This window comes from Streptomyces sp. W1SF4, from assembly GCF_003950035.1.
Classification (GTDB): Bacteria; Actinomycetota; Actinomycetes; order Streptomycetales; family Streptomycetaceae; genus Streptomyces; species Streptomyces racemochromogenes.
On sequence record NZ_CP034350.1, the window covers coordinates 7,209,396 to 7,264,818 of the forward strand.

At 72.2% G+C, this 55,423-nt stretch carries 54 protein-coding genes and 5 pseudogenes (2 of these 59 only partly in view); 30 read left to right on the plus strand and 29 right to left on the minus strand.

Annotated features, from left to right (window positions below; genetic code table 11):
* On the minus strand, positions 1 to 15 hold the 5' end (the start) of the coding sequence (locus D1J60_RS33475) for an amino acid ABC transporter permease (RefSeq protein ID WP_125823716.1). 963 nt of this gene lie to the left of the window's left edge; the window shows 15 of its 978 coding nt (coding positions 1-15); it begins with the start codon at positions 13 to 15; its stop codon lies beyond the left edge, outside the window.
* Positions 16 to 651: 636 nt separating this feature from the next.
* Here D1J60_RS33475 and D1J60_RS33480 point away from each other — a divergent pair.
* From D1J60_RS33480 to D1J60_RS33500, 5 genes are all read left to right on the plus strand, one after another.
* Positions 652 to 1,809: an LLM class flavin-dependent oxidoreductase gene (locus D1J60_RS33480; protein ID WP_125823717.1), complete on the plus strand. Its 1,158-nt coding sequence runs from the start codon at positions 652 to 654 to the stop codon at positions 1,807 to 1,809.
* 110 nt (positions 1,810 to 1,919) lie between these two features.
* A complete protein-coding gene (locus D1J60_RS33485; RefSeq protein ID WP_241253636.1) occupies positions 1,920 to 2,813 on the plus strand; it encodes an ABC transporter substrate-binding protein in 894 nt (297 codons plus the stop codon).
* An 11-nt stretch (positions 2,814 to 2,824) separates the two neighbouring features.
* Complete coding sequence (locus D1J60_RS33490; protein WP_125823719.1) at positions 2,825 to 3,589, plus strand: amino acid ABC transporter ATP-binding protein; 765 nt, start codon at positions 2,825 to 2,827, stop codon at positions 3,587 to 3,589.
* 49 nt (positions 3,590 to 3,638) lie between these two features.
* Positions 3,639 to 4,412: a hypothetical protein gene (locus D1J60_RS33495; protein WP_206436611.1), complete on the plus strand. Its 774-nt coding sequence runs from the start codon at positions 3,639 to 3,641 to the stop codon at positions 4,410 to 4,412.
* 4 nt (positions 4,413 to 4,416) lie between these two features.
* Positions 4,417 to 6,372: a hypothetical protein gene (locus tag D1J60_RS33500; protein WP_125823720.1), complete on the plus strand. Its 1,956-nt coding sequence runs from the start codon at positions 4,417 to 4,419 to the stop codon at positions 6,370 to 6,372.
* Positions 6,373 to 6,477: 105 nt separating this feature from the next.
* On the opposite strand, the gene D1J60_RS33505 is transcribed toward D1J60_RS33500, so the two are convergent.
* Entirely contained in the window at positions 6,478 to 6,651 is a 174-nt protein-coding gene (locus D1J60_RS33505) for a CsbD family protein (RefSeq protein WP_125823721.1), read from the minus strand.
* Between the two features lie 217 nt (positions 6,652 to 6,868).
* Here D1J60_RS33505 and D1J60_RS33510 point away from each other — a divergent pair, with 217 nt between their 5' ends.
* On the plus strand, positions 6,869 to 7,030 hold the full coding sequence (locus D1J60_RS33510) for a hydrophobic protein (RefSeq protein WP_125604293.1): 162 nt from the start codon (positions 6,869 to 6,871) through the stop codon (positions 7,028 to 7,030).
* Positions 7,031 to 7,099: 69 nt separating this feature from the next.
* On the opposite strand, the gene D1J60_RS33515 is transcribed toward D1J60_RS33510, so the two are convergent.
* On the minus strand, positions 7,100 to 7,330 hold the full coding sequence (locus tag D1J60_RS33515) for a hypothetical protein (RefSeq protein WP_125823722.1): 231 nt from the start codon (positions 7,328 to 7,330) through the stop codon (positions 7,100 to 7,102).
* 417 nt (positions 7,331 to 7,747) lie between these two features.
* Between D1J60_RS33515 and D1J60_RS33520 the strand changes: the two genes are divergently transcribed.
* On the plus strand, positions 7,748 to 8,197 hold the full coding sequence (locus D1J60_RS33520) for a spore-associated protein (RefSeq protein ID WP_125823723.1): 450 nt from the start codon (positions 7,748 to 7,750) through the stop codon (positions 8,195 to 8,197).
* Positions 8,198 to 8,294: 97 nt separating this feature from the next.
* Here the strand turns inward: D1J60_RS33520 and D1J60_RS33525 are convergent, their stop codons facing one another.
* Complete coding sequence (locus D1J60_RS33525) at positions 8,295 to 8,948, minus strand: fasciclin domain-containing protein (protein ID WP_241253506.1); 654 nt, start codon at positions 8,946 to 8,948, stop codon at positions 8,295 to 8,297.
* A gap of 409 nt (positions 8,949 to 9,357) precedes the next feature.
* A pseudogene (locus D1J60_RS38365) lies at positions 9,358 to 9,600 on the minus strand (molybdopterin-binding oxidoreductase); the annotation flags it as partial.
* Between the two features lie 85 nt (positions 9,601 to 9,685).
* Here D1J60_RS38365 and D1J60_RS33535 point away from each other — a divergent pair.
* From D1J60_RS33535 to D1J60_RS33545, 3 genes are all read left to right on the plus strand, one after another.
* A complete protein-coding gene (locus D1J60_RS33535) occupies positions 9,686 to 10,327 on the plus strand; it encodes a carbonic anhydrase (RefSeq protein ID WP_125823724.1) in 642 nt (213 codons plus the stop codon).
* 305 nt (positions 10,328 to 10,632) lie between these two features.
* Positions 10,633 to 11,298 (plus strand): ECF RNA polymerase sigma factor SigK, encoded by a 666-nt coding sequence (gene sigK, locus D1J60_RS33540; RefSeq protein ID WP_125823725.1) that lies wholly within the window; start codon positions 10,633 to 10,635, stop codon positions 11,296 to 11,298.
* Positions 11,295 to 12,044, plus strand: a complete 750-nt coding sequence (locus D1J60_RS33545) for an anti-sigma factor (protein ID WP_125823726.1) — start codon at positions 11,295 to 11,297, stop codon at positions 12,042 to 12,044. Before sigK ends, D1J60_RS33545 begins: the two co-directional genes overlap by 4 nt.
* A 6-nt stretch (positions 12,045 to 12,050) precedes the next feature.
* Here the strand turns inward: D1J60_RS33545 and D1J60_RS33550 are convergent, their stop codons facing one another.
* The 11 genes from D1J60_RS33550 to D1J60_RS33595 form a co-directional block, all read right to left on the minus strand.
* Complete coding sequence (locus tag D1J60_RS33550; protein WP_125823727.1) at positions 12,051 to 13,595, minus strand: FAD-dependent oxidoreductase; 1,545 nt, start codon at positions 13,593 to 13,595, stop codon at positions 12,051 to 12,053.
* A 46-nt stretch (positions 13,596 to 13,641) separates the two neighbouring features.
* On the minus strand, positions 13,642 to 13,890 hold the full coding sequence (locus D1J60_RS33555; RefSeq protein ID WP_125823728.1) for a type II toxin-antitoxin system RelE/ParE family toxin: 249 nt from the start codon (positions 13,888 to 13,890) through the stop codon (positions 13,642 to 13,644).
* A 98-nt stretch (positions 13,891 to 13,988) separates the two neighbouring features.
* Positions 13,989 to 16,337: an arylsulfatase gene (locus tag D1J60_RS33560; protein WP_125823729.1), complete on the minus strand. Its 2,349-nt coding sequence runs from the start codon at positions 16,335 to 16,337 to the stop codon at positions 13,989 to 13,991.
* Positions 16,334 to 18,175 carry an ABC transporter ATP-binding protein gene (locus D1J60_RS33565; protein ID WP_125824347.1) on the minus strand — a complete coding sequence of 614 codons (1,842 nt, stop codon included), beginning with the start codon at positions 18,173 to 18,175 and terminating at the stop codon, positions 16,334 to 16,336. Before D1J60_RS33565 ends, D1J60_RS33560 begins: the two co-directional genes overlap by 4 nt.
* A gap of 116 nt (positions 18,176 to 18,291) precedes the next feature.
* A complete protein-coding gene (locus D1J60_RS33570; protein WP_125823730.1) occupies positions 18,292 to 19,131 on the minus strand; it encodes an ABC transporter permease in 840 nt (279 codons plus the stop codon).
* Between the two features lie 3 nt (positions 19,132 to 19,134).
* Positions 19,135 to 20,079: an ABC transporter permease gene (locus D1J60_RS33575; protein ID WP_125823731.1), complete on the minus strand. Its 945-nt coding sequence runs from the start codon at positions 20,077 to 20,079 to the stop codon at positions 19,135 to 19,137.
* Between the two features lie 4 nt (positions 20,080 to 20,083).
* Positions 20,084 to 21,646, minus strand: a complete 1,563-nt coding sequence (locus D1J60_RS33580; RefSeq protein WP_125823732.1) for an ABC transporter substrate-binding protein — start codon at positions 21,644 to 21,646, stop codon at positions 20,084 to 20,086.
* A 247-nt stretch (positions 21,647 to 21,893) separates the two neighbouring features.
* Positions 21,894 to 21,992 (minus strand): putative leader peptide, encoded by a 99-nt coding sequence (locus tag D1J60_RS38905; RefSeq protein WP_328740532.1) that lies wholly within the window; start codon positions 21,990 to 21,992, stop codon positions 21,894 to 21,896.
* Between the two features lie 12 nt (positions 21,993 to 22,004).
* Entirely contained in the window at positions 22,005 to 23,225 is a 1,221-nt protein-coding gene (locus D1J60_RS33585; RefSeq protein WP_125823733.1) for an ROK family transcriptional regulator, read from the minus strand.
* Between the two features lie 175 nt (positions 23,226 to 23,400).
* Positions 23,401 to 23,574, minus strand: a complete 174-nt coding sequence (locus tag D1J60_RS33590) for a CsbD family protein (RefSeq protein ID WP_125823734.1) — start codon at positions 23,572 to 23,574, stop codon at positions 23,401 to 23,403.
* Between the two features lie 107 nt (positions 23,575 to 23,681).
* Positions 23,682 to 24,950 (minus strand): hypothetical protein, encoded by a 1,269-nt coding sequence (locus D1J60_RS33595; protein ID WP_125823735.1) that lies wholly within the window; start codon positions 24,948 to 24,950, stop codon positions 23,682 to 23,684.
* A gap of 663 nt (positions 24,951 to 25,613) precedes the next feature.
* On the opposite strand from D1J60_RS33595, the gene D1J60_RS33600 reads away from it, so the two are divergent.
* Positions 25,614 to 26,159: a GrpB family protein gene (locus D1J60_RS33600; protein WP_125823736.1), complete on the plus strand. Its 546-nt coding sequence runs from the start codon at positions 25,614 to 25,616 to the stop codon at positions 26,157 to 26,159.
* Between the two features lie 71 nt (positions 26,160 to 26,230).
* On the opposite strand, the pseudogene D1J60_RS38370 reads toward D1J60_RS33600, so the two are convergent.
* Positions 26,231 to 26,329 (minus strand): annotated as a pseudogene (locus D1J60_RS38370) (IS5/IS1182 family transposase); the annotation flags it as partial.
* A 251-nt stretch (positions 26,330 to 26,580) separates the two neighbouring features.
* Here D1J60_RS38370 and D1J60_RS33610 point away from each other — a divergent pair.
* Positions 26,581 to 27,324, plus strand: a complete 744-nt coding sequence (locus D1J60_RS33610) for a 2OG-Fe(II) oxygenase (RefSeq protein ID WP_241253638.1) — start codon at positions 26,581 to 26,583, stop codon at positions 27,322 to 27,324.
* Positions 27,325 to 27,481: 157 nt separating this feature from the next.
* Here the strand turns inward: D1J60_RS33610 and D1J60_RS33615 are convergent, their stop codons facing one another.
* Positions 27,482 to 28,135 (minus strand): DUF11 domain-containing protein, encoded by a 654-nt coding sequence (locus D1J60_RS33615; RefSeq protein ID WP_125823738.1) that lies wholly within the window; start codon positions 28,133 to 28,135, stop codon positions 27,482 to 27,484.
* Positions 28,136 to 28,489: 354 nt separating this feature from the next.
* On the opposite strand from D1J60_RS33615, the gene D1J60_RS33620 reads away from it, so the two are divergent.
* Positions 28,490 to 29,425: an aminoglycoside phosphotransferase family protein gene (locus D1J60_RS33620; protein ID WP_125823739.1), complete on the plus strand. Its 936-nt coding sequence runs from the start codon at positions 28,490 to 28,492 to the stop codon at positions 29,423 to 29,425.
* A 44-nt stretch (positions 29,426 to 29,469) separates the two neighbouring features.
* Here the strand turns inward: D1J60_RS33620 and mscL are convergent, their stop codons facing one another.
* From mscL to D1J60_RS33640, 4 genes are all read right to left on the minus strand, one after another.
* On the minus strand, positions 29,470 to 29,913 hold the full coding sequence (gene mscL / locus D1J60_RS33625) for a large conductance mechanosensitive channel protein MscL (RefSeq protein ID WP_125824349.1): 444 nt from the start codon (positions 29,911 to 29,913) through the stop codon (positions 29,470 to 29,472).
* Between the two features lie 142 nt (positions 29,914 to 30,055).
* Complete coding sequence (locus D1J60_RS33630) at positions 30,056 to 30,871, minus strand: TIGR03943 family protein (RefSeq protein ID WP_241253507.1); 816 nt, start codon at positions 30,869 to 30,871, stop codon at positions 30,056 to 30,058.
* The gene (locus D1J60_RS33635) at positions 30,868 to 31,821 is read right to left on the minus strand and encodes a permease (protein WP_241253508.1); all 954 of its coding nucleotides are present in this window, start codon (positions 31,819 to 31,821) and stop codon (positions 30,868 to 30,870) included. Before D1J60_RS33635 ends, D1J60_RS33630 begins: the two co-directional genes overlap by 4 nt.
* A 436-nt stretch (positions 31,822 to 32,257) precedes the next feature.
* Entirely contained in the window at positions 32,258 to 32,647 is a 390-nt protein-coding gene (locus D1J60_RS33640) for a HEAT repeat domain-containing protein (RefSeq protein ID WP_125823740.1), read from the minus strand.
* A gap of 299 nt (positions 32,648 to 32,946) precedes the next feature.
* Between D1J60_RS33640 and D1J60_RS33645 the strand changes: the two genes are divergently transcribed.
* Complete coding sequence (locus D1J60_RS33645; RefSeq protein ID WP_125823741.1) at positions 32,947 to 33,486, plus strand: hypothetical protein; 540 nt, start codon at positions 32,947 to 32,949, stop codon at positions 33,484 to 33,486.
* A gap of 105 nt (positions 33,487 to 33,591) precedes the next feature.
* Here the strand turns inward: D1J60_RS33645 and D1J60_RS37765 are convergent.
* Positions 33,592 to 33,721: pseudogene (locus D1J60_RS37765) on the minus strand (IS5/IS1182 family transposase); the annotation flags it as partial.
* A 37-nt stretch (positions 33,722 to 33,758) separates the two neighbouring features.
* Positions 33,759 to 34,733 (minus strand): NADP-dependent oxidoreductase, encoded by a 975-nt coding sequence (locus D1J60_RS33655; protein ID WP_241253509.1) that lies wholly within the window; start codon positions 34,731 to 34,733, stop codon positions 33,759 to 33,761.
* Positions 34,734 to 34,810: 77 nt separating this feature from the next.
* Between D1J60_RS33655 and D1J60_RS33660 the strand changes: the two genes are divergently transcribed.
* Both D1J60_RS33660 and D1J60_RS33665 read left to right on the plus strand, forming a co-directional pair.
* Positions 34,811 to 35,209, plus strand: a complete 399-nt coding sequence (locus D1J60_RS33660; RefSeq protein ID WP_125823742.1) for a helix-turn-helix domain-containing protein — start codon at positions 34,811 to 34,813, stop codon at positions 35,207 to 35,209.
* Positions 35,210 to 35,690: 481 nt separating this feature from the next.
* Positions 35,691 to 36,050 (plus strand): hypothetical protein, encoded by a 360-nt coding sequence (locus D1J60_RS33665; RefSeq protein ID WP_206436612.1) that lies wholly within the window; start codon positions 35,691 to 35,693, stop codon positions 36,048 to 36,050.
* 304 nt (positions 36,051 to 36,354) lie between these two features.
* Here D1J60_RS33665 and D1J60_RS37555 read toward each other — a convergent pair whose 3' ends face one another.
* Positions 36,355 to 37,407, minus strand: a complete 1,053-nt coding sequence (locus D1J60_RS37555) for a hypothetical protein (protein WP_164721031.1) — start codon at positions 37,405 to 37,407, stop codon at positions 36,355 to 36,357.
* Positions 37,408 to 38,334: 927 nt separating this feature from the next.
* Here D1J60_RS37555 and D1J60_RS33675 point away from each other — a divergent pair.
* The 6 genes from D1J60_RS33675 (at position 38,335) to D1J60_RS33705 (ending at position 46,178) form a co-directional block, all read left to right on the plus strand.
* Complete coding sequence (locus D1J60_RS33675; protein WP_125823743.1) at positions 38,335 to 39,600, plus strand: HEAT repeat domain-containing protein; 1,266 nt, start codon at positions 38,335 to 38,337, stop codon at positions 39,598 to 39,600.
* A gap of 80 nt (positions 39,601 to 39,680) precedes the next feature.
* Positions 39,681 to 41,597, plus strand: coding sequence for an SMI1/KNR4 family protein (locus D1J60_RS33680; RefSeq protein WP_125823744.1), 1,917 nt, complete (start codon positions 39,681 to 39,683; stop codon positions 41,595 to 41,597).
* A 1,020-nt stretch (positions 41,598 to 42,617) separates the two neighbouring features.
* Positions 42,618 to 43,052, plus strand: a complete 435-nt coding sequence (locus D1J60_RS33690; RefSeq protein ID WP_164721032.1) for a hypothetical protein — start codon at positions 42,618 to 42,620, stop codon at positions 43,050 to 43,052.
* Between the two features lie 613 nt (positions 43,053 to 43,665).
* Positions 43,666 to 43,938 (plus strand): hypothetical protein, encoded by a 273-nt coding sequence (locus tag D1J60_RS33695; RefSeq protein ID WP_125823746.1) that lies wholly within the window; start codon positions 43,666 to 43,668, stop codon positions 43,936 to 43,938.
* 9 nt (positions 43,939 to 43,947) lie between these two features.
* A complete protein-coding gene (locus D1J60_RS33700) occupies positions 43,948 to 45,414 on the plus strand; it encodes an IclR family transcriptional regulator C-terminal domain-containing protein (RefSeq protein WP_125823747.1) in 1,467 nt (488 codons plus the stop codon).
* 113 nt (positions 45,415 to 45,527) lie between these two features.
* Positions 45,528 to 46,178, plus strand: coding sequence for a hypothetical protein (locus D1J60_RS33705; RefSeq protein WP_125823748.1), 651 nt, complete (start codon positions 45,528 to 45,530; stop codon positions 46,176 to 46,178).
* Between the two features lie 42 nt (positions 46,179 to 46,220).
* On the opposite strand, the pseudogene D1J60_RS33710 reads toward D1J60_RS33705, so the two are convergent.
* Positions 46,221 to 46,370 (minus strand): annotated as a pseudogene (locus D1J60_RS33710) (ATP-dependent helicase C-terminal domain-containing protein); the annotation flags it as partial.
* Between the two features lie 88 nt (positions 46,371 to 46,458).
* Between D1J60_RS33710 and D1J60_RS33715 the strand changes: the two are divergent.
* On the plus strand, positions 46,459 to 46,716 hold the full coding sequence (locus tag D1J60_RS33715; RefSeq protein ID WP_125823749.1) for a hypothetical protein: 258 nt from the start codon (positions 46,459 to 46,461) through the stop codon (positions 46,714 to 46,716).
* A 63-nt stretch (positions 46,717 to 46,779) separates the two neighbouring features.
* Entirely contained in the window at positions 46,780 to 46,959 is a 180-nt protein-coding gene (locus D1J60_RS33720; protein ID WP_125823750.1) for a hypothetical protein, read from the plus strand.
* A 169-nt stretch (positions 46,960 to 47,128) separates the two neighbouring features.
* Here the strand turns inward: D1J60_RS33720 and D1J60_RS33725 are convergent, their stop codons facing one another.
* A complete protein-coding gene (locus D1J60_RS33725; protein ID WP_125823751.1) occupies positions 47,129 to 48,691 on the minus strand; it encodes a reprolysin-like metallopeptidase in 1,563 nt (520 codons plus the stop codon).
* Positions 48,692 to 49,070: 379 nt separating this feature from the next.
* Here D1J60_RS33725 and D1J60_RS33730 point away from each other — a divergent pair, with 379 nt between their 5' ends.
* The gene (locus tag D1J60_RS33730; RefSeq protein ID WP_241253510.1) at positions 49,071 to 49,388 is read left to right on the plus strand and encodes a hypothetical protein; all 318 of its coding nucleotides are present in this window, start codon (positions 49,071 to 49,073) and stop codon (positions 49,386 to 49,388) included.
* Positions 49,389 to 49,642: 254 nt separating this feature from the next.
* Here D1J60_RS33730 and D1J60_RS33735 read toward each other — a convergent pair whose 3' ends face one another.
* The gene (locus D1J60_RS33735; protein ID WP_125823752.1) at positions 49,643 to 50,143 is read right to left on the minus strand and encodes a MarR family transcriptional regulator; all 501 of its coding nucleotides are present in this window, start codon (positions 50,141 to 50,143) and stop codon (positions 49,643 to 49,645) included.
* Between the two features lie 69 nt (positions 50,144 to 50,212).
* Here D1J60_RS33735 and D1J60_RS33740 point away from each other — a divergent pair, with 69 nt between their 5' ends.
* Both D1J60_RS33740 and D1J60_RS33745 read left to right on the plus strand, forming a co-directional pair.
* Positions 50,213 to 50,926, plus strand: coding sequence for a hypothetical protein (locus D1J60_RS33740; RefSeq protein ID WP_241253511.1), 714 nt, complete (start codon positions 50,213 to 50,215; stop codon positions 50,924 to 50,926).
* 5 nt (positions 50,927 to 50,931) lie between these two features.
* Positions 50,932 to 51,750 (plus strand): SGNH/GDSL hydrolase family protein, encoded by an 819-nt coding sequence (locus D1J60_RS33745; RefSeq protein ID WP_125823753.1) that lies wholly within the window; start codon positions 50,932 to 50,934, stop codon positions 51,748 to 51,750.
* Positions 51,751 to 52,221: 471 nt separating this feature from the next.
* Here D1J60_RS33745 and D1J60_RS37560 read toward each other — a convergent pair whose 3' ends face one another.
* Positions 52,222 to 52,377, minus strand: a complete 156-nt coding sequence (locus D1J60_RS37560) for a hypothetical protein (protein WP_164721033.1) — start codon at positions 52,375 to 52,377, stop codon at positions 52,222 to 52,224.
* 30 nt (positions 52,378 to 52,407) lie between these two features.
* Between D1J60_RS37560 and D1J60_RS33750 the strand changes: the two genes are divergently transcribed.
* The 3 genes and pseudogenes from D1J60_RS33750 to D1J60_RS33760 form a co-directional block, all read left to right on the plus strand.
* Positions 52,408 to 53,058 (plus strand): hypothetical protein, encoded by a 651-nt coding sequence (locus D1J60_RS33750; protein ID WP_164721034.1) that lies wholly within the window; start codon positions 52,408 to 52,410, stop codon positions 53,056 to 53,058.
* A 410-nt stretch (positions 53,059 to 53,468) separates the two neighbouring features.
* Positions 53,469 to 54,642, plus strand: a pseudogene (locus tag D1J60_RS33755) (glutathione-independent formaldehyde dehydrogenase).
* Between the two features lie 450 nt (positions 54,643 to 55,092).
* Positions 55,093 to 55,423: the 5' portion of a hypothetical protein gene (locus D1J60_RS33760; protein WP_125823755.1), read on the plus strand. 2,876 nt of this gene lie beyond the right edge of the window; 331 of the gene's 3,207 nt are visible here — the first part of the coding sequence; it begins with the start codon at positions 55,093 to 55,095; its stop codon lies off the right edge, out of view.

Below are 55,423 nucleotides of genomic sequence, written 5' to 3' on the forward strand. Positions count from 1 at the left end.
AGGGGCGGTGGCCATGGGAGGCCCTCCAGTCGAGGGTGCGCGGCGTGGACGGGTGGGGTGGTCCGGGACGTGTGTCGTCACGCTCGCCGCGTCCCTCAACGCGGCCGGAAGGGCCGCCGCGCGGGGCGGGGCCGATCCGCGTCGATCGTATGCGCCCGCGGCCAGGCCCTGTCAACCGAGCGTCCGGGGCGGCCCGTCGGGACCGTCCGGTCCAGGGCGTCGGGACCGTCCGGGATCCGGGCGGTTGCTTGACGAAGACCATCGTGTACTGCTCAAGTAGTCATATGAACGCCCATCAGCGCCTCGTCACGCGCGGCCACATCGACTTCGGTCGGGTGTGGTCCGCCGCGTGTTGTGCCTGATGCGGCAGCGGGCTGCCTGATCGGCCCTTCCCTCCCTCGGTGACCCCGTCGCGGGCCGAGATCTCCTGAGCACCACCCGCCGTGCCGCGGCACGGCGACGTGCGCCCGGACGTGCGCTGCCCGCCGCCCGAAGACCCCTGATTCCCGAGTCCCGACGCCCGGCGCCGTCACGCCCGCCGCGGCACCCCGCGGCTCCCCGCGTCCGCATTCCCGCCGGCAAGCCCGTCCGGTCCGACGCCCGCCCCTGCCCGTGTGCGCACGCACCACCGTCCTTCCGAAAGGCCACCCCATGCCCGTGGAGTTCCTCGGCATCGCCGCCACCAACGACGGATCCGAAACCACCGCGCGATCCGGCGCCGCGTTCGACAAGGAGTACACGCTCCGGCTCGCCCGGGCGCACGAGGACCACGGCTGGGACCGCGTGCTGTTCGCCTACGGATCCGGATCCCCGGACCCCGCGCCGGCGGCCGCGTACGTCGCCGCCCGCCTGGACCGCCTCCAGCTCCTGCTCGCCCACCGGCCCAACGTCTCGTACCCCACCTACGCCGCCAAGACCTTCGCCACCCTCGACCAGATCAGCGGGGGCCGGCTGGCGGTCCACTTCATCACCGGGGGCAACGACCACGAACAGGCCCGCGAGGGCGACACCCTCACCAAGGACGAGCGCTACGCCCGCACACGCGAGTACATCCGGATCGTCAAGAAGATCTGGACCACCCACGAGCCCTTCGACCACGAGGGCGAGCACTACCGCTTCCACGACTTCGTCAGCGACGTCTTCCCCGTCCAGCAGCCGCGCCCCGACGTGTCGTTCGGCGGCTCCTCACCCGCCGCCTACGCCGCCGGCGGCGCCGAGGCGGACGTCTACTGCCTCTGGGGGGAGCCGCTGGAGCGGACCGCCCAGCAGATCCAGGCGGTGAAGGCGGCCGCCGAGGCCGCCGGCCGCACCGACGTCCCACGCATCCAGGTCGCCTTCCGCCCCATCATCGCCCCCACGGAGGAACTGGCCTGGGAGAAGGCCCACCGCACCCTGGGTGCCATCCGGCAGCGGCGCCTCGCGGCCCCCGCACGACACCACCGGGGCGGTGTCACCGAAGCCGCGGCCCCGCAGAACACCGGCTCGCAGCGGCTGATCGCCATCGCCGAGGCGGGGGAGCGCTACGACCGGGCCCTGTGGACGCCGACCGCCGCGGCCACCGGCGGCGCGGGCAACTCCAACGCCCTGGTCGGCACCCCCGAGACGGTCGCCCAGGCCCTGCTCGACTACCACGACCTCGGCGTCGACATCCTCTCGGCCCGCGGCTACGACCTCCTGGACGACGCCGTCGACTTCGGCCGCTACGTCATCCCGCTCGTCCGCGAGGAAGTAGCCAAGCGCGACGCCGCGCGCGAGGCCGCGCGGTCCGCGGCCTCCCCCGTCCGGCCCGTCGCGGCGGTGCGCGCATGAGCCCCGCCGGCCGCACCCCGCGCAGACGCGGGGGCCGCCCGGGCATCCCGTCCCGGAAGGCGAAGCGCACCGCCCTGCGCACGGCCGCCACGCTGGCCGCCCTGCCCCTCATGGCGCTGACCGCCTGCGGATCCGGCGCCGGGACTCCCGCACCGGCGGGCGCCGAGGCCTCCGCCCAGGCGCCGGCCGACGATTCGGTGGCCGCCGTACGCACCGTCGACGCGGTCGCCGCCCTGCTCCCGGCCGAAGTCCGGCGCACGGGAACCCTGCGGATCGGCAGCTCCATCGGATCCCCGCCCTCGGCGTACTACCCCAACGGGCAGGACAAACCGCCCGCGGGCCAGGACATCGACATCGCCGACGCCGTGGCCAAGGTCCTCGGCGTGCGGCTGGAGCGGCAGGGCGCCTCGTTCGAGACGATCCTGCCCGCGCTCGGCAGCGGCAAGTACGACCTCGGCACGGGCAACTTCGGCGTCACCGCCGAACGCCTGAAGACCGTCGACTTCGTCACCTATGTCAACGACGGGCAGGGCTTCGCGGTCAAGACGGGCAGCACCCGGCTGACCACCCGCATCACCGACCTCGTCCAGCTGTGCGGCCTGACCGTCGGCACCGGAGCGGGCACCACCTTCGAGAAGACCCTCACCGACCGCAAGGGCGTGTGCACCGCCGCCGGCAAGAAGCCCTACGAGGTCAAGGTCTTCTCCGAACCCGGAGCCGTCACCACCGCACTCCAGCAGGGCCGTATCGACGTCGTCATGTCGACGATCAACGGGCTGCGCCACCAGGCGGCGCAGCCCGCCGCGCAGACCACCTTCCTGGGCGAATACCACCGCCTCGACGTGGGCTTCGCCTTCAAGAAGGACTCCCCGCTGACCCCGGCCGTCCAGGCAGCCGTCAACGAGCTGGTCAGGAACGGCACCTACGCGCGGATCCTGAAGAAGTGGGGCACCGGAGCCTCCGCGATCGAGACCTCCCAGATCAACCCGGCCGAGCACACATGAGGAGCGAGCCCGTGAACGACGTCATGGTCGACGTACGCGGCGTCCACAAGAGCTTCGGACCGCTGGAGGTGCTGCGCGGCGTCGACCTGACCGTCCGGACCGGCGAGGTCGCCGTCGTCCTCGGCCCGTCCGGCTCGGGGAAGTCCACCCTGCTGCGCACCATCAACCACCTGGAGAAGGTCGACCGCGGCTGGGTGAGCGTCGACGGCGACCTCATCGGCTACCGCCGCGCCCGCGGCAAGCTGTACGAGCTGAAGGAGAAGGAGGTCCGGCGGCAGCGCACCCGCATCGGGTTCGTCTTCCAGAACTTCAACCTCTTCCCGCACCTCACGGTGCTGGAGAACCTGGTCGAGGCCCCGGTCTCCGCGCTGCGCCGGCCGCGACAGGAGGCGGAGGCGACGGCCCGCCGGCTGCTCGAACGGGTCGGCCTCTCCGACAAGGCCGACGCCCGCCCCCGGCAGCTCTCCGGGGGCCAGCAGCAGCGCGTGGCCATCGCCCGGGCCCTCGCCCTCGAACCGAGGGTCCTGCTCTTCGACGAGCCGACCTCGGCGCTGGACCCGGAGCTGGTCGGCGAGGTCCTCGACGTGATCAAGGACCTCGCCCGGGCCGGTACCACCATGATCGTCGTGACGCACGAGATCGGCTTCGCCCGTGAGGTCGCCGACACCGTCGTGTTCATGGACGCCGGGGCCGTCGTCGAACAGGGCCCGCCCACCACCGTCCTGGACGCCCCGAGCCACCCCCGCACCCGCGCCTTCCTCGCCAAGGCCGTCTGACCCCACGGGGGGAACGGGTGCGCCCGCGCCGCGTCGGGATACTGGGAGGATGAGCGACGCGATGGCTGCGCACGCGGCCGCCGAAGAGTTGAAACGACGGGTGTACGCCGGCCTGCGCGAGGACGACCTCGACCCCCGGCAGGTCGTCGCCCTGGCGTGTGAACTGCTCGACTGGTCGCACTGCACCGACGCCGTCCTGGAGGTCGTCGAACGCGACCCGGCCGAGGTGTCGCCGGCGGAGATGACCGGCCTTGCCCGGCGCATCCTGGACGACACGGGCTTCGATCCCGGCTTCGACCTCGCCCCCGAGCGCCTGGAGACGCTCCGTGCCGCGCTGAAGACCGTTGCCCGCGATCTGGCCACCCGGGGGATCGAGGCCGAACCGGAGATCGAGGTCCTGGGGGACCGGTGCACGGTGGGAGCCGGTGTCCGCCTCGCCGGCGGCGAAAGACTCAACTGGGGCGGTCACGTCCTGCCCGCCATGTGCGACGACCCGACCACGGCCCTGACCAGTCTGACGGTCATGATCCAGGAGAGCCTGCTCGAACGTACCTGGCAGGTCTGGCCGGTGTGCGCCCGGCATGACCTCGGCGTGCACGGATCGGAGCGGGACGCGGAGGCCGTGTGGTGGTGCGCGGGCGACGGCGGACACGTGCTCGCGCCGATCGGCGAGCTCTCCCGCGCACCGGGCCACGGCCGCCGCGAGCAGGGCGCTCGGGACGGGGCGCGGGGCCGGCGCACTCGCGGCACGGAGACCCCGGGCACCGTGGAAGGGAGGCCGCAGGCGTCGGTTGCCGCTCCACGAACCGGCGGGGGATCATGACGGCGTGTCCCACCGAGAGCAACTCCACGCGTTCCTGTCCCGCACCGGCCTCACCGTCGTCGAGGACGTGCGCCCCGGCAGCCTCTTCCCACCGGAGGCCGCCTGGCGCGTCGCGCGCGGCACGGCGGCGCCCGCCGACGCCGTCCGGGAGGCGCTCGACGCCGCGTGGTGGCGCCGTCTCGCGGACGAGGACGACGAGTTCCTGGTGGCCGTACTCGGACACCGGATCGGCGGCAACGACTCCTGGTGGACCCGGGTCCGCCGCGCCGGCGGCGGTGCGCCGCGGCTGACCGGCGGCCCCGGCTTCGTGGCGCTCTCCCCCGACGGGCAGGTGCTCCTCGCGGAAGTGCCCGGCGCGGACGGGCCCCGCCTGACGGCCCTCGACCGGCTGCCGGAACGGCTGGAGGAGGCTGCGGCGGCCGCCGGACGCGAGACGGAGGCCGAGCGCGCCGGGACATGGGCGGCGGTACCCGGCCGGCGCGGGTGGCCCCTCCACTGGGCGGACAGGATCGGGTTCAACCCGGCCGCCCCGGACGAACTGCTGATCCGCCTGCTGGACGTGGAGGACGGCTTCCTGTACGGGTGCGACCGCCCCGCCGTCCTCGACGCCGCCGTCGCGCACCCCGACCCCCGGGTCCGCTCCAGGCCCGCCGACGCCTTCCGCCCCAAGCTCACGTCCGGCCAGTGGGTCCGCCTGGTCCGCGCCGAGCTGTCGTCGGCGCGACGCGTTCTGCTCGCCGAACGTGCCCTCGTATGGGGTGCCGAACTCCCCGACGACCTGTACGACGAGCTCCTCGCCGGCCCCGCGCGTGCCTCGGCCGTCGAACTCCCCGGGCTCCCCGCCCACCACCTCCCGGCCCTCGCGGCCGACCCCGACCCCCGGGTGCGGGCCGCCGCCTGCGCCCGCTGGGAGGACCTCGGCGCGCCGCAGCGGGACCGGCTGCTGGCCGACGCCGACGACCTCGTGCGTACGGCGGCGCTCCTCGCCCACCACACCCGCGTGCCCATGCCCCGCGAGGTCTACGAGGCCCTGCCCGAGCCCCGGCGCGCGCTCGAAGCGTGCCGGCTGGCACCCGGACTGGAGGCGGAGCTGGCCCGGGAGGGGACCCTGGAGGAACGCCTGGCGCTCGCCGCCAACCCGGGGCTCGGCCCGCTCGGCGTCGCCGTCCTGGCGCAGGACCCGGACGAGGACGTCCGCTCCGAGGTGGCACTGCGGCCCGACCTCGACGAGGAGCGGCGCGCCGCGGTCCGCCACGCCTTCGACCCGTCCCTGGTGTCGAACACCCTGCGCTGGGTCGAGCGCCTGCACGGCGACGCCGAGGCGATGCGCCGCCTCGCCGCGTCCTCCCACCCGCTGGTCCGCCGCAGCGTGGCCCGTGCCCGGCACCTGCCGCCGGACGTCGTGCAGCGCCTGGCGCGGGACGAGGACCGGCCGGTCCGCCTCTTCCTCGCCGAATCCTGCGACGACGCTCCGGCCGAGCTGCTGCTGGAGGTCTGGCGCTGGTGGGACGGCAGCTTCAGCCACCCCGACCGCCCCCGCGGCCACCCCAACTTCCCCCGCACCGGCCTGCTGCGCCATGCCGACGACCCCGTCGGCCGGATGCGCCGCCTGGCCCTGGACGATCCGGAGTCCACCCCCGCCGACGTCGCACGTCTCGCCCGCGACCCCGAGGCCGAGGTGCGCCGCCGCGCGGCCGAGGACCCCCGGCTGTCACCGGCCGACTCGGTACGGCTGCTGAACGACCCGGAGGCCGCCGTCCGCGGCAGCGTGATGCGCAATCCGCGGCTGCCGGCCCGCGTCCTCGCCGGCCTGCTGCACGACCGCGACACGGCGGGCGCGGCGGTCACCAACCCGGCGATCCCGGTCCCCGTCCTTGAGCGCCTCCTGGACGCGGCCGCGCACGCCGTGGCCGCCCGCCACCGGACTCCCTCACCCGCCGGCACGGCCCCGGCGGTCTGAGCCGCCCGCACGGTGGTCCGGCACGTGATCGGCACGCGGGCGGGCCCCGACCCGGGGGAAGGGTCGGGGCCCGAGAGGGGGCAAGCGCGCTGAGGGCGCCACGCGTCAGCGGCGGAAGCTGTCCTTGACGTCTTCCTTGGCCTGCCGGGCATCGCCCTTGGCCTGCTCGCGGCGGCCTTCGGCGGCCAGCCGCTCGTTGCCGACCGCCCGGCCGAGCATCTCCTTGGCCTTGCCCGTGGCCTGCTCGGCGTGCGCCTTGGCCTTCTCCGTGCCCGACATGAGGACCTCCTCGTATGAGTACCGCGTTGGTCGTGATCCCTCGCATGCTCCCGCTCGGCGACCGCAAACCCCCTTCTTTCCGCCGACAGGGCGAACCGGCTGCGCCACGCCGCGACGGGCCGTCGCTCCTACCCGGCCCTGCGCATAAGAAGCGGGTAAAAATCGAGCGCATGACCGTCGCAGAGGCGGGCACCCGCCGCTTCGGAGGTTGATAACCATGGTTCCCCTGCTTCTCGTTCTCCTGCTGATCCTGATCCTGTTCGGCGCCGGATTCGCGGTGAAGATCCTGTGGTGGATCGCCATCGCTGTCCTGGTCCTGTGGCTGATCGGGTTCGTCGCCCGTCCGAAGGGCGGCAGCGGCCGCTGGTACCGCTGGTAGCCGGACCATCCCGGCGCTACGCCCTCGTGGGCCGCTCCCCGACCGGGGGAGCGGCCCACAGCCGTGGCTTCACCATTCGGGGTGGACGTCGTGACTGTCGTACCGGATTCCGGCGTCGGTGGTCCAGGGACGGAAACGGCCGGGGCCCGTGGGCTCGGGACGGTAGGTGACGGGCTGGCTGGTGTCATCGGTGACGATGACGGCCCCGGTCCGCTGGGCGGCGCGCAACGCATGGGTCCAGTGGCGGCCGCGGTGGCCCGTTCGGTAGTCGGGCGTCTTGCACATGGACATGGAATTCACCGCTTGATCGTCGTGCGGGGTCGAAAATAACCGGATTTTTCCGAGTACCCGAAATTTTCCGTTTTGAACCTCTCGCGTACCCCGTGGCGCAGGCGGAGGCGATCAAGGGGCGACTGGAAGGCCGGCACGCGCCGACCGCCTCCCGGTCGGAAAGGATGAAGGTCCCGGGAGGCGTGGCTGGTAGTGCGGTGCCGCGGCGGGCCGCCCCTCACGGGCTCGATGCTCGGTTGCCTCCGCTCGTCGCGGAACCGCAGCACACTGCACGGCTGCCCCCGCCCGCGGCTCTCAAACCACTACCCGACGGGGTGGTGAAGCGGCGCGTCCACATCATTTTGCGGACCATGCGCAACCGTTCCGCCATCGCGCATGTCCTTCCCTCCAGGAGCGTCCGACTCCAATGACCACCAGGGGGAAACAATGAGGTTCACCCGTCCCGTCGTCACCACCACCGCAGTCGCCGCCCTGGCCCTGGGGGCCACGACCGCGCTGGCGGGGCCCGCCTCCGCCGCACCCAACACCACGCCGCAGAAGGTCTGCGGAAGCGCCTACAAGACCGTGAACTCGGCCGCCATCGGCTCGCTGGGCACCGTCTACCTCACGTACAACGCCTCGAACGGCAAGAACTGCGTCGCGACCATCCGCAACAGCCCGGGGGCGGCCGTGGACATGGCCCTCTGGATCGAAGTCCCCGAAACCTGGGAGCGCGGCGAGGACTACGGCCGGTACACCTCGTACGCGGGCCCGGCCTACGTGTACGGCAAGGGCCACTGCGTCGACTGGGGCGGGGGCATCAGCAACGTGCACGTGCAGGTGTACAACTCCAACTGCGGCGCGCGCAAGGAGCACCGGGTCACCGAGGTCCGCTGACCCGGGACCCTCCTGACCACGACGTCCCGTTCCGTCGTGCGGCCGTCGGGGCCTGAGCCACGACGGCCGCACGACCGCAGGGGAGCCCTGCCGCGGGCTACTTGGGCATCAGGACGGTGTCGACGATGTAGACGTTGGCGTTGGCGGTCTTGACGTTGCCGCAGACCACGTTGGAGGTGCCGTTGACCTTGTAGGTCTCGCCGGACCCCTTCGTGGTGACCATGCCCTTCTGGAGGGTCTCGAAGCTGCCGTTCTCCAGCTGCTTGGGGGTGAGCCTCTGGCCGACGACGTGGTAGGTCAGGATCTTGGTCAGGGTGGCCTTGTCGGCGAGGACCTTGTCCAGGTCGGCCTTCGGGATCTTCGCGAAGGCGTCGTTGGTCGGGGCGAAGACGGTGATGTCCTTGGCGTTGTTCAGGGTGTCCACGAGGCCGGCCTGCTTGACCGCTGCGACCAGGGTGGACAGGGCGGGGTTGTTGGAGGCGGCGGTGGCGACGGGGTCCTTGGCCATGCCGTCGAAGGAGCCGGCGCCCTCCTTGGGCACGCCCGCGCAGGCCGGGCCGAACGGCTGGTCACCGGTCATCGAGTCGCCGGCGGGGGTGCTCGCTCCGGTCTTGGCCTGGTCACCGGCGGCCGCGCTGGGGGCGGCTTCCGTGTCGCTGCCGGAGTCGGAACACGCCGCCAGGGAGAAGGGCAGCACGGCGGCTGCGGCGACGGCGACCGCGGTACGGCGGAACTTCATGCTGCTGCTCATGATCTGTTGCTCCTTGGCGTTTTTCTCTGCGGTGTGTTGACGTGACAGGTCGTGCTGCCGGAGCCGGCCGGCGGGCCGGTCCAGTGGTCGAGGGGCTGAGGAGCCCCGTGGTCTAGGGGACGGTGACGAAGACGCTGTGCAGGCCGCTCGCTCCGTCGGGGATGGTCCGCGTGCGCTGCTCGGTCTGCACCTGACCGGATCCGCCGGTGGCGCGGACGGTGATCGTGCGGCCGCCGGGCGTGGCCCGCCAGGGGGAAGGTCATCCCGTCCACCGAGCGGGCCACCAGCTGATCGGCCTTCCCTCCCTCGGACGGAGGCCGCACTCCGGCTTCCCCGAGGAGTTCGGCGAGGGGCACGCCGAGCCGGCGGGCGGTGCCGGTGCAGGGGCCGCCGACCGCGTTGGAGACGCAACCGCCAGGATCCCCAGCCGCAGGACCGCCTTGTCGTCCTCCTCGAACGTGCGGATCGCGAGATCCTTCACCGCCGCGGGTGTGCGGTCGGTCACCGCGCCGCCCACCGCCGTGACCGGCCCCGCGGCGGGTCGCACCGCACCGGCCACCAGCTCGGCCACGGCCAAGGCCGAGAACGCGGCCAGAAGTCCGGCCGCCGCACCGACCGCGGTGCGGGAGAGGGTCCTGCGGAAGCTGCTCACACCCCCGATTCGGCAGCACCCACCCACCGGATTGGTCCGATCCGCAAAATGTTCCGACCGCTCGGCCGCGTCGTAAGCTGCCGCCATGACCGAGATCCAGAACCAGACGCCCCGCGACGCCTTCGAGCTGCTCATGGCCGGAAACCAGCGCTTCGTCTCGGGCATCCCCGAGCACCCGAACCAGGACGCGATACGCCGCACCGAGGTCGCCCCGGCCCAGCAGCCCTTCGCCGTGCTGTTCGGGTGCTCCGACTCCCGGCTGGCCGCCGAGATCATCTTCGACCGCGGCCTGGGCGACCTGTTCGTCGTGCGCACCGCGGGGCACGTGGCAGGCGCCGAGGTCCTCGGTTCCATCGAGTACGGCGTGAGCGTCCTCGACGCCCCGCTCGTCGTCGTGCTCGGCCACGACTCGTGCGGGGCCATCGCCGCCGCCCGTGCGGCGGCCGACGGCGGCAAGGTGCCCGGCGGCTTCGTCCGTGACGTCGTCGAACGGGTCACCCCGAGCGTGCTGTCGGCCCGCGCTGCCGGACGCGACCAGGACGACCAGATCCTGGCGGAGCACATACAGCACACCGTGGACCTGCTGCTGGAACGCTCCCGCGTCCTGTCCGAGCGGGTGGCCGACGGCCGTCTCGGCGTGGTGGGGCTGTCCTACCGGCTGGCCGACGGCAGTGCGCAGCTCATCGCCGCGCGCGGCGTCGAGGCGGCGGTGCCCGCGGCCTCCTGACCCTCCCGGCGTGACGCGGGACCCGGCCCCGGCGCGGGCAAGGCGGCGCCGACGGCACTGCGGGTGGCCACCGAGGGCCACCCGCACCCGACCGCCCGGCACGGGCTCGGCACACAGCGCGTGCCCGGGGCCGCCTTGCCCCCTCCAACGGATGGGCCGCGCCTCGCGCGGGTGACGAAGAGGCCTCCCATCCGCAGGCCGGTCGGCTTCGAAGAACAGTCGGTAGACGCACAGGTTTCCGAGACCGGACCGCCCCCGGGGGCGGTCCGGCCGGGCACCGACGACGACACAAGGACCGGCATGCGATGGACGCCCCTTCCCCCGACGGCCGCCCCCGGCCGCCCCTTCGGCTCCTCACCACAGCCGGAGCCCCACAGGTGAACCAACCGACCCCCTTCGACACCGGCCGCCCGGGCGGCCCCACCCGCGGCGATCTCACCGGCCTCATGCAGAAGGTCGCCCAGGGCGACAAACAGGCCTTCTCCGGCCTCTACGACGCCCTCGCGCCCATGGTGTTCGGCATCGTCGTCAAGGTCGTACGCGACCGGGCCCAGGCAGAGGAGGTTGCCCAGGAGGTCATGATCGACCTGTGGCGGCAGGCGGCCCGCTACCGGCCCGAAGCCGGATCCGTCACCACCTGGGCGGCGACGATCGCGCACCGGCGGGCCGTGGACCGGGTCCGCTCCGCCCAGGCGGCCACCGACCGCGAGTACGCCCAGGCCGCCCGCGAGCACACCACCGCCTTCGACGAGGTCGCCGAGCAGGTCGAGACCCGCCTGGAGTCCGAACAGGTACGCCGCTGCATGCGTGGCCTGACCGAGCTCCAGCGCCAGGCCGTGACCCTGGCCTACTACCGGGGGCTGACCTACCGTGAAGTCGCCGAAGCCCTGCGCACACCGCTTCCCACCATCAAGACACGCATGCGCGACGGGCTCATCCGGCTCCGCGACTGCATGGGGGTGACCACATGAAACACCACGCCAGCGACGCCCACACCCTCACCGCCGCCTACGCCCTCGGAGCCCTCGACCCGGCCGAACGCCAGGCCTTCGAGGCCCATCTCCAGGTCTGCGAGGCCTGCCGCGAGGAAGTCGCCGAGTTCGAGGCGACCGCCGCCCGCCTGGCCGCGGCCGCCTCCCAGCCGCCGCCCGCCACGGCCAAGGCGCAGGTCATGGCCGCCATCGACGGCGTACGCCAACTGCCCCCGCGCCTGCCCGCACCCGCCGCGGCGCCCGCCCTCGGCGACATCCTGCGCCGCCGGGCCGTGCCCCTGGCCCTGGCCGCCAGCGTCGCCGCCGCCGCACTCGGCGGGATCGCCGTATGGCAGGCCCGGGACGCACAGGAGCTGAAGCAGCAGGCCCGACAGGCCCAGCGGCAACTCGACACCGTCAGTGCCGTCCTGGCCGCCCCCGACGCACGCACCGTCCACGGCAAAGCGGCCAACGGGGCCCTGACCACCGTCGTCGCCTCCGCACGGCAGAACAAGGCCGTCTTCACCGCCGCCGGCCTCCCCGCCCCGGGCGCGGGAAAGACCTACCAGCTGTGGCTCGACCACGACGGCACCATGCGCCCCGCCGGACTCGTCGACCACGACGGCACGGTCGTCCTCGCCGGAAACCCGGCCGATGCCGGCGCCGTAGGCCTCACCCTCGAACCCGCCGGAGGCTCGCCCCAGCCCACCACCGCCCCGCTGCTCCTGATGGCCCTTCCCGCGTGACACCCGTCAGAGGTCCGTCGGGTCCCGGCGCTCCAGTGGAGCGAGCGCAGGGCCCTGGAGGACCTCGCCGTCGATGCCGAAGCGAGAGCCGTGGCAGGGGCATTCCCACGTCCGTTCGGCGTTGTTGAAGGCGACCAGGCATCCGAGGTGCGTGCAGACGGCGGATACCGCGTGCAGTTCGCCGTGATCGTCGCGGTGGACGGCGCAGGGCTTGCCGCCTGCGCGGACCACCGTGCCCTCACCCGGCCGCAAGGCTTCGGCGGGGCCGTTGGTCCCGTCGCCGAAGCTGTCGAGGCGGTCCTTGATGAAGTGCTTCCCGACGTCCCACTGGGCCTTCAGGTAGGCCGGGGCCGACCGCAGGGGTGAGCCGACGCGGCCGGGGTCGTAGAGCCCGTCCCAGGGCTCCTCGTCGCCGCGGACGAGGGAGGCGATGATCGTGCCGGCCAGTACCCCGCCGGTCATGCCCCACCCGGCGAACCCGGTGGCCACGTAGACGTTGTCGCCCCTCGTCGGCAGGCGGCCGATGAGGGGCAGCGCGTCCGTCGAGCTGTTGTCCTGGGCGGCCCACCGGTGGGCGGTGGCGAAGCCGGGGAAGCGCTGCCCGGCCCAGTCCTGGAGGCGGGCGTAGCCTGCCTCGGTGTCCTCGCCCGTGCCCGGTGTGAACGCCTCGCCGGTGACGATGAGCAGTCGGCCGCCGTCCGCCCGTGGCGCGGTGCGGACGGACCGTTTGCCGTTCTCCTGCGAGATGTACATGCCCTCGGGGTCCTGGCCGGCGGGGAGCTCACCGGCGATCACGAGGTCACGGTGTTGCGTGAGCCTGGTGGAGAGCACGGCGTCGTCGAAGACGGGGTGATGGGTGGCGACGACCACGTGCCGCGCGGTGACGGTGGCGCCGGAGTCGGTGGTGAGCCGGCACGGATCGCCGTCGTCGAGGCGTGTGACGCGGGATCCCTCGTGGAGCCGTCCGCCGAGCCGGACGATGTCCTCGACGAGCCCGGCCAGGTACTTGAGGGGGTGGAACTGGGCCTGGTCCTCGACCCGGACGGCGCCGGCGACCGGGAAGGGCAGCCCGGTCGCGGTCACGAACGAGGCGTCCAGTCCGGCCGCCCGCGCCGCGTCCGCCTCCGCCCGCAGGGCGTCCACGCCCTCGGCCTCCTCGCAGTAGGTGAAGGCCGGACGCCTCTCCAGCTCGCAGTCGGCACGAAGCTCCCCGGCCACCTCGATGACGTGCCGCAGGGCCGCGCTCTGGGACGCCGCGTACCGCCGCGCGACGTCGCTTCCGTGCTTGCTCCGCAGCGTGTCGTACACGGCCGTGTGCAGGGCGGTGAGCTTCGCGGTCGTGTGCCCCGTGACCCCGCCCGCCAGGGCGTCCGCCTCCAGCACGATGACGCCGACCCCCGCGCGGGCGAGTTCCCACGCGGTGCTGAGGCCGACGATGCCGCTGCCGATGACCGCCACATCCGCTTCGGCGGCCCCCGCCAGGGGGGCGAAGGCCGGCAGGGTCGCCGTCCGCATCCAGTAGGACCGGCCGATGTCCGCACGTCGGTTCATATCCGGCGGCTGCCCAGGAAACCCGCCCTGATGCACCCCGGCCCCGTCAGCCGAGGCGTCCGACGTGCAGGACGGTGACGGTCAGCGGACGACGGGTGACGGTGTACAGGACGCGGTACCGGCCGACGTGGATGCGGCAGAGCCGTGGGCCGTGCGCGGCGGCCCCCGGCGGCCGGGGCTCGCCGGACAGCAGATCGACCGCACGCAGCAGCTGCCGCAGTCCGGCGGGATCGTCTGCGAGGTGCCGGGCGGCGCCGCTCACGGCGGCCTCGTTCCACACGATGGGGTAGGCCATCGCCCGCCCTCCCTCTGGCTCGTCCCCGGCGCCTGCCCCCAGCAGCGGCCGGCACACCCGAAGGCGGTGTGCCGGCCGGGCCGGCGCGCGTCCGTCCGTCATTCGAAGGCGGCGGCCGCCTCTCGGAGCGCGCGGGCCACGAGCGCCGGATCGTAGGGCGCCCGTGCACCGGGGGTGTACGTCACCGAGCGCAGGCGGCCGGTGTAGCGGAAGCTGCGGTGGCGCTCGTAGACCGGCCAGGAGACCGGGGACTTGCGGTCCACGCCCACGCTGATCCCCTGGAGCGGCGCCATGCCGATCAGCTGGTGGACGCTGTGCGAACGGCCGCTCTCCACGCCGTCGACCAGGAAGCGGAACTCCCAGCGCAGGCCCTCCACCGCGGCGGCCGACAGCGTGATCGTCCGCCGGCCCGCGGGCAGCGGGCCGGCGTCGGTCTCGTGCAGCTCGCCGTACTCGTTGTACGCGAAGCGCAGCCGTCCGTCCTCTACGTACAGGCTGTAGCCCCCGCCCTGGTCGCCGTGCGAGACCAGTACGCCCTGGTCCGAGGCGGCGTGCTCGTCGAGTTCCACGGTGACGTCGAAGGACCGGAACGAGATGAGCCGGGAGGAGCGGTAGCGCTCCAGCTCGGGAGTGCCCGCCAACAGGGTCAGGGGGCGGTGGAACCGCTCCTCGGCGGGGTTGCGCCGGGCCAGTGCGCCGCTGCCGTCGGCGAGGGGGAAGACGCCGTTGCGCCAGGCCGCCGCCTCCCACGCCGCGGCCAGTTCCTTCACCACGTCCGGATTCTCCTGGGCGATGTCGGTGGTTTCGGTGGGGTCGGTGCGCAGGTCGTACAGCGCCCACTCGCCGTCGTCGTACGGTGCGCCCGGGCGGTGCAGCGTGACCAGCTTCCAGCCGTCGCGGTAGTAGCTGCGGTTGCCGGACATCTCGCAGTACTGCTCGGTGTGGGCGCCGGGCGCCCGCCCGTCGTGCAGGACGGGGGCGAAGCTGACGCCGTCGAGCTCCTGGGCGGGCCGCGAGCGCCACAGCTCCGGGCGGCGCACGCCGGCGAGTTCCAGCAGGGTGGGGGTGATGTCGGTGACGTACTGGTACTGCTGCCGGACCCCGTCGTCGCCCGCGGCCCGCCGCAGTCCCTCGGGCCAGGAGATGACGAACGGCACGCGCACGCCGCCCGCGTAGGTCTGGCCCTTGTAGAGCCGGAACGGGGTGTTGGAGGCCATGCCCCAGCCGCGCGGGTAGTGCACCAGGCTCTGCGGGCCGCCGATGAGGTCGGTGTCCCGGTCCACGTCCTCGTTCCAGTCGTCCGGGACGGGCTGGTGGACGAAGCGGCTGAAGTAGCTGCGCGTTCCCTCGGCGCCGCCCTCCCCGGTGCCGCCGTTGTCGGAGGTGAAGACGACGATGGTGTTGTCGAGTTCGCCGAGTGCGCGCAGGGTGTCGGTGAGCCGGCCAAGGTTCTGGTCGATGTTGTCGACCATCGCCGCGTACACCTCCATGTAGCGCGCGTACCGGCGCTGCTGTTGCGGCGTCAGATCGGTCCATGGGCCAACGTCGAAGCCCGCCTCGGAGTTGCGTTCCGGCAGGACGGTTCCCTCGGGGAACAGCCCGTCGGCGATCTGCCGGGCGAAGCGGGTGCCGCGCAGCGCGTCCCAGCCTCCGTCGTAGCGTCCGCGATGGCGTTCGATGTCGGCGGCCTTGGCCTGGAGGGGGCCGTGGACCGCGTTGTGGGCGAGGTACAGGAAGAACGGCTTGTCGGGGTCGTGCGCCCGCAGTGACTTGACCATGGAGATGGCCTGGTCGGTGATGTCGTCGGTGTAGTAGTAGCCGTCGGGCAGCTCGTCGATGTCCAGCGGGCTGTTGTCGCGGACCAGCTGGTGCGGATGGAAGAGGCTGGTCAGGCCCTCCAGTACGCCGTAGTACTGGTCGAAGCCCTTCTGCAGCGGCCAGTTGCGCCGGTCGTCGGCGGCGTTGGACGCCGAGTCGCGGGTCAGGTGCCACTTGCCGACGGCGTAGGTGGCGTAGCCCGCGTCGTGGAGGACCTCGGCCAGGGTGGGGATGTCCTCCCCGACCTCCATGCCGTAACCGGGGAAACCCGGGTCGAAGTTGGCGACCGTCGAGTATCCGACGCGGTGCGGGTTGAGACCCGTGAGCAGGGCGGCACGGGCGGGGGAGCACAGCGGCATGGTGTGGTAGTTGGCCAGGCGCACGCCGCCCGCGGCCAGCCCGTCGAGCACGGGGGTGGGGACCTCCGAGCCGAACGGGCCGATGTCGCTGTAACCCATGTCGTCGACCAGGACCACGACGACGTTCGGGGCACGCCCTCCGGGCCGGCGCCCCGGCTGCCAGGAAGGCTCGGACTCGGCGAAGGTACGGCCGACCCGTCCGGCGAAGCCGGCGTAGGGATCGCGACGGGTGGGTGTGTCCGGAGTGGCCGGGGTGGCGGGGCTGGTCACGGGCGGAGCTCCTTCGCAGAGGACGGGGGAGAGGAGGGGGCGGTCCTGGGTACGGACCCGAGGAGGGTGCGGGTATAGGGGTGTGCCGGGCGCGTGCAGACCTCGTCGGCGGGGCCGGTCTCGACCACCCGTCCGCGGTGCATCACGGCGATGCGATGGCTGATCTGCCGCACCACCGCCAGGTCGTGGGCGATCAACAGCAGGGCGAGCCCGAGGTCGCGCTGCAGGTCGGTGAGGAGGTTGACGACCTGTGCCTGGACGGAGACGTCGAGTGCGGAGACGGGCTCGTCGCAGATGAGGACCGACGGCTCGGGGGCCAGCGCCCGGGCGATGCCGATCCGCTGGCGCTGGCCGCCGGAGAACGCGCGCGGGTGCCGCCCGGCGGCCTCCGGTTCCAGTCCGACCTGCCGCAGCAGCGCGGCCACCCGCTCCGCCCGCTGTGCACGGTCACCGAGACCGTGCGCGATCAGCGGCTCGGCGATGATCTGGCCCACGGTCATCCGGGGGTTGAGCGACGAGAAGGGGTCCTGGAAGACCATCTGCACTTCGCGCCGCAGCGCCCGGGAGGCCTCCGGGGACGCCTCGGACAGCTCCCGCCCCCGGAACCGGACGGCTCCGGAGGTCGGCTCGTACACCTGGACGATGGTGCGCGCGAGAGTGGACTTGCCCGACCCCGATTCACCCACGATCCCCAGCGTTTCGCCCGGGTGCAGGACGAGGTCGACCCCGTCCAGGGCGACCAGCGGATCGCGGCGCCCGGCGCGCCCCCGGCCGGGGAACGTCTTGCGCAGCCCGGTGACCTCCAGCAGCGGTGCCGCGGCCGGACCGGCGGCCGGCCGGGTCCGGAGGTCTTCGGGGGGTTCCCCGATGACGACGTCTTTCGGACCGGTGAGCAGGCAGGCGGAGCGGACGCAGGCCGAAGCCCGGGTCAGAACGGGCGCCTGGTCGTGGCAGCGGTCCTCGGCCAGGGCGCAGCGGGGCGCGAACGCGCACCCCCGCAGGGAGGCGGCGGGGTCGGGCGGGCTGCCGGGAATGCTCCGCAGCCGGGTGCCCGAGGGGGACTCCAGCCGAGGCACGGCCGCCAGCAGTCCGGCGGTGTAGGGGTGTCGGGGGTCCGCGAGGACCCGGTCGGTGGGACCGTCCTCGACGACCGCGCCGCCGTACATGACCAGCACCCGACGGCAGGAGCGGGCGACGACGCCGATGTCGTGCGTGATGAGCACGAGGGCGGTGCCCGTTTCCCGGTTCAGCCGTTCGAGCAGGGTCAGGATCTGGTCCTGGACGGTGGCGTCGAGCGCCGTGGTCGGCTCGTCGGCGAGCAGGACGTCGGGTTCGTTGGCCAGCGCGAGAGCGATCATGACGCGCTGGCGCATACCGCCGGAGAACTGGTGCGGGTGGTCGTCGACGCGCTGGGCGGGGTCGGGAATGCCGACCAGGTCCAGGAGTTCCCGTGCGCGGGCGCGGCGCGAGCGCCGGTCACCGCGGCCGTGGGCGCGCATCGCCTCGTCCAGGTGCTGTCCGATGGAGAGCACCGGGTTGAGGGAGGCCATCGGGTCCTGGAAGATCATCCCGATCCGCCCGCCGCGGACCCGGCGCAGTGCCTCGTCGGAAGCGGTGGCGAGGTCCTGGCCGTCGAGGAGCACGGAGCCGTCCGTGATGCGGCCGCCGGCCGGGAGCATGCGCGTCAGGGCGAGGGCGAGGGTCGACTTGCCCGAGCCGGACTCGCCCACGATGCCCAGCGTCTCCCCGGCGGCGAGCGAGAGGTCGACGCCCCGGAGCGCGTGCGCGGACCGGCCGCCGAGCGGGAACCTGACGTGCAGGCCGCGCACGTCGAGCACGGGTCGGGCGCGCGGGCCGGAAGCGGCCGTGTCGGCGGTGCCGGTGCTGTCGGCGGATGCGGTGGCGTGGTCGGCGTGGTCGGCGTTGTCGGTGGTGGTGCGGGTCGTGGCCTGGGTCACTGCCGGATCCCCCGGTTCAGGGCTTCCCCGACGAGCGTGAAGCCGATGACGAGTGCGGTCACCGCGATCAGCGGTGCCACCGCGAAGGTGGGGTGGGTGCCCATGTAGCCCGTGGACTGGCTGAGGATGCTGCCGAGCGAGGGCTCCGGAGGCCTGATGCCGACCCCGATGAAGCTCATGGCGCCCTCGATGAACACGGCGACCGACAGGGCGGTGGCGATCTGGACCACGATGGGGTCGACGGCGTTGGGCAGGACGTGGCGGAACAGGACGCGCAGCCGTCCCGCGCCGCCGACCCGCGCGGCGACGGCGTACTCGCGTTCGCGCTGTACGAGGATGCCGCCCCGCAGCAGCCGGCCAAAAGCAGGTGTCTCCGCCAGGGCGATGACGGCCACGACGGGCAGCCGGCCCGGTCCCCAGATGGCGGTGAGGGTCAGGGCCAGGATCAGCCCGGGGAAGGCCAGCACCAGGTCGAAGGCCCGCTGGACGGCGGCATCGGCAGCCCGGGAGGAGACGGAGAGCAGGGCGAGGGCGCAGCCCGCCGCGGCGGCGAGGGGCACGGCCGTCAGACCGATGGCGAGGTCGGCGCGGATGCCGTGGAGCACCCGGCTGAAGAGGTCCCGTCCGAGGTCGTCGGTGCCGAACGGATGCCGCGACGACGGACCGAGCAGGGCGTCACCGCTCTGCGCCAGCGGGTCGGCGGAGGTGAGCAGCGGCGCCAGCAGCGCGGTCAGGGCGATTGCGGACACCAGGGTCAGTCCGGTGATGCCCCGCCCCGTGAGCAGTCCGCCCACGTAGCGGTTGCGGGCGCGCAGCGGGAGGGTCGTGGTCGTCATGGTTCACTCCCACCTGATCCGGGGGTCCAGCCAGGCGTAGACGATGTCGGTGAGCAGCTGGACGGCGACGAACACCGCGACCAGCAGCAGGAGCAGGGCCTGGACGACGGGATAGTCACGGCGGACCACCCCCTGCTCGGCGAGCATGCCCAGCCCCGGCCAGGCGAAGACGGCCTCGACCACCACGGCTCCGCTGAGCAGCTGCCCGATCTGCATGCCGAGTACGGTGACGGAGGACGGCAGGGCGTTGGGCAGCGCGTGCCGCCAGATGATGCGCCGGCGGGTGACGCCGACGGCCGTGGCGGTGCGTACGTAGTCCTCGGCCAGGGCGCGCTCCAGCCCGTCCTGGAGAGAGCGGCCGAGGACGGCGCCGCTCGGCAGGGCGAGACACAGCGCGGGCAGCAGCAGGTACTGCAGGCCGATGTCGGGGGCGTCGAGCACCGACTGGTACCCGCCGGCGGGCAGCAGGCGCAGGGCCACCGCGAACACCAGCACCAGCACGATGCCGGTGACGAACGGCGGCACGGCCAGCGCGGCGGTGGCCACCGCCCGCGCCCCGGCACGCACCCCGCGTCCGCGCCCGGTCACCCCCAGCACCCCCAGGGCCAGGCCGAGCGCGACCGTCAGCACCAGGGCGCCGACGGCCAGCTCCACCGTCCGGCCCAGCCCCTGGCCGATGAGCTCGCCGACCTCGCCGCCGATGGCGTACGAGGGTCCGAGGTCGCCGCGTACGAGCTCGCCGAGCCAGGTGACGTACTGGGCCGACAGCGGCCGGTCCAGGCCGAGCCGGGCGCGGATCGCCCCGACGGCCGCGGGTCCGGCGTCCGGTCCGGCCAGAGTGCTGGCCGGGTCGCCCGGGATGAGGCGCAGGATCACGAAGACGACGAACGAGGCGAGCGCCAGGACGAGCAGCGCGGAGGGAACCCTCTTCAACAGGTAGGAGCGCACGGCGTCACACCAGGTACGCGTCGTCGAGGATGAGGTAGCCGAACTTGTTCAGGTCCGCCCCGTGCACCTTGGCCGTGGCGACCTCCACCTGGGCCTCCACCGCGAGGTCGATGATGAAGGCCTCGTCGAGGAGCTGGTCGCTGATGCGCTGGTAGGCCGCCACGGCCCCGGGGCCCTCCGCGTCATCGCGCACCCATGCCGCCCGCACCGCCTCGGTGTAGGCGGCCGAGCTGAACTGCGAGGTGTTCTTGGCCTCGTTGAAGGGGTAGGCGCTGACGGCCAGGGTGGACGGGTGGACCTGGGCGAAGCCGTGGCCCATCGTCCACAGCGCCGGCATCTGCTGGGCGATCAGCTTCTTCTGCATGGTCGCCGAGTCGTACGGCTGGAGCTCGGTGGTGATGCCGATCTGCTTCAGGTCGTACTGGATGATCTGCGCGATGGCCGTGACCCGCGGGACCGAAGCGTGGGCCAGCGGCAGGGACAGGCTGTCGTGCCCGGCCTCCTTCAGCAGGGCCCGCGCCTTGTCCGGATCGTGCCGGTAGCGGCTCGCGTTGGCGTCGCTGTACGCGGGGGAGGACTTCGGCCAGGGGGCCGCGCTCGCCTGGCCGTAGCCGCCGAGGACCTGCTTGACGATGCGCTCGCGGTCGACGGCCCAGGACAGTGCCTGGCGCACGCGCTTGTCGCCGGTGTACTGCTCCTTGACGTTCGCCCCGAGGTAGAGGGCGCCGGCGCCCGTGTCGTACCCCTTGATCCGGAACTGCTTGTCGTCCTTCAGCTGCGCCACGTCCTGACCCCGGACGTCGAACGAGAGCTGAGACTGGGCGGTGCGCAGCGAGGAGAGCAGCGAGTCGGGCTGCGGGATGACGCGTATCTCGACCTTGTCCAGGTAGGGGCGGCCGGGCTGCCAGTAGCGCTCGTTGCGCGCGAAGCTGAGGGAGGCGCCCGGATCGCGGCCGGTGAAGGTGTAGGGCCCGGTGCCGATGAGCCTCTTGCCGGTGACGGCGTCCTCGACGGAGTCCTTGTCGGCGATGAACATGAACTCGAAGAGGTCGAAGAGGTTGCTGACGGGATGCGCGAGGCCGAGGGTGATCTCGTGGTCGCCCCGCTTCTCGAACGAGGTGACGGCGGCCGCCGTGGACCTCAACTGGGCGGCTCGCACCGGGTTCTGGAGGTTCTGCACCGCGAAGATGACGTCGTCCGCCGTGAACCTGCGGCCGTTGTGGAAGGTGACGTCGTCGCGGAGCGTGAAGGTGATGCTCTTGCCGTCCGGGGCCACCTGCCAGGACTTCGCCAGTTCCGGCTGCGGCCGCAGCTTGTCGTCGTAGCGGGTGAGGGTGTTGAAGACCAAGCGTGGGACGAGGGTCATCGCGCTCACCGCGAAGAGCAGGGCCGGAGTGAAGTCGACCCCGTGCGCGACGGTCAGGGTGCCTCCCCTACGGGGACTCGCCGCGGCGGCGGGCGTGCTCTCGTCGACCGCGGAGCGGCAGGCCCCCAGCGTCATGAGGAGGGAGCCGGCACCCACGGCGCGCAGCAGGCCCCGCCGGGAGAGGGGAGGGAGCGTGGTCATGATGGAACCGCCTTGGCGATGAGGAAGCGAGCGAAACTTAATTGCAATCTGAGCGGAACTAATTCATCCCAGGTGAGACCGGGTGCGGTCCATCGCAGGGCGAAGCAGGGTGGAGCAGCGGAAACCGCGGCGCAGGGATCCGGTCGGGATCGCGGAACGCGGTGCGGGGGAGCGGCCGTGCCGCACGAGCTCCCGGCGGACGGGAACGGCGGGAACGCGGCCCGGGGGCCTCAGGCTGACGTCGAAGTCAGCGGGGACAGCCCGGCGACGGCACGGCACAGATCGCGCTGGCATGGCGACACAGGTCGACATGTCGGCGGGAAACGAGCCGCACGGTCGGGGTCATGCGCGCAGATTGTCAGACACCCGGTGATTGGTCAAACGCCACCGTTCTGAGCGGATCGGCGTAGATGTTGGCCAGAACGGCCGTGCCGGCGGCGACGTCCAGTGCCCGTTCCCCGGTTCCGGGAGCCACGATCCGCTCCGGGTCGTCACACAGGTGGGAGCGTACGACCGCCTCCTCACGGATCGCCTCGAGGTACCGCGGATGGGCCCCGGAGAAGGTCTCGTGCACCACCACCACGTCCGGATTGACCAGGTCTGCCAGCAGCGCGACCGCCCGGCCGATCAACCGCGCCCGGTGCCGTACCAGACGGTCCGCGCCGGGGTGTCCCGCCGCCACGGCCTCGGAGAGCAGGGCGCGGTCCGGTTCGGCGATGATGCCCCGCTCCGCGGCTTCCGCGAACAGGACGGTGTCGGAGACCACCGCCTCGAAGCAGCCGGTCCTGCCACAGCCGCACTTCGCCCGGCTCCCGGGTACGGGCTGGTGCGCCACGTCGCTGGTGGCCGCGCGCGGCCCGAGGTGCACCCGGCCGCCACTGCCCAGAGCCGCGTCGACCACATGCCCCACGAAGACCGCGACGATGCTGTGCTGCGCATCGGGATGGCCGAAGAGGATCTCCGACTGGGCGAGGGCGCGCGCGTGGTTGTCGACGTACACCGGCAGCCCGGTCACCCGCTCCAACGCGTCGCGCAGCGGTACCTCGTACCAGCCGAGCGGTTCGTGCCGTACCGCGATCCCCCGCTCCGGGTCCACCCTTCCGCCCAGCACCGCACCCACACCCGCGATGGTGAGGCCACCCCGGTGCGCGGCGAGGAAGGCGGGCAGCCGGCTGGTCACCCGCCCCAGGATCCCGGCCGGGCCGGGCTCCCGACCGCTCACGTCCTCCCGCGCCAGGACGCGCCCGCGCAGGTCGATCAGGGACAGCGTCGCGCCCGGCACCCCGATGTGCACACCGGCCACCGCGACCCGGCCACAGTCGATGTCCACGGGAACCTGCGGACGGCCGACGCCCGCCGCGGCGACCAGTTCGGGACGCTCCCGCACCAGCCCCAGCCCGGCGAGGTCGACCACCTGCCGCGAGACCGCGGCCGGACTGAGCCCGGTGAGGGCCGCGATCCGCCTGCGCGCCACCGGACCGTGGTCGAGCACGGTCCGCAGCACCGCGGAGGTGTTCGCCTCCCGCCGGCCGTCGCCGCCGCGAAGTTGCCGATAGGGGCTGTTCAGCGGGGCGTGCATCTGCGGTTCCTCACTCGGGCACGGGTGGTTCCAGTGGCGCTCGAACTCGTTCGGGCGTTCCCCAGTTCACCACACGTGTCACGCGAACCCGTCGCAGGACGTGGCTGGGCCCCGACCCAGGGGGAGGGGGTCGGGGCCCAGCGGGTGCCCCCGCCTGGGGGGCCGTGGGGGCGGCTCAGTGTCGGAGCGTGTCCTTGATGTCTTCCTTGGCCTGGCGGGCGTTGCCCTTGGCCTGGTCGGTGCGGCCCTCGGCGGTCATGCGCTCGTTGCCGACGGCCCGGCCGACGGTCTCCTTGGCCTTGCCCTTGGCCTGCTCGACGTGGGCCTTGGTCTTCTCGGTGCCCGACATGGGACCTCCTCGTGACGTACCGGATTGGTCGTGACCCTCATGTGCTCCCGATCGACGCCCGTAAACCCACCGTCATGCCCACCGACAGGTCTGCGGCTGCGGAGCCGTCAGACCCCGGTCAGGGTGTACGTACCCGTACCGTCCTGCCGGCCGCTGGAGTACTGGCGGATCAACTCCCCGTCCGCGTACCGGTCGTGGCCCATCATGGAGCCCGTGTACTTGTTCTGCAGGCCGATCTTGGAGCTGCCGGGCACGTCGCGGTAGATGTAGAACCGCTGGAGGTCGTCCTCCCCGCAGGTGGCCGTCGTCAGGTAGGCCTGCTCCTGGTTGGCGATGTTCGCCGGGATGGTCGCGCATCCGCCGTTGCCCCAGTTCCACAGGGACGCCTCGATGACCCCGTTGCGCTCGGTCACGTTGCACAGCCGCCAGTTGTCCAGGTGGGCGCTGAAGAACGTGGACTCGCGCAGGCGGATGCCGTCGTTGGCCAGGAGAGGTGCGCTCCAGTTCAGGGGCTTGCCAGGAACGTCGATCTTGTAGACGCCCGGCTGGCAGTCCAGTGCGGCGCGCGGGGCGGGCCTGGCCGCCTGGGCGGCCTTCATGCCTTCGGCAGCGGCGGCGGCGACTTCGTCCCTGGCCTGGTCGGCCTTGGCCGAGGGGACGGGGCCGCCCGGGTGCTTCACGGTGGCGGCGGGGGAGCCGCAGTCGAGGAGGTCCTGTGCCCTGCGCATGATGCTGTTGGCGGGAACCTTGTCCTCGCAGCGCACTGCGCCTTCTTCGAGGGTGGTGAAGGTGGTGTAGCTGCCGGTGTCGGGGCCCTCGGTCCACCTCAGGGCGTAGGCGCCGCCGCCCAGGGCGGTGCGGTTGCAGTTGAGGCTGCTGTAGGTGCCGGTGACCTTCTTGGTTCCCTCGTAGAGGCCGTAGTAGCCGGGCCGGGGGAAGTTCCAGCTGATCGACTTCGAGGTGCTGCTGGTGCGGGTGTAGGTGACCTGGACGTTGAGGCCCACGGTCGCACCGACCGTGCCGAGGGCCTCGACGGTGAAGCTGCCCTGGGCGCTGCCGTTGAGGCCGACGGAGACCGCGATGGATTCCTGGACGTTGGTGGAGACCGTCTGGGATCCGGTCGAGCCCTCGGTGACGTACCAGCCCTTGAACTGCGTGATGGTGGGGATGACCTCGGTGGTCTTGATGTAGGGGCGGCGGGTGCCGAGGTCGGCCGGGGTACAGCTGTCGCCGGGCTTGACGGCGGCCGGGGCGGCGGCGGGCTTGGCCGGAGCTGCCGTGGCGGGCTGGGCCGTGAAGCCGAGCACGGCTACCGCGCAGGTCGCGGTGAGGGCGAAGCCCCTGCGCAGCGCCCCGGCCGGTCCTAAGTGGTGCATGTTTCCCTCATTCTCCCGGTGACCGGACGGCGTGGTCCGGCCGGCGGTGGTCGTCGTGTGGTTCGGGCGCGAGCGAGCGTAGCGGCCCAGAACAGACCGAGATGATCACTACGGGGCGGAATGGCCTGTTCCGGCCCAGACCAAACCGACGGCACTGGCGGTCCCCCCGGCCTCGGCTCCCCCCCGCCGCCCGAGGACTCGGAGCCTCGCCCCGGCCGCGGGCATCGCCCGGCGGGACGCTGTCGCGCTGCCGGGGTGCGGCCCCCGTCGCGGCCCCGATGGCCAGGGCCGCACCCCGTCCTTCGAACGTACTCCGCGGCCGCGCACGCCGCGGCGGGGGACCGGGAGCTGCTGCCTGCGCTGTGCTCCACCCGTTCACGCCCGGGCGAGCGGGGACGGACAGAGTCTGAGCACATGATCGCCAAGCTGACCGCCCACCCGCCCGACAAGCAGGGCCGGCCCCTGGGCGAGCCACGACGGCCCCGCAGGCCTACGGGGCCAGGCCGGCTACCTCAGCAACCCGCCCGCTCCCGGTGCGCGACGTCCTCGGCGTCGAAGACGCACACCGCAGCCCACCGGCCAACTCGGCTCCACGCAGGTGAGGCTGACCTCGGCGCGGTTCGAATTCGTGCCGCCCCCGGAGATCGTTACACACTTCGCAGCATGGGAAAGCCAGTAGAGATCATGCCCTACGACCCTGCGTGGCCAGTCATGTTCGCCACGTGGGGCACGTGCCTGCGTGTCGCCCTCGGTGATGCTGCGGCTCGTATCGACCACATCGGGTCCACCTCGGTGCCAGGACTGGCGGCCAAGCCGGTGATCGACATCCAGATCTCAGTGGAATCGCTGGAAGCGACGGATGCGTTCCTGCGCCCGCTGACAGAGATGGGGCTCGTGTACCGGGCGGACAATCCCGAACGGACCAAACGATACTTCCGGGAACCTCCAGGTCAGCGCCGGACCCACGTGCACGTGCGGCAAACGGGCAGCTTCTCACAGCAGTTCCCCCTCCTGTTCCGCGACTACCTCCGGTGCCACACGGCTGCCGCGAACGAGTACGCGGCCGCCAAGCAGCACTGCGCAGCCAGATTCCGCGACGACCGTCCCGGCTACGTCCAGGCAAAAGATGCCTTCGTATGGGACGTCATCCGACGCGCTGACGCATGGGCGCAGCACACCGGCTGGACTCCCGGCCCCAGCGACGCCTGACCGAGCTTTCCGATCACAGTCGAAGCCAAGTCCGTCGGAGTCACGAGACAGCCCTTACGGCAGCGTCGGTGGAGGCGTCGGCCGCCGGCGCGCCCGGCCACGGTTCGCTCGACGGTCCATCGGTGTCGTCCGAGTCGCTGGGAACTCCCGGTGCCCTTACGGGCGATGCGGTGTCCGGCCACCCCAGGTGAGCCACCCGGTGCGCAGCGGCCCTCCGCCGCGTTGGGCACGTCCTGCTTGCATCGTGAGTTCACCCTGGCCTAATATCGTCACCATGACGATAACCGCTCGGATCCGGCGCTGACGCGTACGTGGCCCGCCGCCCCGCCACGCACCTCAATGCGCTGCCCGCGGCTGTTCCGGACGGTCGGGTCCCCGGCCGCAGCGGTATCGACCATGACCTCAAGATGGAGAAGTGCGCATGTTCGAAATGCCGGTGAATCCCTTCGAGCTCTCGGAAGAAGCGCTGAGTCGAATATCTGCCGATGACTCGTGGGCCCCGATCGAGAAGGAGATCCCCAACGTCGATGCCAGGGTGATTCGCCACTTCCTGACCCAGGCCGAAGTGGAGGTATTCGCGGCCGAACTGGCTGCCCAGCGCTTTGCTCCGGTGGGGCGAGACGGCGTCGCCGCCAACTATGCAGAGGGAGATCCGGTCGCCCATCTCCGCGCCACGGCTGAATCCGAAGCCTTGGCGGCAGAGTTCTACCGCAGGCTGCGGACGTTTCTGCCGCTTGAAGTGGGGCCGGACGATCCGACGGATTCGGACGGAAACCCCTGGAAGCCGGCGGCCGTCAATCCACGTATGCGCTTCATCACGTACGAACACGGCGGACTTCTCGTTCCGCACTACGATTCGCCCTATTTCGCCCCCGACGGGAGGCGGACTCTCCTGACGGTCGTCGTCTACCTGTCATATGAGGCGGTGGGCGGAGAAACACGGTTCATCGCCGACAAGCAGAACGATCTGCCCTTTGCGCAACGCGACTTCTCGGACTGGCCCCGGCTCGCAAAGCCCGAGGAGATATTGGGCATCCACCGCCCCGAACCGGGCGATGCGCTCCTCTTCTGGCATCGGACGCTTCACGACTCGGCCCCGATTCTTGAGGGCACGAAAACAATTCTCAGAACCGATGTGCTCTACGAGCCCATAGATGTGTCGTGAGCGCCAGCAAGGTGAGGCAAGCGGCGAGGCCGAGGAAGGTTTCGTGGATTTCGGTCCGCGCCGTTCCATCGAAACGCGTCCCGGCATACCGGGGATGACTCTCCAACTCAGCCGCCGCCGGGCACCCGGGGACGGTGCCGGGTGCCCTGGCCGGGGATCAGGGAGCGTTCAGATCGAAGCCCTGGCCGCTCGTGTTGCTCGCGCCGGGGCTGCCGATGTTGTTGTTCGTCGTGATGTTGTTGAACATCGGGATCACGCCACTGAGGTTGACGGGGAGGATGGAAGCGCCACCGTTGCCGCCGTCGTCGCTTCCGCTGCAGCCGTTTCCGGGGATGGCTGTGGGGTCACTTGCCGTGTCGCGGTTGACGCCGGCGTCGTCGGTCACAGAGACGGTGTTGGTGACCGTGCACGGGGCGTTCTGGGCAACGTCCACGGTGACGATGATCGTGTAGCCCTCGCCGGGATCCAGCGCCGCGCTGTCGCAGGTGAACCCGCTGCCCGCGTTGAGGAAGCCGCAGTTGAGGTCAAAGCTGCCCTCCGACTGCGTGTTCAGCGCTTGGGCGGAGAGTCCCGGCGGGAGGACGTCGCTCAGGTGGGTTCCGCCGTCGGTCGCCTGGTCGCCGTTGTTGAAGAGGGTGATCTGGTAAAAACCATGGCCGCCCCGGCGGAACTCGCCCGCATGGCTCTTGGTGAGGTCCAGCTGAGCCTGCGCATAGGCGGGGGCAACCCCCACGGCGAACGGCAGCACGATGCCCAGTCCGAGGGTGGTGCTCAGGGGGGTAACGCGCCGTCTGAACGCAGAGATGGCCATGGTGTTACTCCTGTCGACTGTCGAGTGCGAGGACGCCTCGTTCAACTGGAACGCCCGGGGGCCCCGGCGATCACGGGTGCGACGGCCCGGCCACCCATACGCCGGTGTTGCTGCCGGTCGGGGCCCGTTCCGGGGTTGGTAGCGGGCCCCGCCCAAGGGGCGGAAAGCTGAGCCGCAGGTCGGCGTGGCGCAGGAGCTCGGACACGTCGCCGGGCGTGTACGGGCGGCCGAGGCCGGCGTACACACCCAGCGCGTGCACGGTCACTTTCCGCCCGCCCGTCGGCAATACGGGAGTGTCGATCGCTCGATCAAGTGATCCACGGACGAACTGCTGCCCGACTACGGTTGCTCCGCATGACCCACACCCAGATCGAGGTCACAGCAGAGTTGGTCCGCCACCTGTTGCGTGACCAGCATCCCGACCTGGCCGATCGCCCGGTGAGGCTCGGCGCACGCGGTTGGGACAACCAGCTGTGGCGGCTCGGCGACGACCTCGCCGTCCGGTTGCCCTGGGCGACACAGTCCGCCGATGCGCTGCTGCGCAAGGAGCACGCCTGGCTGCCCGTCCTTGCCCCGCACCTCCCGCTGCCGGTCCCCGTCCCGCAGCGCCTCGGCGAGCCCTCCGAGCGCTTTCCGCGACCCTGGACCGTCACCACGTGGGTGCAGGGCGAGCCCGCCGACCGCGCCCCCGCCACGCGCGCCGCGGACGCGGCCGACAGCTTGGCCGCCTTCCTGACGGCTCTTCACCGGCCCTCTCCCGCCGGGGCTCCCGTCGGCCGTGGCCGCGGGGGACCGCTGGCCGACCACGCCGAGGGGTTCGCCAAGGCACTCGCGTCGGCCACCGAGGCGGGGCTGATCCCCGACCCGGAGGCCGTCCGCATCGTCTGGGAGGACGCCCTCGCCGCACCCGCGTGGACGGGCCCGCCCCTGTGGCTCCACGGTGACCTGCACCCGGCCAACATCCTCACCGCCGACGGCACCTTCTGCGGCGTGATCGATTTCGGCGACCTCTGCACCGGCGACCCGGCCTGCGACCTCGCCGCACCGTGGATACTGCTGCCGGACGACGCCGCCGACCGCTTCCACGCGGCCTACCGGCCGACCCCGGACACCGCGACCCTGCGCCGCGCCCGCGGCTGGGCGGTGCTGCGCGCCCTCAGCGGCGTCCTCATCGGAGAAGCAGGCGTCCACGGCCGCCCCGGCGGCAAGGCCACCTGGGGCCCACCCGCACACGCCGCGTTGCGACGACTCGTCGCAACGAGATGGGACGACACCCACAAGCGGGAGTAGACGAAGGCCGTCATGCCGTCAGTGGATGGGTGCACAGAGACCGGTCATCCCAGGCGCTGGGTCGTCTCTCCGGCCTGTGCGGGTACGGCCGGCAGGGCGACAGTGCAGGAGGCACAGCGGCGGGCCTGGGCGGGTACGGGGCTGAGGCATTCGGGACAGTCCCGTTTCGGGGCCTGGACGTCCTGGTGCGGGGCGAGGCGTTCGTGGAGATTGTTGATCGGCAGCACGACCAGGAAGTACAGCGCTCCGGCGATGAGGAGGAAGCTGATCGCGGCGTTGATGAAGGCACCGTAGGGGAACGTGGTGGCGCCGAGGGTGAAGGCCTTGCGGCTCATGTCGCCGGTGGCGCCGGTGGCCAGCCCGACCAGTGGTGTCAGGAAGGCGCTGACGAAGCCGTTCACCACGGCGGTGAACGCTGCCCCGATGACGATGCCGACCGCCAGGTCGACCACGTTGCCGCGCAGGATGAAACTGCGGAAGCCCTTCACCTTTTTCACCCCTTGATGGTCGTCACGTCGACGGGCGGCACCGAGAGCGCGGCGAGCCCGGCTTGACCTCTGCTGCCCTGCCACGCCTCACCCATGCCCGTAGCACCACGCGCGGGCACGATGACCGCTCGCGGACGCCGCCTCAGCCGTCCGCGGGCGGCGCGTCGTGGTAGGGGTTGCGCGGTGCGGCGACGGGCTTCAGGGCGGCGGCCTCCATGATCGGGACGGGGTTCTCGACGGGGACGTGCTCGGCGCTCAGGACGCCCGTGACCTCGACCCAGGCGTCTTTGGCCGGCGCCGGCACGCCGTGCACCTCCACCCGCAGGGTCCTCGCGTCCGCAGCGCAGCAGCTGAGCTTCAAGCGGTTGAGGTACCAGGTGTCCGGGCTCTTCCCGGCGGAGACGAACCCCAGCAGCCGGACCTCGTGGCCGCGCAGTGTCTTCGGCGCGTGCACCGAGCGCCCGATGAACTCCTCGAGGGCCATCGGGGTGACCGGCGCATCGCCCAGCTCCTCGTAGGCGCTCCGTTCGACGCCGGACGCGGCCCCGTCCTGCGAGGCCGTGTACGAGCCGAGCGCCGGCGGGGCGACGAAGAGCAGGGTGAGGGCAGGTGCGGCCAGGAGCCAGGCAACCTGCTTGGCTCCTCCGTGCCCATGGTCGTGCCCGAGGCCGTCACCGTGACCGTGACCGTGACCGTCGTGCCCTCCCATGACATCGTCCGCGGTCTCCTTCAGGCGGCGCGCCAGCTCGACTCCCAGGCCCGCGAAGCCCAGCACGGCCAGCAGGACCCCGGACGCGACGAGGTACGGCCACATGCCCTCCTTCACGTACCGGAGGTACACGTCGCTGGGCACGGTGATGTGAAGCAGTCCCGCGCCGGTCAGGACCAGGAGCAGGGGCGAACCGAGTCCGCCCAGCAGGGGCTCGTCTTCCGAGTCGGCGGGAGGTCGTCCGGTCACAGGAGCACACCTCCGACGAGTGCGCAGCACAAGAGCGCCACGGCGAACGTGGCGGCGCAGAACCGCACGGCGAAGGCCCGCCCGAAGGCTCCCGACTGCAGGGCGATCAGCTTCATGTCGACCATCGGGCCCACCACCATGAAGGCGAGGCGGGCGGTGGGCGAGAAGCCGGTGAACGAGGCCGCGACGAACGCGTCCGCCTCCGAGCACACCGACAGGAGCACCGCGAGCGCGGCCGCCGCGAGGACGCCGAGCCAGGGAGACCCCGAGAAGGCTTCCAGAACGGACGGCGGTACGAGGACGTTGAAGGTCGCGGAGGCCATGGCGCCGATCACCAGGAAGCCGCCCGCCTGCAGGAAGTCGTGCTGCAGACCGCGCCGGAACGTCTCCAGCCGGCCCGCGCCGGGTACCTGCTCCGCTCGCGCGGCCGGCAGCCGCAGCCATTCCTCCCGTCCCCACCGGATCCACAGCCAGCCCATGACGACCGCCGTGACGAGCGAGGCACCGAACCGCGCGGCCACCATCTCCGGCTTGCCGGGGAACGCGATCGCCGTCGCGACGAGCACCACCGGGTTCACGGCGGGCGCGGCGAGCAGGAACGTCAAGGCCGCCGCGGGAGCCACGCCCCGGCGCATCAGGCTGCCCGCGACCGGCACCGAGGCGCACTCGCACCCCGGCAGCACGACTCCGGCGGCACCGGCCACCGGCACGGCGAGCACCGGATTGCGCGGCAGCACCCTGGAGAAGACCCGAGCGGGGACGAACGTACCGATGGCCGCCGAGACGACCGTGCCGAGCATCAGGAACGGAACGCCCTGGATGACGACGGCGATCAGCAGCGTGCGCCACGCCCCGAACGCCGGCAGCCCGAACCGCCGCTCGAGCCACGGTCCGGCGAGTACCGCGACCACCACCGCCCCGACCAGGGCCGAGCCAACCGCGCCTGCCACCGGCCTGCGCCGCCGCTCCGGGCCGTACCCTCCGGCGGAAGGGACCGAAGGACGGGGTGGCGGCGGTCCCGTCACCGTGCTCACCGAGCCCTCAACCACGCTGCGCCCCTCGCTCGTCGCCCGCACCGCGGCGGAGCGTACCGAGCCCGGCCGAAGGCGGCCCGGCGCGGGCAGGCCCACACTAGCCGACGACAATCATATTCATCTAGCGCCCGGGTCAGCCGGGCCCAGTCGGCAGGCCGACGACGCCGAGTGCCTGCAACGTCCGCCGCGGCACCCTCGGCCATGACCGACGGCTCGACCGAGTCCCACACCCCGGCCATGGGAGCGGAACCGGGCCGCTCCCCGCCATCCGTCCGGTCCCGGCCCGGGGTCCTCGCGCAACGCGCTTACCAGCTGCCACCACGGCGCGAGCGCGTGTCGGAGGCGTCGCGGATCACGCGGAGCACGACGCTTCGAGGGCCGGCCTACGCGCCTCGGCGAGGAGCACGACGAGCAGGCTGCGGAGGGCGGTGCGGTGCACGGCGAGCCAGGGCTCCCCAGGACCCAAGGCGGCGAACACGGCGGCCAGCCGCAGCGGCGCGGGCGTGTCCGGGCCGAGCAGGCTGCGGGCCTCGGCGACCGCACCCGCCCGGTCCATCCGGCTGTACGCGGTGAGGAGCTCGGCCCGGACGATGGGCTCGGTCTCGGCGGCAAGGAGGGACCGGACAGCGGGCAGGGCAATGCCCGTGTCCCTGGTGTGGCCGACAGTCCATCCCGCTGCTTGCCGGACGGCCGCGTCTTCATCGGCCAGCAGCGGTATCAGCAGCGGCAACTGCGCCGTCACGGCGGCGCGGACGGCGCCGGGCTCGGCCTCGTGCTCGTCCTCGCTCTCGGCGAGGCGGCCGAGCAGCTGGAGCGCGTTGACGGTCTGCCCGACGGAGGCGGCGACGCGGGCGAGGTAGGGAGCGGCGTCAGCCGCTCTGCGTGGTCGCTGGGGCGGGCGGGGAATCCGCCCCGTGTGGAGTTCGAGGTGGATGGCGAAGCGCGCGCCAGCCGAGGCTTGAATCCATGGATAATGGGCTGCCTCGATTTACTATCTGGCAAAACGTGGCGGTTTCACCCTTGATTCGTAACAACTCGATAGTGCGCGCGACGGCGCTCGGCGCGGTGGCGCTGCTCTCCGTGGCGGGGTGCGGCAAAGGCGCCGGCGATGTGAAGAGCGCGGCGTCCACGGCAGCGCCGAGCGCCACGGCGGCCCCGGCCGACGGGCGCCAGGCGGACCCCCTGGGCCGTGGGGCCGTCGATGCCGACGTCGACGCCGCGACCGCGGAGGCCGGGCTCAGGGGGCTTTCGCCCGGCCCCGACCCGGATGCCACCTCACCCGCGGAACGCCGGCTGGGCGACTGCACGTTCCTCTGGATGGGCAGCCCCGACGTGGCCGTCGGCACCGGAACCGGTGCGGCGCCGTACGCCGCCGTGCTGCGGGCCCTGGAGAAGCGCGGCTGGAGTACGGCTGACCACGTGCAGGAAGGCGCCGTGACGCAGACCCGGCTCCAGGAGGGCGCCTGGATCCTCATGGCCAAGCTCACCGAGACCGACCGGGTCGACACCATCATGCTGGCCGCCCACCACACCAGCTGCGCGGACGTGGCCGCCCTGCCGGGCGGCGGCCTGCGCCCGTGACGGCTTGAGACGTGCAGCAGTAGCCGGGGGAAGAACCCGGAACCGCATAGCCGAACGTCCCCCCCCGTGTCAGCGGTCCGCCCCGGAAGGGCGGGCCCTGGGCCTCGAGCAGGTGCGGCACTTCCACGCGATGCCCTGAAGGGTGTGACGGTGGTCGGCCGGCCCCCCCTCGTACACGGACCGGATCGACCGGCCTCAGCAGCTCGATCCGGTCCCATATCGCGCCAGTGATCACTAAGCGGACAGATGCATCCGATCAAGTGACGACCTGATCAAAAGGGCACGCTCCAGGCATCCGCTCCGGAAAGAACCAGCACCAGTCGGCCGCGCGTCCCGCCCGCCGCGAGGCGTTCATGGCCCTCGGCTGCGCGCTCGAGCGGGAGGGTCCCGGTGACCCGCAGCGTCAGGCCCATGCCGGCGAGCTCGGTCAAGGCGGCCCCGTCGGAACTGATCCACTGCTGATGGACGCGGATGCCGCGCAGGGGGAGCGGGGCCGATCCGCCGACCACGGTGACGTAGGCGCCCCTGGTGCGGACGGCGGCCAGCGCACGGACCCCGAGTCCTGCCGTGTCGAGCGCGCCGTCGACGCCGCCCGGTACCACGCGCCGGACGTCGCCCGCGAGGTCGGAGCTGTCCCGGCCGACGACCCACTCTGAGCCGAGGGACCGGGCGAACGCCTCGTCTGCGGCTCGGACTTGGGCGATGACGCGCAGACCATGCCGCGCCGCCAGTTCCACGGCGAAGCCGCCGACGCCTCCGGCCGCTCCGGTCACGAGCAGAGTGTCGCCCGCGGCGAGACCGAGCAGGTCGAGAGCCTGCAGGGCGGTGAGGCCGTTCAACGGCAGCGTTGCCGCGGCCGCGGCGCAAACACCGGGCGGAGCGGGCGCGAGTGCCGCGGCGTCCAGGGCGACGTAGTCGCAGTAGGTGCCCAGTGACACGTCGAGCAGGTCGCGCAGGCCGATCACCCGCTGCCCCGGTGCGAACGCGGTCACGCCCGCTCCGATCCGGTCGACGACGCCCGCGACGTCCCAGCCGATGCCGGTGTGCTCACGGGGGGCCATCAGCCCCGCTTCGACGAGCGCGCCGGAACGGGTGGCCAGGTCCACGGGGTTGACAGTCGCCGCCTCGACGCGGACCCGGACCTGGCCCGGACCCGGTTCCGGTAGCGGGACCCGCACCAGTTCGAGCACCTCGGATCCACCGTAACCGCGGGCGATCACCGCCCGCATGAGCTCTTCAGCGATCATGTCGCACACCGTAGGCACTGCTACTCTCCCCCGGGAAGCAGGCACTTGGAGGTGCCTACGGCACCTCAAGGAGGGCCATGCCCACCCGTACCGCCGCCCAGCACCGCGCCGAGAGGGGCGTCGCCTACGACGCCTACCTCGCGCAGTGCCCCGCCCGTCAGCTCCTGGACCGGATCGCCGACAAGTGGGTCAGCCTCGCCGTCAACGCACTGGCCGACGGGCCTCAGCGCTACAGCGACCTGCGTCGCAGGCTGGCGAGCGTGAGCCAGAAGATGCTCACGCAGACCCTGCGGCACCTGGAACGCGACGGACTGGTGTCGCGGACCGTGATCCCCGCCGTCCCGGTCCGCGTCGAGTACGAGCTCACCGAGCTCGGCCGCTCGCTGCTACCGGTCATGTCCGCCATCAAGGACTGGGCGGAGGAACACATGGACGAGGTGCGCGCCGCCCGCGCCGTGTACGACGAACCGAGCTGATGCCCTCCCCTGCTCCGTCAGCGGGCCTACCTTTCGGTGCGGACAGCCGGCGGCAGGGAATCGACCACAGCCCGGCGACCGCCGCCCCGCGTGGCGTGGCCGGTTCGGCCAGGCCCGCGCCGAGAGGGCGACCGCCGTGCCCCCACGGCATTGCGCCACGTGTGCGCCCACGGTGCCGAGTACCCGGGCGCGACAGACGGCGGGGGGCCGGGATCACGAACGGTCCGGTCGGCCGCACTGCTCCGTGCTTAGTCCTGGCGGTGCCGGCCGGTGTGGCGAGGCTCGGCGGTCGCCAGGAACACCAGGGCGAGGCCGGCGGGGAGGAGGAACAGCAGCATCACGGTCATGACCGCGCTGGTGCCCCCTCGACGGCCACTTGACACGCCCACAGCCGGGTCGCGCCACTCGGGTCGGCGAGGTAGCTCCACGCCGTCTCGCGCCGAGCCCGGCCCCGCAGGCAGGGGGATTCAGTGACGAAGTCTTGCACTTCAGCTGGGAACTGAGCGGCTCCGGCTGGGCGACGTGCAGGATCTGGGACGGCTCGACGAAGCACCGGGACATCGTCAGCTACTGCACGAACGCGCTCGCCGATCTGTTGAAGGGCGTGACGGGCCTCTACGGCCTCCATGGCATCCAGCGGTTCTCGTTCGACCTCGAACCGGCAGAGGCGCGGTGGATTCTTCGTCGACGGAACAACGACGTGCACATCCCGATCCGTCGCTTCCCGGACCTGTTGACGAGTTCCCTCCGCCGCCTCCACCTGGTGTCACGTACGCTTTTCAGGGCATCGCCTGGGCTCAGCATGTGGCCGTGGCGGTGCTTTGCGGCGGGTACGCGCTGATGTTGGGCAAAATCAGCAAGAGACGGATGCGGAACCGATAGTCCACCCCGGCCCGCGCTCGGACGCACCGATTCAAACTCCGTGCGGATGGAGCCCCTGGTATTGCCAGGGGCTCCTTTCCCATTCGGAGAGAATGCTGTGCGGGCGGGATCAGTTCCCGTTTCCTTCAGCAGTCCGCCGTGCTCCAGGCGGCGGGTTGTCCCGGCGCCGGCACGAGGGCCCGGGTGGGCCTGCGCATTCCCCAGGACCCCCGCCGATGGCCCGGTTCACCTCAAGGCATGGGTCCGGATCGGGTGGAAGTGGTTCAGGGCGCGCTCAGGCCGAAGTTCTGTGTGGTGGCATTCCTGGCGCCGGGGCTGTTGATGTTGTTGTTGGTGCTGATGTTGTTGAACATCGGGATGACGCCGCTGAGGTTGACGGGCAGGATCGGCCCGCCCACTCCGCCGTTCCCGCCCTGTTCGTACGTGATGGTCACCGAGGCCGGGCCGGTGGCGAGTCCGGACGTGCCGCCCGCCGGGACGCGGTTGGAGCCGCCGCCGCCACCGCCGGTCCCGAAGTCATTGCTGGTGACGGTGTCGCACCCGCCGCCTCCGCCCCCACCGAACCAGCCCGCGCCGCCGCCTCCGCCGGGGATGGGGTCGCCGCCGTCGCCGCCGGTGCCGGCTCCGCCGGAGGTACCGGGTGTGCCCCCGGTCTGGGATGGGCATGCGGCGCCGCCCGCGCCGGGGGTGGTCTGCGTTCCGCCGCCGCCTCCTCGGCCTCCGTTCGGCCTGTTGCCACCCGTCTGACCGGTGGTTCCGGCGTCCCCGCCGGTGGCCTCGGGGAGCGGGAAGGGTGCGGTCGCGGTAGTGCTTCCGCCGCCGCCTCCGCCGCCCGCGACGATCAGGCGGGGGTCGGTGGCGGGGACGCCGGTGAGGACGCAGCCGGGGAGGGTGGAGTCGCAGGTGCGCACATCGCTGGCTCCTCCCCCCTCACCGGATCCGCCTGGCGTTCCGCTGGTGCCTCCGCCGGTGGCGACGTTGACGTACAGGGTGGTGGTACCCGACGGCACGTCGACGCTGCCGGTGACGACGGCCCCGTCACCGCCCGCCCCTCCGTTGGCCCCGTTCGCTCCTGCGGCGCCCGTGGCGGTGATGGTCAGTCGGGTGACGCCGGAGGGCACGTTGAACGGCTGGTTGGCGCCCGGGTTGAAGGTGACGGTCACCGGCGCCGCCTCCGCGGGTGAGGCCAGCGGTACCACCAACGCCGCGGGCAGCGCCGCGGCGGCGAGCAGGAGGGCGCTGCGCCGGACCGGATTGCTCAGCCGCCCGGCGTCGCGTCGTGGGGATACCGCGTGGCGGTGCATGGTCAGTCTCACGCTCGGGACTCCTCGACCGGGGATGCCGACTGGGCGGGATGTCGCGCTCCCTGGCCGGGACCGCCCCACGATCAAGCCACAACGGACCGGCGCCCGGCATCCGGACACACCGTCGCCCCACGCCCGCCGAATAGTCCTCAAGTCGGAGAAATGCACTGCCATCATCGGCCGGCGAAACGGGCCTCCTCCGCCCCGGACCCGTAGGACCAGTCCGTGCCCCGCGCGCACAGCCGTACGCCGCAAGGGGCCGGGTCTCGCCGAGCAGGCCCCCCGCAGGCGGCGACGCCGATGGCAGCCTGCTCCCGCTCGCCGGCGATCCGGGGCTCCTCGAAGCCGACGACGCCTACGGCAGCGTGGGGTGGTCGGCCGCTCGAGCCGGCACGGGCAGCCCCGGACTCTCCGGGGTCAAGTACCTCACCGAGTGGCTGAGCGCCCCCGGCCTCGTACCCGATCCGCGTACCGGGCAGGCCGAGCCGCCGGATCCGGAGTGCCTGCGGCCACTCGATCTGCCCGCGCTGGTAGCGCTGTGCAACACACCGCCTGAAGCCGGGTGGGCTACCTCCTCGACGGGCACCACTAGCTCGCCGCGTACGAGCGGGCAGGGACCTGCCTACCGCGCTCACGCCGGCCTACCGCCCGGAATCCCAGCTGGAGGCCAGTGCGGGCCGACGGACCCGGCCACCGTGATCGTCCTGTCGGCCCGCGCCTGGCTGACCCCGCTCCAGCGCACGGACCCGCGCGGCACCGCCGAGCTGCTGATCGCCACCGCACTGCGCAGGAAGGCGACCTCTGGATGATGTCGCCACCGAAGGTGAGCCGGGAGGGAGCTCCTTGGACGAGCCGGAATCATGCCCAGATGGTCTGACACCCGATGACCGCAAGGAAAATCCGTTGGCTGTCGCTGTTCCCCGCTGGAACGATCCTGGGATGACCGACCACCGTGACGCCGTCCTCCGCCTGTGGGGCCGCCAGCTCTACGAGCGTCAGGGCGAGCCGCTGGCCTGGGCGCGGGCGGTCCTGGAGGCCACCGGTCGCCCGGCGACCGCCGTCACCGCGGCGATGTCCGGCCGGCTCGACGCCCTCGCTGGTTCCCCGTCGGACCACGCATGGCTGCTGTTCCATACGGTCGCCAAGCTGGCCGCGAACCTGCGGGCCGACGGCCGCTACGACGCGGACGTCGGCACCCGAATCGGCCCACTGGCCCTGCGCCTGGGCGAGCTCGAACCACCGCTCGCCGGCCCGCTCGAGGACGCACTCGGCCACCCGCCGGACGGACCGACATCCCTCGTCACCGTCCACGCAGCCGAGCTGAGCAGGAACCGCACGATCCGGATGCGGGCGATCGACGCCCTGCTGGAGTGGGCCGAGCTCGGCCATCCGCAGGCCCGGGCGGCCCTGTCCGAGGTCGCCTCCGACCACCGGACGCAGGATGTCACCGTCTGGACCAAGGCACTCAACCGGATCACCCTGTTCGGCGACGCGAGCGTCGAACCGGGCCTCCTGCGTGCCCTCGCCGACACCGGGCACCGCGGGGTGCGGTGGTCGGTGCTCGCCTGTGCCGAACTGGGCTTCCGCCGGGCCGTCCCGCTGATCACCGCCCTGCTGGAGCATCCCGATCCGATGGTCCGCGAGGGTGCCTGCGAGGCGCTCGGCCTCCTTGAGGAACCGGCCGCCGTACCCGCCCTGACAGCCCGGCTGAACGACGAGACCGACTGGGTACGCAGCAGGGCCGCCCTGGCGCTCGGCCAGATCGGCGGCGACCGGGCACTCGCTGCGCTCTGGCAGACCATGATGGAACGCCGGAACCCGAAGGCCGGCTATCTCGCCTCAGCGATCGCTGCTTTCGGCCCGCCGGTGGTGGACGACCTGATCGCCCTCACCACCGATCCGGACCCGGACCTCCGCGCACTGGCCTGCCGCGCTCTCGGCTCCACCGCCGACGACCGGGCCCTGCCGGCACTGGAACGCCTCGCCGCCCACGACCTCGCCAGAACCACCCTCGGCGGCCTCGTGGCAACGGCCGCCAAGCGGACTGCGGACCGCGCACCGCATGCGCGCGCGCACCGCATCGACCTGAGCTCGACGCTCGTCTCGACTGACGGTCATCCTGAACCCCAGCCGCGTGGCACGAGGAGATCCGGTTCTCATACCCGCGGCGGGCCTTGCGCGCCAGACCGCCTCTGCTCATGCTGATCAACGACCATACCGAGCCCTACGGTGGCGGGTGACGGCGCGACACCCCGTTGTCGGTGCCCGCTGCGAGAATCCCCGGCATGGAGATCGAACATGCCGACTGGCCGAACTTCCTGGCCCGTTGGAGCGAGGAATGGGCGGACGCGCACGGGGACGGCGATGAGCTGAGCCCCGACGACATCGAGGCATGGCGGGGCAGGTGGCTCGGCGCCGATCCGGCCACCGAGGCGGACATCGCCGCGATGGAGGACCGGCTCGGCCGGACGATGCCGCCCTCCTACCGGGAGTTCCTGCGGGTCAGCGACGGCTGGCGGCACGCCGGCGCCTTCGTCTGGAGACTGGCCGGCACCCGTGAGGCGCACTGGCACAACGATGCGATGGGCCTCGGCGAGGACTTCGACGCGGTCTGGGGCGAGGAGGACAACCCTGAGGAGGTACGGGCTCAGGTGGGGCTGTGGTCCCGGGCACTGCAACTGGACGTCGAGTCGGACATCACCTTCGTACTGCTCGACCCGGAGGACGTGGGGCCGGACGGCGAGTGGGCGGTGCGTGTGTGGGCGTCCTGGCGGGCGGCCGACCCCGAGCGGTATCCGTCGTTCGCGGCGTTCATGATCGCCATGCACCAGGAATTCCACACGCTCGCGCCCGGCCGGGACGGGGAGGACGGCCCCACCTTCGTCAACGACACGACCCGGGCCCAGGACGCCGCCGTGTCCCGGGCCCGGACCGCGGCACTACGCGGCCGGTACGAAGAGGCGGCCGCCCTGCTGGCGGAAGCGCACAAGTACGGCCGGCCGTACGCACACGAACTCCTGGAGCAGATCGCGCAACTGGACGGCACGCGGGGGTACGGGACCCAGCAGCCGCACCCCGACAACCCACGCTTCCTCAGCGAACAGCTCCCGCTGACGGCCGCCGATCTGCTCAACAGCGGCCGGCCCGCCGAGGACTGGCACTACTCCGACCCCAAGATCTTCCCCGACACCGCGCAGGCCGCGGCCGACATCCAGCGCGCCATACGCGAGGGGACGTACCGCTACCGGCCCGGCGGAGCGTTCGGCAAGGCCGTCAACGAGGCTCGTGAGCAGGCCCGTTGGGGCGACACTGATGCCGCCTGGCACATTCTGCGTGCCGCGATCCCGTTGTGGGAGCCGCTCGGCCCGGGCCACATCGCGCCGGTGGGTCTGCTCGCCGACCCGCTGCTCGCCCCGGTACTGACCGCAGAACGGCGCCTGGAACTCCTGCGGACCCCGCGCGGCGGCGAGAGCGGCCCGGCCCCGGTTCCCGCCGGCGACCGGAACCCCGACGGCCTGTCCTGGCTCGTCCGCCCCGGCGGGCTGCGCCCCTGGCAGACATCGGTCAGCGACTACCGAATGATCCTCGTCGAAGGAGTAGCCCCGGACGAGCTGCCCGCGCTGCTCGGCTCGTCGCCCGGCACGGTGCTCTCCCCGCCCCTGCGGCAGTGGGATGTCACCCGGCACCACCGAGCCGGCCGGCAGGTCTTCTCCAGCTACGACGACAAGGCGCTTCTCAGCGTCGGACGGGCCGGACCGGGCTGGAGTTTCGCCCTCGAACAGGACCCTTACGCAGGATTCGACACCGCGCGCTTCGTCTCTCCCGCGCCGGCAGCCTCGTCCGGCGGCGGGTGGGCGATCGTGACCTGGGCCGAGTGGCGCCAGGACATCCCGGTCTTCCACGTGTCGGCCGCCGAGGGTGGCACCCTGCGCTACGCGTTCACCGTGCGAGCCGGGACGCTCGAAGCCACCGTCGGCGACGTACCTGCCGAACTGACCTCGACCACCCCCGGGTTCGCTGCCCCCGCCGGGGACGGCCAAGCCGCGGCGGCAGCCCGCGCCCTGGACGCCATCGCCGGCCTCCACGGCGTCACCGTGCCCCGCCTGGCCCTCACCGAGGGCCGGCTGCACACCTTCGAGTCGCTCTCCTGGAACCGCCCACCCGGCCCGGGAGAGACGTACACGACGATCAGCATCGGCTGAACCCTGTGGCGGCGCCCTCACCATGGAAATGCGCCAGACCCCTGGAAGGAGATCATGAACCAGATCACCAAGGGCATAAGGACCAGGAGACTGAACCCAGCGAGGACCTTCCCCCACGCTGCTGTCTTGCCGGGGCCTTCAGTTGGCATGACCGCTCCCGATGACTGCCTGCGCGTGGCCGAGTGCCGGCGCTGTCAGGAGGGTAGCTCGCGACATTGAGGACACGGTGGGTAGTGTCCGGGCTCTCGGGCACAGGCCTTCCAACTCGCGGTGCAGGTGGCCCAGGCCCGGGTGGCCGTGGGCGTTGCGCCAGCCCAGCCACATCAGGAAGTCCGCCCCGCACCCGCCGTCGCCGCCCGGCCACGAGCTGGACGCCTCATCCGCGCAGTCCGCCGCCGCGCTCTGCCCGTGGCCGTGGCCGGGGCCGCCTGTCAGCTGGCGGGGCGGGCCTCTCCCGCGCCTCCTTGAACTGGGGGAGTCGCCGCGCTGCCCAGCCGTCACCATGATGGACATTGGCTTCTAACCCTGCTCAACCGCCAGGTGTAGCTTTGGCGATGCCCCCCCGCGCGACCGTCCCAGCCCGTGATCGACCGGTTCGGTGAACAAACCACCCGGCGGTTCGTTCTGCCGGTCACCCCACTTCGGGGCCTGGCCGCGTGCTGGTGGGCGCGGCAGACCGTGGAATCGACGCTCAAGTCCCACGTGATCGCACCCCGTGATCGGACCACCGGGCACATGGCTTCACCTCCACGGCCGCGGCCCCGTACGCGATCCTCAAGGCCCGGCCCCCTCACCGCCTGGCTCCGCCGGCAGAGCGCCGATCCGGCCTTCAGGAGGGCCTCATGTTGACGATCGGCCCGGGCGTCACCCTTGCCGCGTCCCCCCTGCGCCGCGCGCCTGTGCCCACACCGCCACAGCACTGGGTGTCGGCCGTGCGAGGATCCGCGTATGGGGAGCGAAGGCATATGGACAGCGGGGCCTACGGACGAGGCGGAGGGGGGCAGAGCCCTGCTGCGCACGGTGAGCCGTGCCGCCGAGCAGTCCGAGGGTGATGCAGGGGCGGCCGAGACCGTGTTCGTGGTGTGCCGCTGGTGCGGGGCGCAGGAGTTCGAGGTAGTGGCGAGGGAGTGCTTCTGCTACGGCTGCTGCCTGCCCCTGGGAGTGTCCGACGGCTGGGAGGACGGCTTCCCCGGACAGCATCCGTGGAGGCTGGAACCCTCCTACACCCCGCTCCCGCCGTCCACGCCCGGACCGCGCATCCTGCCGGAGGAGGTCTGCCGGTGCCCCCAGGGTCATGGGGTGTTCGAGACGGCCATCTCGTTCACCCTCACCGACGACCAGCGCATCCGCAGCCTCTCGGTGGGCCTGAGGTGCCCGGACGACGGATACCTGCACCTGTACATCGACAACGCGCGCACGGTGCCGGTGGACAGGCCCCACGCACCCCGTTCCTGAGGCCTCCGAGACCGGTCGGGAACCGAGACGCCCCGGCCGCCCCCAGCCCCTGGCGTGAGGGAAGACGGTACGAAGCAGCCGCCCCGGGTACCCGGGACGACCGCTTCGACCGGCAGGCCACGCGCCAACATGGTCACTGCCCGAGTCCCTGTTCCGTACGGGTTGCAGCCAGTAGCAGGCAGAGGGATCGAAGGTTGCCTCGGCAACCAGCTTCGACAGCCTCCCTCGTCCCGGCCCAGATCTCAACCCGGTCCGAACGCCCGTGAGTCAAAAACGCGCACGGGCCCGTGACAGGCGGCGCGCGGACGGCTGCCGGGTCCTTCGCCGGGGCGCCACAGCGGATCGTGCCTGGTAGCGGCCGCGTACGCGGGGCCGGTGAACCGCACGGCCCCATCCGTACCTCGGACTGCGGTGCCGCCGAGGCCCCGCGAACGCACGTGAGCCAATCCGAGCAGCGCAAACGCCTTCCCGATCTGCGGCCCGGCGCCCCGCCGAGGTTCGGTACCGTGCGGCCCGGGAAGCGCCAACTTCCCCTCTCGGTAACCCCTTTGCAGCCAGGGAATCAAGGCGGACGTGCGTCCGCGTGCAAGTAGACAAGTAGAGGAGAGCCCCCATGCCGACCGACGCCATCACGCCCCCACCCGGCGACCGGCCCGCCACCGGCCGCCAGGAGCCCGGACCGCACCGCCTGTCCCCGCCGTACGTTGCCGCTCCGGTCACGTTCCCCGTCCTGGGGACGGTACTGGCCCTGGCCGGCATGCCGACGTCGCGGATCATCCCCCTTCTGGCAGCGTGCGCGGCCCTCGACGTCGCACAGATCGTCGTCGGCGGGGGCCGCCGGATCGCAGCGGGCCTGGCCTCGGCTGTCCTGCGCATCAGCCAGTGAGGTCCGGCAGTGGGACGACCCGAGAGTCCGGTGGACCGGACCGATCCCGACCGCTCCGCGCTGGCCGTCCTGCTGCGGAGAGCCCGTGGCAGGGCCGCTCTGACCTACAGGGAGCTGGCGCACCGGACCGGCATCTCCGCAGCCACGCTCCAGCGAGCCGCCGCCGGCAGGAGGGTCCCCACCCTGGCGACCGTCACGGGGCTCCTCACCGCCTGCGGGGCCACGCAGGAGGATGTCGCGGCGGCGACGGCTCTGCGCCGGCGGGCCTGCGAGAAACCGTCGGGCGTTCCCACCCGTGAGGTGATCGAGCCCGCTCGGCTCTTCACACAGCGCGAACTCAACGGTGCACTGGTGTCGCTTCACCGGAACGCCGGATCCCCGCCCTACCGGCAGATGCAGCGCAAGAGCGGAGGGGTATGGCTCGCCCCCAGCAGCATCTGGGGCATCCTCCGCCGCCAGAAGCTTCCGGTCAGCCCGGGGCAGATGGTTGCCTTCCTGCTCGGCTGCGACGTGGCACAGGTGCACCAGCAGCCATGGCTCGACGCGTGGAGCCGGGTGAGACGGCCGTGCCCCGTTCACCCGTCAGCCCCGTACGGCAGCCATGCCGCGTCCAGGACGTACGCGGCTGCCTGCCTGCCACGCATCACGAGGCGCGGCACGAACATGCTCCACCACCGCCCCGTCGCGGCGGTACCGGCGTCGTGGGAAGCGGTCCGGCGAGCCGGCGATCTCGTAGCACTGGTCGTCGGCGCGAGTGGCGTCGACACCCGCTCACTGGCCCGCCGGGCCGGGCTGCCCGTGGATCCCACCGCGCGGCTGCTGCAATGGCTCCGCCGTCAGGAACTGGTCGCGACCCGCGCGGGTGTTCACTTCCCGGGGCCGGCGCTGGAGCTGCCGGACCGTTCCGGGGACCGGCTGCTCCACCGGGCCCTTGCCCTCTTCCGCGACGATGTCGGCGCCGCGGTCTACCTGAACGACTACACGGACGGCGATGTCCGTGTGGTCCACTGTGCGTCCAGCGAGTCGGCACCGCCGGCGCAGGAGTGGGTGGACTTCAGGGCTGCGGCTCACGCCAGCGCCATCGGCAAGAGCCTCCTCGCCCAGCTCGACAACGCCTCCCGCATGGACCACCTCGCCCGCCATCCCGCGACAAGCCTCACCGCGCGCACCATCACCGACCCCTTCGCGCTCTTCGCGGACCTTGACCAAGGCGGGCCGCACGGCGCTCGGTTCAGCCTGCTCGAGTACTCCGTCGAGGTGGTCTGCGCTGCCGTACCCCTCGGCGTCCCCGGCCAGGTCTCCAGCCTCGCGCTGTCCCTGCCGGCCCGACAGCACCCCCGCCTCCTCACCGCCGCCCAGCGCCTCCCGGAACTCGTCCCCGACCTCCTGCTCGCCGCCCTCCTCAGCTCCCCACCCCCGGCTGCACGTCACCGGTCGGCCCGGGCAGCCGACCGGCCCGTGACCGCTGACCGATGACGACCCCCGCCGTCACCTGTCCTGCCGTGCCCTGGCCCGCGGGCTCGGGGGAGGGCAAGGCGTTCCTGAGCTTCACACAAGGTGCTCTTGCGGACCCGTCCTACGCTGGAGGCATGGCCACCGATCCCTTGCTGAGACAAGGCCCCGACTCGACGGATCTGGTCCTGCGCGTCGGGCCGGCCGGGCGGACGTGGAACGTGCTGACCTCGGCGGGGCCGGCGTTGTTCATTCCGCTCGCTCTGGGCGTGCTGACCCTGCTCGTCGCCTTCGGGATGGCGCTCGCCGGGGCGCGGGCGTCGACCGTGTTCGTGGTGGTGGGGGTGATCGTCGGGCTGGAGTACCTGATCGGCTGGCTGGCGGCGGCCTCTTCCCGGGCCCGGGAGATCCTGCGGGTGGAGTTCGCGCCGGCCCGGGTGCCCGCGTCCTTGCGGTTGGTCAGGGGCGCCGGGCCGGACGACTGGCTGCCCGTCACGACCCTGCGCCAGGTGCGGCTGACGCACAAGGTGGTGGAGCCGTACCAGGGGGACCACAAGCCGGCCGTCTCCACGCTCGCGCTGGAACTCGTCCTGCGGGACGTCCGGGAGAGGCTCGAGCTCCCGTTCGGCGGTGACCCGCAGCGGCTCGCGGACGCGCTGAAGGACCTGCTCGGCCCGGCGGGGGTCGTGGTGTATCTGCGCACCGAGCGCAGCACGCGCGATCGGCCGCTGCCCAACTCCGGCTGGACATCGGGAGGTTCGGCCTCGGTCGGCTCGGGTGGCGGCTGACCCCGGGCCGCCCGCAGCGCTCCCCGGCTGGGCGTGCTTGAGCCGCCGGGTCGACTCGGCCGCGGCCGGTTCCTCCGGCCACGGGTGGCGGGGGTAGCGGCAGCGGAGCCCGGCCCGCACGGCGCGATAGCCCTCGCGCCAGCATGACGCGAGGTCGCCGGTGACGGCGGCCGGGTGCCCAGCCGGGGGAAGCCCGGACAGCACGCCGAGGGCCGTGTCCCTGTCCGGAGGCGGTCAGGGCGTCCGGATGGGGCCGCTGGATCCATCGGAAGGGGAACCCTTGTCGTTTCAGCTGTCGGTCACCGTTGTGAGCGTGGCCGGCTACCTGTTCGCTGTGACGCTATCGCCGCGGGGCTTCACGTCCGCCGACCAGTACGGCGTCTCCTGGCGGTCCGGGCTGAGGACGAAGCGTCTGGTCTGGGCCGACCTCCACGACATCCGCCAGGTCACGCCCCCTGCCGCCGCCGTGGGCCCGCACAGGCCGCAGGACGTCGCCTACGCCTATCGCGTTGACGGCCGACGGTTCCTGCTGCCCTAGCTGAGCGCCAAGGAACTCGGCGACGAGGGCTTCCGGCGGGAAGTGACGCTCCTGCGAGACGTCATGAACGACGAACAGCACGGCGGTGCCCGGGTGGCAGACCCGCTGGTGGAAGCGCACGTCGCCCGGCCCGCGGCCCGCTACGCGAGACGGTACCGAGCCCTCACCGGCCGCACGTCCAGGACTATCTTTCTCATCGCTCTCATCGCGATCATCGTCGTCTGCACCACGACCTTCGAATAGTCCCGAGTCCGTCGGGAGAGGCGTGGTACGTCGGTCCGGACGGGTCCCGGCGCCGGTGACCGGCCGCGCCCGCCCCGCTGCCGTGCCGTGCCGTGCGACCAGGGGGGAGGGTGTGGGCGGCCGGTCCTGCGACCACTGCACCCCTGCCCCCGGCCCCCTGCCCCCGGCCTCAGGCCTCGATGAAGACTGCCCTGAGGGTATGGGCGGCGTCCATGGTCACGTTGACCTGCTCGGTCGGTCCGTACTGGCGACCGTCGTAGATCCAGGCCGCCAGGCGGTGGCCGGCGGCCGGGGTCGCGGTGACGGCGACGACCGTGCCCGGCTTGTAGGGGCCGTAGACGGCAGGACGGACGCTGCCGCCGTCGGAGCTCTCCAGAGTGAGGGCGTAACGGGTCCGGGGCACGGTGAGGGCGCGGTAGCCGGCCACGATGGGAGTGGTGAGGCGGGCGAGCCTGGCGTTGTCGTTGCTCTCGTTGCCCAGCGGCTGGCCGTAGATGCTCAGCCCGGGGTCGGAGTACAGGTTCTCCGTGCGGCACGGCTGGCGGCAGGAGCTGGCGTACGCCATGAGGGAGGTGTGCTCCTCGTCGGACGTGATCCAGCCCGTCCCGTACGGGGTGTTGAGGTCGTTGACCCAGCTGCCGTCGGGGACCTGCTGGGAGAGGGTCCGCCGGTCGTGGAAGAGGCCGAGGTTGTGGCCGATCTCGTGGCCGAGGTTGTACCAGCCGGTGAGCGAGTCGTAGTCGACGACCGAGAAGGCGAGGCTGTCGTGGAAGTTGCCGCGCACCGGGAGGCTGCCCTGTCCGGAGGACTGGCCCGGAACGCTGTTGACGACGGTGATCAGGTCGACGCCGTAGCGGCGGCGCAGATCTGCGGCGGTGTTGCCCAGCTCGTAGTCGTTCGGGTTGCTCAGCTTGCTCCACATCACCGAGGAGGTGTTGTTGCCGGTGTAGCCGGTGTTGTAGGTGCCGATGATGTCGATGCTGGCCGGGACACCGCTGTCGGCGAGGGCCTCGTTCATCTTGCGTTCGGCCCAGTGGATGGTGTTGACGACCTGCTGCGCGCTGCCTGCCCGTTGGACGGCCAGCGGGGTGTATCCGGCGATGACGTCGATGACGGCCGGGTCCTGCGAGGTGGCCGCTGCCCGTCCGGCGAGGGAGTGGCGGGGCGCGGTGCGCGCTGACGGACTCACCGCCAGCTCGTCGGGAGCGTGGTGCGGCTGCTTGGCCGGGTCTTCCTCGGTGATGCGGGCACGCAGGGGGCGGCCGGGCAGGGTCTCCAGGTGGTACACGTGCTCCCCGAGGTCGGCGACGACCTCGACGACGGTCCCTTCGGGCTGCGTGCTGCCGGTGGAGCAGACACCGCGCAGGGAGACGATGACGCTGGTGTCCGGCCTGCCCTTGACGTGGCCGGACCAGGTGCGGGTGCCCCCGTCGTCGTCGATGCCGTCCTCGACGGCGGTGAGGCGGGCGTTGTCGAAGAAGCCGAAGGTCCATTCGCGCGGCGCGCCGAACGGGGCTGCGGTGCACAACGTCCGGAAGTCGTCGAGTGCGAGCGGGACGATGCGGTCACGGAGCACCTCCGGCCCGTCGCCGTCCGAGGGCGACGGGGCCCGGGTGACGGACGGGGCGGCGGAGACACCGGTGGCGGAGGCGCTCGCCAGGGGCAGTGCGGCCATGGCGGTTACGCAGAGCAGGAGCAGACGGGACCAGCGGGGGCGGCGGAGAGGAGTCATGCCGCACACGAAGCCACAGGCGCCATCGAATATGCCTGAAACATGCCCGCTCGGAAGGGCGAGGTCACCCGACCGGCACGCCCTGCACCGGGCGCACGACCCGACGGCAGCTACGGTCCCCCCGCCGGCCTCCGGCAGGGAGCCGATCCGAGCAGCCCCACCGTTCGGCCTACGGGATCCTCGACAAGGCCGCCGCCGGGCCCTTACCGCGCCGCCGGCTCAACCGGGCGGGCCGGATTCGCGTCCTCCTTCGCGGAGCGACGACGGCCTGGAGGGCACCATCGACACGTTCACCGACGAGCGCAGGGGTCGGACCCGCCGGCCGGCCGGGGTCGTCCTGGTCCTGTTGGGTGTCGTCGCGGGTGTTGTGCTCACAGCCGTGTTCCTGACCGTGGTGTGGTGGCCCCGCACCGAGGTGACGTACCGCAGCACCGCGCCCTCCTCGGTGGTCTACGCCGACGAGGCACAGCACTACCTGGAACTGGTCCACCGGCACACCCCGTCCGGTCGGGACACCTACCGGATCGTGGCCGGCCGGTACACCGGTGCCGCCTACGGACACTGGCTGGACGTCGACACCACCGTGGCGGAGAAGGGCATCGAGTCCACGGCATGGACGCAGGACGGAGTCCGCGTCCGCTTCACCACGGGCCACGAGATGTTCGTCCCCGCCCGCTTCTTCATGTTCGGCAGATGAGCCCACGCGATCGCGCACCGTCCGCGCGCGGTGCGCCCGCCCATGAGGCGTCTTCGCGATGGTTCGGGCACGCACAGGGCTGGGTTCCGGCCTGCCGGTAGGAGCAGCAGCAGTCGGGAGTGCATGGCTCCCCGAGGGGCGTGAGAGCAGGGCAATGAACCACCGCCCGTTCGAAGCCGCAGGTCACCCCTCCGAGGCCGCCGCTGCCCGCACGCGACGGGTACACGCGGGAGGCTTTGAGGCCCGAGCGGCTCTCAGCCGCGGTTGCGGTAGCCGGGGTGGACCCCAGGTGTCAGACCCTGCTCGGTGGCGACGCGTGCGAGGAGGTCGGAGAGGTACGTGCGCTGCTGCGGGTCGAGGGCGGCGAGCAGGGCGTCCTCGTGGGCCGCGGCGGCACGGGAGACCGCGCCGAGGGTGCGTGTGCCCTCCGCCGTGAGGTGGAGCTCGTAGTTGCGGCGGTCTTCGGCGCTGCGCCGCCGTTCGACGAGGTCCTTGCCCTCCAGATTGTCGATCAGCGTGACGACGCGGCTCGGCACGACGCCCAGGTCCTCGGCGAGGGCCCGCTGACTGCGCCCCGGCCGCGTGGCGATCATGCGGAGCAGCCCGACGTCCGCCGGCACCAGCCCCAGGTGGCCGACGCGTTCGGCGAAGCGCGAGGCGGCGTGTGCGCCGATCTGGGCGAGGAGGAACGCGGCTCCGCGCGGCCCGGTGGCCGGGGCGGGGTCCGTCGTAGGCGGTTGCGGGGGAGTGTCCACCCGCCTATCGTAAGCCACAGGCAATGATTCACTGCACTGAACGATTCAGCTCAAAGAATGGACTCTGCTGTGACCGCGAACCCGGACACCGTCACCCCTCGGGCACACAACCGCCGCGACCCGCAGGCCGGGCCGCCACCCGGCGTCCTCGCCGCGGTCTTCACCGCGCTCTTCCTCGCCGGACTCGTGCTCAGCACCCTCCTCGCGGGAGGCGACCCCTTCCCCTCGCCCTTCGGGCCCACCGACACGGTGACCTCCTACTTCCGTGACCACACCGGCGCCGTCCAGGTCTCCGGGGCCCTGCAGTTCGCGGCCTCCGTGCCCCTCGCGATCTACGCCGCGACCGTCTCGGCACGGCTGCACAAGCTCGGGGTCCGCGCCCCCGGCGCCACCATCGCCCTCGCCGGAGGGGTCCTCGCCTCAGCCTTCCTCGCCTGCTCCGGACTGGTCACCTGGGTGCTGTCCCGGCCCGAGGTCGCAAGCCGCGCCGAACCCGTACGGGCCCTGCAGTACCTGGCCTTCGGCCTCGGCGGCCCCGCCCACGTCGTCCTGCTGGGCCTGCTGATCGCCGGCATCGCCGTACCCGGACTGCTCGCCGGCCTGCTGCCCCGAGCCCTGGCGCTGTCGGGCCTGGTGATCGCGGCCCTCGCCGAACTGTCCACCCTGGTCCTGCTGACCCAAGCCGCCGCCCTGCTGCTGCCCATCGCCCGGTTCGCCGGCCTGCTGTGGCTGATTGCGGCCGGGTTCCTGCTGCCGCGCCGCCGCGTCCGCACGGAGGGCTGACCGACATGACCCACACCGCCCCCGATCCGGCGGAACGGATGCTCCGTTTCCACCAGCCCGAGAGAGTTCTGCGACACCTCGGCCCCACCCCCGACGAGGGCGCGCTCGCCGCCCTGTTCGGCCTCGACCGGACCGGCTACCACACGCGCCTGGCCGGTTTCGAGCAACGGAACCGTTCAGCCGCCACCGCACTCGCGGCCGATCCGGGCGCGACAGCACTCCGTGCAGGACTGCCGTTCCGGCCGGGCCAGCACGTGGTGGCCGTCGGGGAGAGCACCACCGCCGACCGGCTTTCCTGGTTCGAGATCCTGCGGCACCTCCTCCCGGAGGGCGTCCGCTGCACCAACGCGGCCGTATCCGGCAGCACGACGACCCAGGCCCTGGCGAACCTCCCGCAGCTCGCCTTCCACCAGCCCGACTGGGTGTTGTGCATGCTGGGGGCAAACGACGCCCAGCGACTGGACGGAGTCCCGCTCGTCGCCCCCGCAGAGACCCACCGCACCCTGCTGGCCCTGCGCGACGTGGCGGTCCGCCGGACCGGGGCCCGCTGGATCTGGCTCACCCCACCCGGTGTCGACCCGGGCCGCGTCGCACAGTACGTACACTTCCAGCGCGCGGGCCTGACCTGGGCCGGGACGGACCTCGACACCGTCGCGGAATTCCTGCTCGCACAGCCCGAAACCACGATCGACACCCGGGCCGCCGCACAGGGCCACCTGGAGGAGGACGGCCTCCACCTCACCCCGGCCGGCCAGCAACGCATCGCCGCGACCGTGCTCGAAGTACTCGGTGCACCGCCGGACCGGGAGGAGAACACCGCCTGACCGCCTTGCGGGCCGAACGCCGCGGACGCCGCCGGTCGGTCCGTCGGAGGGGTGTTCAGCCCTGTCCGTGCTCCTGCACCACACCACGTCCCGTCCGGCCTCCGTGGACGCGGGACGGGCCCGCTGTCAACCGCTGCGCCTTGCCCTCACCGTTTCGGGGTGGGTCTGTTCGGATCCGCGGGTGGCGGGCGGTCCGCCGTGTGATCATCCGGAGCGACATGGTGGTGGAGGCGGATGGCGGGGCAGGGGTGCCGGCCGCCGCTCTTGGGAAGGACAGGGTGTGAGCCTGACCGCGCACCGATTGATCCGGCATCCGCGGCCGCCGGGCATCGACACGCTGCAGTGCAGACAGCGACACGGGCTGGGTGCGGTCCCTGACCCACGGCACCGGGCGATGATGGCCGGCCTGCTGGATTCCGGTCTCCTCGACGCTCTGGTGGCGTTCGCGCTGGAGTACGAGCCGGTGGTGGATCAGGAGGGGGCCCGCTCCCGGGCCGGACTGCTGGCCGCCGAGTTCGAGGCCTTCGGGCTCGCCGTCCCGCCGGCGACGATCCGCACCATCACCGTGATGCGCAGCCTGATGGTGCCGGTCGCCGATGAGGATCTCGCCTTCGCACTCGACCGCATCTGGGTGTTCGGCACCTTCCTCGACGACCTGTGCAGTCGCGCGCCGGCCGAGCCGAGGCGGTCCTGCAGGAGGCTCTGCTGCCCGAGCGGCCCCCTTCCCGGCCGGCCAGCCGCTACCTGCGGCACGTGTTCGCGCAACTGGCGCCGTTCTGCGAGCCGGCCTTCCTGGCGGTCTACCGGGGCTTCCTCCGCAACGCCCTCATCGGCGTGCTCATGGAGGCCGAGTTCACGCCCGAGGCGTCCGACGGCGTGGACTGCGACTTCGTCCGCGCCTACAACGGCTTCTCCCAGTTCTGGTTCGTCTCCCTGCAGTTCACCCACCCGGGCCTGGACGCCTGCGGCAACCGGGCCTTCTGGTCGGCGGCACTGCCTTCCGGCGTGACGTTCCTGAACGACCTCAACGACGTGCTGTCCTGCTACAAGGAGGCACTCGACGGAACCGACTTCGCCGGCAGCAGGCTCTACCGCATCAGCATGCGCGAAGGCATTCCCTACCAGGCCGTCGCCCGCCGCACCCTCGCCGGCGGCCTGGCCGCCCGTGACCGCCTCCTGGCCCTGGCCGCCGACGACCAGCACCCACATGTGGAGCGTTATGCGGCCGGCTACGTCTACTTCCACCTCCGCTGTCGCCGCTACCGCTGGAACGACATCTACCCGGGCCTGACGCCGACCGACACCTGACACGGCGGCGGACGCGGCCCTCGACCGTGAAGACCCGCGCGTGCGCCGGCATCGTGATGAGGCCGCCGTCAGGTTGATGCCCTGGGCAGCCAGGCAGGCCGTCCGTAGCCCGTCCACGGGAGGTGCCCGGTTCCGTGGGCCCCGGAGCGACCGGTGATCGCTGGGCCGAAGCCGAGCCGCTGATCGGCCGGTGCACGGCTGTTTCTCCTCGGGGCCGACGGGTACGCGCATGGCACGCCGCCGGAGTGCCGAAGCTGCTCGGGCAGGCCGCGCAAGCACCGTTTCCCTCACCGAGCTGAACGGCTCCCAGAGGCGCGCCGGAGTCACGGCCCCCGCCGCAGCACGTGCGAGAGTCGGGTCCTCCGTGCCTTCCACCCCACCGCCGTGCCGCAACGTCAAGGGAAGTCGTCATGAAGGCAGCGGTATCCGAAGGACCGCGAACGGTCACGGTGAAGGACGTACCGGACGCGAAGATCGAGCACCCCTGCGACATCATCGTCAAGATCACCACCACCAACATCTGCGGTTCGGACCTGCCCATGTACGAGGGCCGCACCTCGTCCGAGACCGGCCGCGCCATGGGACACGAGAACATGGGCCAGGTCGTGGAGGTCGGCCCCGCGGTCCGCAAGGTCCAGGTCGTCGAGTACGTGGTCCTGCCCTTCAACATCGCCTGCGGCTTCTGCAAGCAGTGCGAGCAGGGTCTGACCAACTACTGCCTGACCATGCAGCCGGAACCCGCCCTCGCGGGAGCCGCCTACGGATTCGCCGACATGGGCCCCTACCAAGGCGGCCAGGCAGAGCTGCTGCGCGTGCCCTGCGGCGACTTCAACGCGCTGCGTCTGGGCGAGGACGCCGCCGAGCGGCAGACCGGCTACGTGATGCTGGCCGACATCTTCCCCACCGGCTACCACGCCACCGAGATGGCCCACGTCAAGCCGGGCGACCAGACCATCGTCTTCGGGGCCGGCCCCGTCGGCCTCATGGCGGCCTACTCCGCCCTCCTCAAGGGCGCCGGCCGCGTCTGGGTGGCCGACCACCAGCCCGACCGGCTGCGCATCGCGGAGGAGATCGGGGCCATCGCGATCAACACCGCGGAGCAGAACCCGGCGGAGGTCATCAAGGAGGCCACCCTCGGTCTGGGCGCCGACAACGGCTGCGAGTGCGTCGGCTACCAGGCCCACGACCCCCAGGGCCACGAGGACGCCAGCCTCACGCTCAACGGCCTGATCGACTCGGTCAGGTTCACCGGCGACATCGGGGTCGTGGGCGTGTTCCTGCCCCAGGACCCCGGCGGCGCGGAGGCCCAGGGCGAACTGGAGGCGCAGGGCAAGGTCCCGATCGACTTCGGCATGATGTGGTTCTAGGGCCAGCGCATGGGTACGGGACAGGCCCGTGAAGAAGTACAACCGGGCGCTGCGGGACCTGATCGCCGCCGGAAAGGCGAAGCCGAGCTTCGTCGTCTCCCACGAGCTCAGCCTGGACGAGGCCCCCACCGCCTACGAGCACTTCGACGCCCGTCACGAGGGCTGGACCAAGGTGGTCCTGCATCCGGACGGACACGGGAACGGCCACAAGCGGTAGGTCCGGCCGTCGGCCTGAGTCCCGATCGCCAGGGCAGCGGCGTCGAGGCGGCGTCGACCTCGGGCACGGGCGGTCTCGACCGGGCCGTGGCACGGGGGAGATGACGAGCAACGGGTGGCCGGCCCCGTAGCGGCCGCTCCGGTCTTCGTCGCCCGCGGCGGTCCCCTCCCTCGGCGTTCGCGTCCCGCAGCCCCGGCCGCTCGTTCCGTGAGCCCGCAGCTGTAGGCCAGGTCACGCAGCCGGACCTCCGAACCGCGGAGGACAGGTCGACCGGTCGCGGGAGGCGGATCGATCACAGCCGACCCCGGTCGGTCGGCTTCCCGGTCGTCGGACGGAACGGTTCTTCGCGGGGTGTGGCCACTCACGCGAGTGAACTTCGGCTCGGGGCAAGGTGGTTCGCGCCGAGGGGGAGGACCGTGGGGTGCACCGCCACCCGACAGGAGCCTCGCCGTGGAGCCTCTCTTCCGCCTCTCCCTGCTGCGGCCCCCGGTCGCGCAGGACGCAGACCACCCGAGCATCGAGTTGGCCCAGCAGACGCCCTTCCAGCAGGAGTTGGCCGCGGCGTTGGGGGCGGCCGAACCACGTGCCGCGCTGCGGCGGGTGGTGGGCGCGTACGTCGCCGGCCCGCTGTTCCTCGCCCGGCCCGAGCAGGCTCCGCTGGCCGCGCAGACGGCGAGGTTCGCGACGGCGCTGGACCGGATGCCGGCCCTCGCCTCCGCCCGAGCGGCGGAGCACGCCGACGGGGCGCGGGCGGCCGACGGGCCGGCCGGGGCTGCGCCCT

What these genes read in the sequence shown, in the direction of transcription:
- D1J60_RS38905 (WP_328740532.1), bottom strand. Translation starts at nt 21,992, where the DNA reads ATGACCCCGACCGTGCGGCTCGTTTCCCGCCGACATGTCGACCTGTGT.
- D1J60_RS33520 (WP_125823723.1), top strand. Translation starts at nt 7,748, where the DNA reads ATGAGGTTCACCCGTCCCGTCGTCACCACCACCGCAGTCGCCGCCCTG.
- D1J60_RS33610 (WP_241253638.1), top strand. Translation starts at nt 26,581, where the DNA reads ATGTTCGAAATGCCGGTGAATCCCTTCGAGCTCTCGGAAGAAGCGCTG.
- D1J60_RS33505 (WP_125823721.1), bottom strand. Translation starts at nt 6,651, where the DNA reads ATGTCGGGCACGGAGAAGGCCAAGGCGCACGCCGAGCAGGCCACGGGC.
- D1J60_RS33695 (WP_125823746.1), top strand. Translation starts at nt 43,666, where the DNA reads ATGCCGACCGACGCCATCACGCCCCCACCCGGCGACCGGCCCGCCACC.
- D1J60_RS33725 (WP_125823751.1), bottom strand. Translation starts at nt 48,691, where the DNA reads ATGACTCCTCTCCGCCGCCCCCGCTGGTCCCGTCTGCTCCTGCTCTGC.
- D1J60_RS33660 (WP_125823742.1), top strand. Translation starts at nt 34,811, where the DNA reads ATGCCCACCCGTACCGCCGCCCAGCACCGCGCCGAGAGGGGCGTCGCC.
- D1J60_RS33480 (WP_125823717.1), top strand. Translation starts at nt 652, where the DNA reads ATGCCCGTGGAGTTCCTCGGCATCGCCGCCACCAACGACGGATCCGAA.
- D1J60_RS33495 (WP_206436611.1), top strand. Translation starts at nt 3,639, where the DNA reads ATGAGCGACGCGATGGCTGCGCACGCGGCCGCCGAAGAGTTGAAACGA.
- D1J60_RS33720 (WP_125823750.1), top strand. Translation starts at nt 46,780, where the DNA reads ATGAACGACGAACAGCACGGCGGTGCCCGGGTGGCAGACCCGCTGGTG.
- D1J60_RS33545 (WP_125823726.1), top strand. Translation starts at nt 11,295, where the DNA reads ATGAAACACCACGCCAGCGACGCCCACACCCTCACCGCCGCCTACGCC.
- D1J60_RS33620 (WP_125823739.1), top strand. Translation starts at nt 28,490, where the DNA reads ATGACCCACACCCAGATCGAGGTCACAGCAGAGTTGGTCCGCCACCTG.
- D1J60_RS33745 (WP_125823753.1), top strand. Translation starts at nt 50,932, where the DNA reads ATGACCCACACCGCCCCCGATCCGGCGGAACGGATGCTCCGTTTCCAC.
- sigK (WP_125823725.1), top strand. Translation starts at nt 10,633, where the DNA reads ATGGACGCCCCTTCCCCCGACGGCCGCCCCCGGCCGCCCCTTCGGCTC.
- D1J60_RS33595 (WP_125823735.1), bottom strand. Translation starts at nt 24,950, where the DNA reads ATGCACCACTTAGGACCGGCCGGGGCGCTGCGCAGGGGCTTCGCCCTC.
- D1J60_RS33485 (WP_241253636.1), top strand. Translation starts at nt 1,920, where the DNA reads ATGGCGCTGACCGCCTGCGGATCCGGCGCCGGGACTCCCGCACCGGCG.
- D1J60_RS33535 (WP_125823724.1), top strand. Translation starts at nt 9,686, where the DNA reads ATGACCGAGATCCAGAACCAGACGCCCCGCGACGCCTTCGAGCTGCTC.
- D1J60_RS33675 (WP_125823743.1), top strand. Translation starts at nt 38,335, where the DNA reads ATGACCGACCACCGTGACGCCGTCCTCCGCCTGTGGGGCCGCCAGCTC.
- D1J60_RS33550 (WP_125823727.1), bottom strand. Translation starts at nt 13,595, where the DNA reads ATGAACCGACGTGCGGACATCGGCCGGTCCTACTGGATGCGGACGGCG.
- D1J60_RS33590 (WP_125823734.1), bottom strand. Translation starts at nt 23,574, where the DNA reads ATGTCGGGCACCGAGAAGACCAAGGCCCACGTCGAGCAGGCCAAGGGC.
- D1J60_RS33705 (WP_125823748.1), top strand. Translation starts at nt 45,528, where the DNA reads ATGGCCACCGATCCCTTGCTGAGACAAGGCCCCGACTCGACGGATCTG.
- D1J60_RS33615 (WP_125823738.1), bottom strand. Translation starts at nt 28,135, where the DNA reads ATGGCCATCTCTGCGTTCAGACGGCGCGTTACCCCCCTGAGCACCACC.
- D1J60_RS33580 (WP_125823732.1), bottom strand. Translation starts at nt 21,646, where the DNA reads ATGACCACGCTCCCTCCCCTCTCCCGGCGGGGCCTGCTGCGCGCCGTG.
- D1J60_RS33585 (WP_125823733.1), bottom strand. Translation starts at nt 23,225, where the DNA reads ATGCACGCCCCGCTGAACAGCCCCTATCGGCAACTTCGCGGCGGCGAC.
- D1J60_RS33525 (WP_241253506.1), bottom strand. Translation starts at nt 8,948, where the DNA reads ATGAGCAGCAGCATGAAGTTCCGCCGTACCGCGGTCGCCGTCGCCGCA.
- D1J60_RS33600 (WP_125823736.1), top strand. Translation starts at nt 25,614, where the DNA reads ATGGGAAAGCCAGTAGAGATCATGCCCTACGACCCTGCGTGGCCAGTC.
- D1J60_RS33570 (WP_125823730.1), bottom strand. Translation starts at nt 19,131, where the DNA reads ATGACGACCACGACCCTCCCGCTGCGCGCCCGCAACCGCTACGTGGGC.
- D1J60_RS33555 (WP_125823728.1), bottom strand. Translation starts at nt 13,890, where the DNA reads ATGGCCTACCCCATCGTGTGGAACGAGGCCGCCGTGAGCGGCGCCGCC.
- D1J60_RS33510 (WP_125604293.1), top strand. Translation starts at nt 6,869, where the DNA reads ATGGTTCCCCTGCTTCTCGTTCTCCTGCTGATCCTGATCCTGTTCGGC.
- D1J60_RS33680 (WP_125823744.1), top strand. Translation starts at nt 39,681, where the DNA reads ATGGAGATCGAACATGCCGACTGGCCGAACTTCCTGGCCCGTTGGAGC.
- D1J60_RS37560 (WP_164721033.1), bottom strand. Translation starts at nt 52,377, where the DNA reads ATGCGGTCGAGTGCGAAGGCGAGATCCTCATCGGCGACCGGCACCATC.
- D1J60_RS33655 (WP_241253509.1), bottom strand. Translation starts at nt 34,733, where the DNA reads ATGATCGCTGAAGAGCTCATGCGGGCGGTGATCGCCCGCGGTTACGGT.